Raw genomic sequence first — 57,671 nt, forward strand, 5'->3', positions numbered from 1 at the left:
ACCTTGAGCCGTTCGGCCGCGGCCGCCGCTGTCGGCGGCAGGTCGAGGATCCGGCCGCGGACGCCGGGATGCGCCCGCAGGATCTCGATGAGCAAGGGCCCGTCACCGCCGCCGACGTCGACGATGTCGGGGAAGCGGCTCCAGTCGTACTGCCGGGCGATCAGCGGTGCCTGCTCGCGGAACCGCCAGTTCATCTGGGCGTCGAACGAGGTCCGCAATTTCGGCTCGGCGTCGAGGTCGGCCCAGAAATCGCGCCCGTACCGGTGAGGATAGGCGGGTGCGCCGCTGGTCATCACTTCGAGGAGATCGACGAAGGCGAGTTCGGCGCGGCCCCCGGCGCAGGTGATGTCGAGCAGGGGTTTGATCCCTTCCGGGGCGTCTTCCCGCAGTTGGGCGCCGAGGTCCGTCGGCCGGTAGCGACCGGATTCCGTGTCCAGGTCGAAGACCTCCATCGCGACCAGGTGATCGAGCAGGCGGCTCAGCGCCGGCGCGGAGGTCCCGGTCAGGGACGCGAGCCGCTCCGCCGTCGCTCCGGCGGTCCCCGCGTGCTCTGCCAGGCCGAGCGTCGCGGCCACCCGGACGGCCATCGGGGTGGCCAAATCGGCCAACGGCATGATCGACCGCTTCACGGTGGGTTGGTTCATTCTTCAAGCCTATCCAGTAGTGGTTCAGTGGTATAGACCGGTGGTCTTCGCGATACCAGCTTCCCGCGGGCGAAGGCAAGAGCGGCCTCGGTCCGGGCGGCCCGGGTGGCCCTGCAAGTGCGGAAGTTCCGCACTTGAAAGACTTCTTTACTCGTCGATCGTGATGAGGTTTGCCGGTTCGGATCCGCTGCTCATATGGTGGCCGAGGCAATCCGCCGAAAAGCCGCCGGCCGTCCGTACTCACCGGAAGCGGGCAAAGCAATGAATGGACGTGATTTCCATTTCTCGTCGAAATCTTGAATTGCCGAACTGGCCGCAGTACGACGATTCCGAAAAGGTCGCCCTCCTGCGCGCCCTTGAGCAGAGCGGATGGTGGCGCTTCGGCGGGCAGGAGGTGTCGGAGTTCGAAAAGGAGTTCGCCGAATACCATGGCGCGCGCAACGCGCTGGCGGTGACGAGCGGTACCCACGCGCTCGAACTCGCCCTCCAGGTCATCGGCGTGGGGCCGGGGAGCGAGGTCATCGTCCCGGCGTTCACCTTCATCTCGTCGTCGCAGGCCGTGCAGCGACTGGGTGCGGTGGCCGTGCCGGTCGACGTCGATCCGGACACCTACAACATCGACGTGCGGGCGGCCGAGGCCGCGGTGACCGAGAAGACCCGCGCGATCATGCCCGTCCACATGGCGGGTCTGCTCGCGGACCTCGACGCGCTGGCCAAACTGTCCGCCGACGCCAGTGTGCCTTTGGTGCACGACGCCGCGCACGCCCAGGGCGCCGAGTGGCGGGGCACGCCGCTCGGCGAGCTTTCGACCATCGCCGCCTACAGCTTCCAGAACGGCAAGCTGATGACGGCGGGGGAGGGCGGCGCCGTCACGTTCTCCGATTCGCACGAGTACGAGACCGCCTTCCTGCGGCACAGCTGCGGCCGCCCGCCGACGGACCGCGTCTACCAGCACAAGATGTCCGGCTCCAACTTCCGGATGAACGAGTTCTCGGCGAGCGTCCTGCGGGCCCAGCTCGCCCGGCTCGGCGGTCAGATCGATGTGCGCGAACAGCGGTGGCCGGTGCTTTCCGGGCTGCTCGCGGGAATTCCGGGTGTCCTGCCGCAGGGAACCGATGACCGGTGCACCCGCAATCCGCATTACATGGCGATGTTCCGGGTCCCGGGGATCACCGTGGAGCAGCGACGCCAGGTGGTCGACGAACTCATTTCGCATGGCATTCCGGCGTTCGTGGCATTCCGCGCGATTTACCGGACCGACGCCTTCTGGGAAATGGCCGCTCCCACCACGGACCTCGACACCATCGCCGCCCGGTGTCCCAACGTCGAAGCGATTACCGGTGACTGCATCTGGCTGCACCATCGGACGCTGCTCGGCACCGAAGAACAGATGACCGCCGTCGCGGAAATCGTCGCGGACGTGGTCGCGAAGGTGGTCGTCTCCTGATGTCCGAGGAGCTGATGGCGGGCCCGGCCGTTGACCACCGGGGCCTACCCGCCGGGACCGCCTTGACCGCCGTGGTCTTCGACCTCGACGGCGTTCTCGTGAACTCGTTCGAGGTGATGCGCCTCGCGTTCACACACGCGTTCCGGGAGGTGGTCGGCGACGGCGAACCGCCGTTCGAGGAGTACCTGCGCCACCTCGGCGGATATTTCCCCGAGATCATGCGGAAGATGGGCCTTCCGCTCGACATGGAAGGCCCCTTCGTCCGCGAGAGCTATCGGCTGGCGGACCGGATCGAGCTCTATCCGGGCGTGCGTGAACTGCTCGACGAGCTGCGCGAGCGCGGTATTCCCTGTGCGGTCGCGACCGGCAAGGCGGGGGTGCGCGCCCGATCGCTGCTCGACGGGCTCGGCGTACTGGACCGGTTCGCGCACGTGATCGGCTCGGACGAGGTCGACAGGCCCAAACCCGCTCCTGACATCGTGCTCCGCGCTCTCACGTTGATGGACGTCGGCGCGAGCGAAACGATGATGATCGGCGACGCCGTCTACGACCTGGAGGCCGCGCGAGCCGCCGGTGTCGCCCCGGTCGCGGCCCTGTGGGGGGAGTGCGATCCCGGCGCGCTCCTCGCGGCCGGTCCGGTCGCGAGCCTGGAAAGCCCTGACGAACTCCTCGCCTTCGTGCTCGCGGCGGGGAAGTAGGCCGGGATGACCATCGAGCAGCTCCTCGCCGGAGACGGGCGGGCAAGCCTCGTCGTGGAGGATGTCGAGTGGGCAGGCGAAGACCTCCTGCGTGCGGGCGATCAGCTGGCCGACGAGATCTCCCGGCGGTTCACCGGGGTGCGGATCTTGACGGCCTCCACCGCGAACGCCGCCCTGATCGTCGCCGCGGTGACCGCGGCCGGCCGGTTGCGCGTTCCCGTGCTCCTGCGTGACCCCGGCGCCGCCGGCACCTTCGGGGCCACCGGCCAAGTGCTGATCGGCGACCGGTCGACGGCCGGGCGCCCGGTGACGATCACCGGAAACCTCGAGTGCCACCTGGAGCGTCGTGACGAGGGATCCGGGTCGCCGCTGCCGGAGGAGGTACCGGGTGACTCGATCCTCTTTCAGACCTCGGGTTCGACCGCCGCGCCCAAGGCGGTGGTGAAGCCGGTCGGCGCCGTTCTCCGCGACGGCGTCCGGATCGCGGACGCGCTGCACGGCGACGGCGCCCGGGACGGAATCGTCTGTGCCGCACCGGTCTACCATTCCTACGGATTCACGCACGGGTTGCTCGCTGGACTGCTGGCCGGCGCGAAGACCGTTTATCGCGCGCCTTCGTCGCTGCCTCAGGCGCTCGCGAACGTCGTGGCCCGCACCGGTTCGGGCACGCTCGTCGCGCTGCCCAACCACGTGCACATGATCGCCGCGGCGGCCTCGGCCGACTTCACCGGATTGCGGCAAGTGGTGTCCGCGGGTGCTCCCTTGCGACCGGAAGCGGTGGCCCGGGTTTGCCGCGATCACGGCTTCCGGCTCCTCAACGCCTATGGGGCGTCCGAGGTGGGCACGATGGCGATCACCTCGTTGAAGGAGACGTCGGCGCCGGGCAGCATCGGCGTGCCGCTGGACGGCGTCGAGGTCAGGATCGGGCCGGGGGACGGTGAACTCCTCGTCCGGAACGACTCGTTCGCCGCCGGCTATCTCACCGAAGGGGAGATGCGCCCGCTGCCGACCGACGACGGCTGGTACCGCACCGGCGACCTCGCCGAACAGGACGCGGACGGACTGCGTATCACCGGCAGGCTCGGCGACCTGATCAACATCGCCGGACGGAAGACCCGCCGCTCCCGGCTGGAAGCCGTCCTCTCGGCGCATCCGGACGTGTCCGAGATCCAGGTGCTCGTCGTCGAGGACAAGGTGCGGGGCGAGTTCCCGGTGGCGAGAGCCGTGGTCGCACCGGGGCGCGAGCGCCCGGACCTGCTCCGCTGGAGCCGTGACCGGCTCGACGTTTTCGAGGTGCCGCGGCAGATCGAGTGGGTCGACCGGCTCCCGCGGACCTCGACCGGAAAGTTGATCTATGCGCCTCGCGCCGAAGACGTGGGCCAGTGACGCTGGGAAGGATGAAGCATGTCGAACACCGATGAGGCCGTGACCGACGTCGTCGACCTCTACCGGGCGCGGGAGGAGTTCTACCGCGACCCGCAAGCCGTCATGAAATCCCTGCAGGAAGCCGGACCCGTGCACCAGGTGCGGCTGCCGTTCGATCTGCCTGCCTGGCTGGTCGTGGAGGCGGAAGCGATCCGCGAGCTGCTGTTCGATCAGACGCTGAAGGCAGGACCGCGGTTTCTCGGGGTCGCGCATCCGGACGGGGGTGGCAATTCGACACTGGGGATGCTCACCTGCGACGAGCCGCGCCACGGGCAGTTGCGGCAGATGGTCGCTGGCGCGTTCAAGCCCAGGGTCATCGCGCAGATGGCGCCTCGGCTCGAAGAGATCGCCGACGAATTGCTCGGTCAGCTCCACGAAGGCGACGAGGTCGAAATCATCGACGCGTTCGCGTACCGGTTCGCCCTGGAGATGATCATCGAGATCGTCGGCGTGCCGCTGGTCGATCGCACCCTGTTCCGGCACTGGACCAACGAAACGGTGAGCGACGGCGACGACTCGGACGCCATCAGGGCGGCACGGGAACATCTGGAAGACGTGCTGCGCCGGACCTTGCGCGACGGTGACGGAACCAGCCTCGCCGAGCGGATGGCGAAGGCGGAAGGACCCGACGGCGCCTCCCCGATGACCTTCGACGAGCTGGTCTCGATGGTGTACCTGCTGCTGATCGCGGGTCACGAAAGCTCGACCAACCTGATCGCGAACACGCTGGTGACGGTGCTCGAATCGGAGGAACTGACCGCCGAGGTCCGGTCGGGGAACGTGGACTACGAGACGCTCGTCGAAGAGTCGCTGCGGTTCGACACGCCGCTGATGATCTCGACGAGCCGGATCACCACGTGCCCGGTCTCCGTCGGCGGGAAGACGATCCCCGAGGACGAGATGATCTTCTTCTCGTGGGCCGCCGCCGAACGCGATCCGTCCACAATGGACAAGCCGGACGAGTTCGACCCGCATCGCAAGCGCAGCCGGACGCTGGCTTTCGGCGCCGGTACGCATTACTGCCTCGGTGCGAACCTCGCCCGGCTGGAGGCCGTGGTGGCACTGCGGGAACTCTTCACCAGGTTCCCCGCCATGCGGCTGGCCAAGCCGCCCAAGCGGTGGGCCAGCACGGTGACCCGGGGGATCGAAAGCCTGTTCATCCGCTTGTAGCCGCGAAGGAGTGAAGCTGATGGTGGACACCGGGAAACGGCCGCTCGGCCGGACCGGGCTGACCGTGTCCCCGGTGACGGTGGGCGCGGCGGGCTGGCGACATTGGGCCGACGGTTCCGGACCGACTCGCGCGCGCACCGCGGAGCTGATGCGCCGCCTGGTGAAGGACGGCCGGATCACCGTGGTGGACACCTCGAACAACTATGGCGAAGGAGAGAGCGAGCGGCGGATCGGTGGTGTGCTGGCCGAACTCGGCGGCACACCACCGGGTTTCCTGGTACAGACCAAGGCGGACCGGCATTTCACCGGGGATTTCTCCGGTGCGCGGATGCGTGAGTCGCTTCGCGAAAGCCTGGACCGGCTGGGGCTGGACCGGCTGCCGATGTGCTATCTCCATGACCCCGAACACACGTCGTACGACGGGGTCCTCGGGCGTGGCGGGGCGGTCGAAGCGCTGCTCGAAGCCAGGGACGAAGGTCTCATCGAGCATCTCGGCGTCGCCGGTGGACCGACCCCGCTGCTGTGCGATCTGGTGGCAACCGGTCACTTCGAGGCCCTGATCACCCACAACCGCTGGACGCTGGTGGACCGGTCGGCGGACAAGCTGCTGGACCTGGCCGCCGAACGCGGTCTCGGGGTGTTCAACGCCGCGCCGTACGGAGGCGGGCTGCTGACCGCCTGGCCGCTGGAGCGGACCCACTACGCGTACCGGGAGGCACCGCCCGCCCTCCTCGCGGCGGCGGACGCGATCGGGCGGCTGTGTGCGGAGGCGGGGGTGCCGATCGCGGCGGCTGCGCTGCGGTGGTCACTTCGGGATCCGCGGATCACGTCGACGATCGTCGGCGCGGCGAGCCTGGGCAGCTATGAACGGACGCTGGCGCTGGCCGGCACGGTGATCGAAGACGCGCTGATGACCGAGATCGCCGCGGTTTCACTGGATGAGCGCACCTGGCAGGACAGTCCGGCCGGGTAAGCCGAGGAGGATGGGATGAGCAAGCGACCACGTGCCCGAGTCGCCACCGGACTGGTGGAGGGTGAGGCGGGGGACGGGATCTTCGCGTTCCGGGGTATCCCGTTCGCCGCTCCGCCGGTCGGCGCGAACCGCTTCACCGAGCCCCGGCCGGCGTCGCCGTGGGACGGGGTCCGCGATGTCGCCGGGTTCGGCACCGCGCCGCCCGGCCCGCAGGCACCGACGACCGATGACGAATGGCTGACCCTGGCGGTCTGGACACCGGAACTCGGTGCTGCCGGGTTGCCGGTGATCGTGTGGATCACCGGCGGGGCGTACCTGCAGTGCACCACCGCGAATCCGCATTTCGACGGGGCGAGGCTCGCGGGCGGCGGTGCGGTGGTGGTCAGCGTCAACTACCGCGTCGGGGCCGAAGGGTGGGCCCATGTCGACGGTCACCCGGACAACCGCGGGCTGCTCGACCAGATCGCCGCGCTGCGGTGGGTGAAGGACAACATCGAGGCTTTCGGGGGCGATCCCGGCAACGTCACGGTGTACGGCCAGTCGGCCGGTGCCGGTTCGTGCGCGGCCCTGCTGGTGATGCCGAGGGCGGCCGGGCTGTTCGAGCGCGCCATCCTGCAGAGCCTGCCCGGCACGTACTTCACGCCGGAACTGGCCGCGGACGTGACCAGGCACATCCGCGCCGAGGCCGGGGTCCGGGAGCTCGCCGACGTGGATCCGCCGCGGTTGCTGGCGGCGGTGATGGCGGTGAGCGAGCGGATGGACTCGCGGTGGGGCCCCGTCGCCCACACTCCGACGCCCTTCTCCCCGGTGGTGGACGGCGAGATCCTGCCCGTCGACCCCTGGGAAGGACTCGCTTCGGGGCGAGCGAATCGGGTCCCGATGCTGCTCGGTCACACCCGTGACGACGCCAGGATGCTCGCCGCCCGGCTCGGTCCCGCCGAAGACGCCGCGGTGGAGGAGCTGATCGGCGCCCTCGTGCCGACCGTGGACGCGGACCGCTACCGCGCGGAGTTCCCCGGGCTCGACGCGGCCGGGCTGCGGGAGATCGCCCTGGGGGACTGGCTGCTGCGGATGCCGACGCTGAGGCTGGCCGAAGCCGCGCAAGCGGGTGGGTCGCCGGTCTGGTTTTCCGAGCTGTTCTGGGGCTATGGCCCGGAAGGCGCCTGCCACATGCTGGACGCGTCACTCGTCTTCGGCACCACCGATGTGAACGGCGAGGTCACCGCCGCCGGCCCCGCCGTGGTCGAACAGCATCGCGTGCTTTCGGAACTGATGCGAGCCGAGTACCTCGCGTTCGCCGCGACCGGCGACCCCGGCTGGGCCCGCTTCGAACCGCGTGAGCTTGCCACCCGGATCTACGACGTCGCGCCTTCGGTCCGGCGCTATCCGGAGGAACGGTCCGCCGCGGTCTGGCGTGACCATCGGTTCGGCGTCGTGGACCTGGCCCGGATCGACGCCTGAACCCGGCCTTCGCGCTGGGGCCGGTGGTGTTGTGAAAGCCACGTTCGCAACCGTCAGCGTTGCGAACGTGGCTTTCGCAACGCTGCCTGGCGAGACCGACCTGCCCGGCGGGGAGGCGGCCACCCGAACAGGACAACCTGCCATGACGGAAGGCCCCTTTCTCGCGCCAGGAGCGAGAAAGGGGCCTTCTACGTACCTCGTTCAAGCACCCGGTCCGGGAGCGCCGGCCGATCGGTACAGCCGCTCGATGATGTCGATCGTCCGGGTCACTTCGGCGGTGGCCACGCCCCGCTGTCCCGGATCGGTGAGCAGCGCCGGGAGGTGGTCGAGCTGACGGCGGTACTCCGTCCCGCGGGCCTCTCGCGCGGGCTCGATCACCTCGGCCTGCCCGTCGCGGTGCAGCACCAGGGATCCGTCCACGCCGTTCGGACTCAGGCCGAAGGTGCACGTCAGCTCGGCACGCGCGTCGGCACCTTCGAGCACGATGCGGGTCACGTCGCGCGCGGAGTGCGACGCCCAGGCCGCGCACACGCTGAACAGGGGACCGCCGTCGAGCGCCAGAACGCCGCGAACGGTGTCTTCGACGTCCTTCGGTGCCATCTCGTGTGAAGGGCCGTCGGGCGAGTCCCCCCGCCACGTCGCTTCGGCGCCCGCCTTGGCGAGGAAGTCCGCCGAAACGGCGCCGGTCACCTGCGTCACCCTCGGCCAGGAAAGCATCCGCATGCCGAGGGTGATCAGGTGCCAGCCCAGGTCGACGAGCGCCCCGCCCCCCGCCCGGCGGCGTTCGGTGAACCAGCCGCCGGGCGCGGGAATGCCGCTGGCCCGGATCCACGACAGCTCCACCGAACGCAGCGGACCGAGGTCCGGCAGGAGCCCGCGCAGGGCCATGACGTCCGCGCGGTACCAGGCCGCGGTGCCCGAGAGCATCCGCGCGCCGCCGGTGCGTTCCGCGGCCGCCAGTGCCGCCGCCTCTGCCGGACTCACACAGACCGGCTTCTCGACGAACGTGGGGATTCCCTGCTCCAGCAACGAAACCGCGGTGGAGGCGTGCAGATGGTTGGGGGTCGCGACCACGGCCAGGTCCACATCGCCGCTCCCGAGTTCGCCGGGATCCCGCAGGAGCCGCGCGGCCGGGAACCGGTCGGTGGCCCAGGCGGCCGCGGCCGGGTCCGGATCGTGCACGGCGACGACGGTGAACCCCGGATGCTCCAGGATCCTCGGCGCCCACAGCTCGCGGACGGCCCAGCCGAGGCCGATGAGGGCCAGACGAATCTCCATGGTCGTTCCTTTCCCTCGCGGCCCGGTCAGCGCGGCTTGCCGCCCAGCCGGACGATGCTTTCAGCCAGTGATCCGATCGAGTTCGCGCTTTCGATCGCCTGGTCCTGATCGGCGAGGTCGACGCCGAACTCCTCTTCCGCCTTGGCGAGCAACTGGACGATGGCGATCGAGTCGAATCCGGCGAAGTCCGTGAGCGAGGTGTCCTCTTCGAGCGCGGATTCGTCGCAGCCGGGCACCAGTTCCACCACCCACGCGGTCAGCCGCCGTGCGATCGCGGCGTGCGCGGTGGTTTCCGTTTCGTTGATCATCCGAGGCCTCTCAGTCGGTTCCGGTGACGGGGGAAAGGGCGAGCTTGAACGCTTCGACGGCGGGGAGAGCCCGCCGGGCCGAAAGCTGGTCGAGCGCGAAAGCTTCCATGGCGACGAGGACTTCCCGCGGCTCGGCGGCAGGCAGGGCGCACCGGTCGAGCATCAGCTGGGGAGCGGGCCCGCCCTCGCCGTTGCGGATCTCGACGTGGAACTTGTCGTCGTAGTAATGGAGGACCTGCGGCGGCCCGATGACGGTCTTCGACCGGAGCGCGCGGATCTCGGCATCGGACAGCGGCTCCTGCGGTCTGCTGGTGACCGCGGTGTCGCGGAAGTCGTTGTGCATGGCGTCGAACCGGTCCGGCGGGATGACCTCCGCCAGCTGCTCCATGCGGTACCGGCCCATCGAGTACCCGCGGATGCTCGCGGCCATGGTGCGCCGGACGACCTCGTCGAAAACCGCGTCGCCGACCTCCACGTCGAAGGCGCCCGACTGCGCCATGTTGCCGATGTAGCGTTTCTCGGCCTCGGTGAACCGGTTGGAGATCATGCAGCGGATCGCGCTGGTGGCCCGGCCCGAAAGCAGGGAGACCACGGTCGCCGACATCGCCGCGAAAACGGCGGGGGAGGTGACCTTGTTCCGGTCGGCGATCCGGTCGAACGCGGCGCCGAGCGCGGGCGAGCACATGGCGACGCGCACCCAGCGCGGCTCCCGCTCGGCGGACGGTTCCCGGGGGAAGTTCGTGACGTCGACCCGTTCCCCGAACCGCCGCCACCGCTGGATCGTGCGCTCGTTGCGCAGGACCCCGCTCGGACCGTTCTCCTCCTGTGCCTGCGCCACCGGGGTCAGCAACGGCAGGTCTTCGCCGTAGCGGCCATCACCGGCCAGGCGCGCGGCGAACTCCTCGTGGAGACGGTTGCGTGCCAGGCCGTCGATGGACAGATGCGACACGACGATCAGCAGCCAGGCAGGGCGCTGTCCGAAGTGGACGACGGCGAACCGGGCGGGAAGCCCTCGGTCGACGTCGAACGAGCGGTCGGCGAACCGGACGAGCAGCTCCTCCGGCGAGGAGTCCGGGTCGTGCTCCAGCCGGACGTCGTACTCGCCCGAGGCGAGGACCTCCTGTCTGCCCGACCCGTCGGCCGCGTCGAAGTACCGGGTCCGCAGCGATTCGTGCCGCACGACGACGTCCCGGATGACGGACAGGACGTCGTCGAGGGTGCGGCCTTCGGGTATCTCGACGCGGCAGCTGACGTTCAGATAGGCGTCGTGCGGATGGAACATCTTGACCGCGCCCCAGATCCCGAACTGGGACCAGGTCATCGGCGCGATCGCTCCGGCCAAGCCGGAGAAACGCACCTTCGCCGACGTGATTGCCGAGGTAGTCATGTGCGGGTCGACCTCCTGGAGAACAGTCAGATGGTGGTGAGGACGTCCGTGAACCGTTCGACGAGAGCGCCGGCCTGACCAGGATTGAGCCGGGGGTCGCAGGCCGATCTGTACCGCGCGTGATCCGGTCCGGTCGACAGATCCGCGCTCTCGTCCACGCATTCGCTCACCTCGTCGGGGGTGATCTCGAGGTGCAGCCCGCCCGGATGCCGCCCGTGGCGGTGGAGTACGGCGCAGAACTGCTCGACCTCGTCGGTCAGCCTGCGCAGGACCCTGGTCTTGAGTCCCTGCGCCGAGCGGACCGTGTTGCCGTGCATCGGATCGCTGAGCCAGACCACGTTCGCCGCGTGCTCGCCGAGGGCCCGGACGATCGGCGGCAGCCGCTCGCCGATCCGGTCGGCGCCCATCCGGACGATCAGGCTCACCCGCCCCGGCGGCCGGTTCCAAGCCAGTCGTTCGACCACGGCCAGTATCTCGGCGGGGTCGGCTTCCGGGCCGATCTTCACCCCGACGGGATTGGTGATCCCGTCGGCGAAACCGATATGCGGTCCGCCCGGCGCGCGGGTGCGTTCGCCGATCCAGACCATGTGCGCCGACGACGCGAAGACCTCGTCGCGGACCGGGTCCGTCCGTCTCAGCGCGTGTTCGTACTCCAGCAGCAAGGCCTCGTGGCTGGTGTAGACCGCCGGACCGGCCGCGAGGGTCTGGAGTGCGCGCGCGGCGTGCGCGTAGGCGAGCAGCAACCTGCGCGGGTCCGGTCGCCTGCCCGCCGCCGTCGGCGCCAGATCGTTGACCGCGTCACCGAGGTAGACGGGAACCTCGGCGTCGTCGGCGCCGATCTCCGCCCGGTGTGACCGCGGTTTGGCGTACTGGCCCGCCATCCGCCCGATCAGGATCGGCGCCCGGCCCGTCCGGCTCAGGCTCTCGCCGAGCCCGGCCAGCTGCGCGGTCTTGGCCCGGATCGCCTCCGGCCCCGACTCGCTGAACAACTCGGCGCAGTCACCCGCCTGCAGGACCACACGTTCCCCTCGCGTGACGGCCGCGAGTTCGCCGGCGAGGCGGGCGCACTGCTGCGCCTCCACCAGGGGCGGGAGCCGCCGCAGCAGTTCGATCGTGTCGCGCAGGACTTCCGGTTCCGGCCAGGTGGGCTGGTGCGCCGCGCCGACGAGGTCCGATACCGCGGTCACGATCCGCCTCCGCGAACCTCGTCGGAGAACTTCATGGTGAGCACGCCTTCGATCTCCAGGAGCAGCTCGCTCCGGCAGATGTCCACGTTGAACAGCTCGAGCGGGACCAGCGGCCCGACCTCTTCGCGCAGCCTCCGCCGGACGTGCGGGACATCGCTTTCGTGGCGGACGTAGGCCTTGAGCATGGTGAAGGAATCCATTTCCACCTTGCCGCCGGTCTTCTCCGAAACGCTCGCGAGGAGGAGGCGAATGTTTTCGAGTGTCGTGTCGCATTGTCCGTCGAGATCGCCGACATGTGTCGATCGATGCCCGATGATGCTCGCCGTTCCGGACAGGAAGAGTTTTTCCGACGACGGCAGCAAGGTGGCGCGGGCGAAACTCGGCGAGCGAGGGCCGTATTCACGGGGATAGCGGTGAGCCGGAACCTGCCGCGGATTCTCGAAATGGAGGGGCGCGCCGGAGCGTTCGGCGATGAAGTAGACCACCACCCCGTCGCCGCGTGAGCCGATCCCGGTGGCGGCGGGCAGCCCGGCGGACATGTCCGTGCCCGCCTCTTCGAGCCCTTCGGCCCGTCCCTGGCAGAAGTCCCGGTAGACCTCCAGTCCGCCGGCGTTGGTGTGGTTGATGTCGGCGATGTGGTTCCACATGCGGACGAGATGGGGGTAGCCGAGGTCGTGCAGGAGCGTCATCGTGCGGCGGTAGACGGACCGGGTCGCCTCGCGGTAGGCCTCGGCGCCGGGCAGCCGGAACGTGCCGAAAAGATGCGTGCCGTCATGGCCGTAGACGATCCCGTCGCGAGCGCCCGACGTCACTTCCGACGCGCTCGTCCACACTTCGCGAACCGGTTGTTCCCGCTGCTCGCGCATCGCTATTCCGACCGTCGGGTAACCCGCAGTCAAATCCGGATTCCGGGATTGTCCGCCGAATTCGACGACGCCCAGTATTCCGCCGTAGTCCCGTAGAGGTGTGTCCGTAGAAACGGCAACATCGATCATCGGCGTCACTTTCGTCACAAGCATCTCACAGTGGCTTGTCGGAGTATTGCGAACGATCTGCTCCGCGAGTGCGAAGACCATCTCGCAGAACATTCTTCAGTGCAAATCTCTCTCGTTGTCGAGAAGACGCGGTCGCGCTCAGGGGACCCGGTCCAGAAGAGCTCGCGCGGCGAGACGATAGCCGAGTGCGCCGAGACCGGCGATCACCCCGCTCGCCAGAGGAGCGATCACCGACTCGTGCCGGAACCGCTCGCGCGCCCACACGTTCGACAGATGGACTTCGATCCACGGACGGGGATAGGCGGCGAGCGCGTCCCGCAGGCTCCAGCCGGCGATCATCAGCGCGCCGGGGTTCACGATCGCGCCGACGGTCCCGTGAGCGTCCTGCAAGGACCTCACCAGCGCGCCCTCGCAGTCGTGCTGGACGGAGATCACCTGCCAGCCCCGTTCGGCCACTTCCTTCTCGACGGCGGCCTGGATGTCCGCCAGCGTGTCGGTGCCGTAGATCTCGGGCTCGCGCCGCCCCAGGATGCCCAGGTTCGGGCCGTTGAGCAGAAGCAGCTCTCCCATGGTCACCGCACCTCCCGCGGCTTCTTGCGGAGCCTGCCGATTTCCTCGCCGCCGGCGCGGGTGCCCTGCAGGTGCTCGTTGAACATCGTCCCGTCGTCGCGGGTGGCCGGTGGCCGGGAGTGGTTCAGATGGGCCATGACCTGTTCGCCGCGGCCGGTCCGCCCGTGCGCCGCCGCGAGCTCGTGGAACGCGTTGTCCTCGCCGCCCCAGCCCGTGTAGCGCTCGTCGTGACCACCGATCTCCAGATAGAAATCGCGTCGCACGGCGAAGCAACCGCCGAAGAGGCCGTCGATGCTCAGCCCCCGGGCGGCCGACCCGTCGATGCGGTACGAGCCGCTCGCCTCGGTGACGGCCGCGATGGTGCGCGTCGTCGACACCTCGTCCATCCAGGTGACGCGGCGGTAGGGGACGAACATGTCGGCGTCGTCCAGTCCCCGCAGCATGGCCGCCACCACGTGCCGGTCGACGAGCAGGTCCGCGTCGAGCACGCAGATCCGCTCGTGCGCGGACCGGCGCACCCCCGCGTTGACACTCCACGATTTGTTGTACGGACCGCTGTCCGCCAAGAGGATGTGCGAGTCGTACAGGGTTCGTGGTATGCCGGTCAGCCGGGTGCCGGCGTCCTGCTCGACCAGCGTCACCTCGACGTCGGGCCTTTCCGCGCTCGCGTCCCGCAACGCGCGCAGGGCGATCTCGAGGTTGCGCGTCCGGTCTTCGGTCGAGGCGCGGAACGGCACGATGAAGGTGATGGCACCCCTGCCGGTCACGGACGGGGGAGCGGGGTCGGCGACGAAAGCCCCGGTCGCCGTCCCGTGTCCGGGGGACAGCCTGGTGCGGAAGACCAGCCGGTCGAGTTCGTCGAACGACGTGGTCGGGCCGGGATGTGCGACGCCCGCCAGCAGCATTTCGAGCCGGTCGAGCGCGACGCGGTCTCCCTCCTCCTCGGCGGCCGCCATCGCGGCCGCCTCCACTTCGCTCCGCTCGCCGGGGGAAAGTGAAGCGAGTCCGGCGTCGACGGCGCGTTCGAGGAGCGCGCGCTCGGACGGCCAGGCGTGGTCGTTGAGCCGCTGCCGTGGATAGGCGAGCAGAACGAGGGCTTCGGCGAGGTGGCTTGCCGTGGCGGCCTCCGCCGGTATCGACACGATTCTTTCTGTCATCTGACCCAATCTTCGATTCGAGTTCCGGGCGCGTACTGACACGAGATTCGAATTAGCTTCGCGTTCTGGGAGAAAGTCGATCCGCGGGACGTTTCGCACAATGCCGACGGTCCGCTCCGAAGGTCTTCTTCTACCAGCAGCGCCGTCCCGGCCCAACCGTGGCGCCGCCGGTGGGGCGGTCTGGCCCGGACGGCCCGGGCAACTGCCGCGAGTCCGCAGTTGAAGACCCGGCGGGCCGCCGCCCAGGGTGGTTGACCAGGATTTTCCCGGTAACCCCACCTGGAGGTCCAGACCACGTAGAGGTCCAGACCAGATGTTCGCAACTGCTTGATCACGGAGGACGGCGCACGGTAAGGTGCGAAATGCGACATCAACTGTTCTGACTGGGGGAACACTGAGCGTGCATTCGCATGTAGAAAAATGGGCGCAGTCGTCCGGAATGAAGTCCGCCGAAGACAGACCGGATACCGTACAGGCTGCCGTTGTCGAGGTAAAGTCACTGCTACCCGGGGAATCTCCCCGCCTTTCGGGTGAAAATCTCGAGTACGTCAAAATGCTGGCCGAACTCGACCGTAAGCTGCCGCCGATTCTCGTTCATCGGCAGACCGGGAAAGTCATCGATGGTATGCATCGCCTCCGCGCGGCAGAGCTGCGAGGCGATTCCACCATCGAGGTCACCTTTTACGACGGAGGATTCGAGTCCGCTTTCGTCCACGCTGTCGAAGCGAATACCAAACACGGTCTCCCGCTGACCAAGGCCGACCGTGAATCGGCGGCGGAACGGATAATCAGATTCTACCCGCATTGGTCGGATCGGTCGATTTCGAAGATCGCCGGTTTGTCCGCGAAGAAGATCAGCGCCATCCGGAGCAAGGTGTCACCGGATTCCGGGAACGCGGAGGCGGTGCGGATCGGCAAGGACGGCCGCGCGCGACCGCTCGACAGTTCGGCGGGGCGGCTCCGTGCCGCCGAACTGATCGCCGAGCGTCCGGACGCCTCGCTCAGCGAGGTCGCGAGGTCGTCGGGGATCGCCGTCGGCACCGTTCGTGACGTGCGAGACCGGCTCCGGCGCGGAGAAGATCCGATCCCCAAGGCGTACAACAAGAATCCGGACGCGACAGCCGAGGTGCAGACGGCCGGGGACTGGCGGATCACCGGTGCGGTGACCGCCGCGGCGGAGGCGCAGCAGGCGAAGCTCGTGGCCATCAGCGCGCTGCAGGCGCTGGAGCGAGACCCGTCGCTGCGGCTCAGCATCACCGGCAGGCGGATTCTCCGGCTGATCGGCGCGACGCATTCGCTGTCGGCGCATCTGAACGGCCTGGTCGACTTCCTCCCGGCACACTGCACCACCGCTGTGGCCGATCTCGCCCGGAATTGCGCCGAGACCTGGGAACTGTTCGCCGGCGAGCTGGAAAAGCGCTGCGATCCCCAGATCGAGGCCAACGGATAACCGAACGTCGCTTCGGCGTCGACCGAGTGCGCCGGCCTTTGCCGCCGTACCCGGTCGACGCCGCCTCCCCTCTGTCAACCGCCGTCTGCCACGCGTGAAACCGCGGGGCAGCGGGGTTTCGCATGCGAACTGGAGAACGAAATGAAAGAATCCGGCGGAATCGGACGACGCAGGTTCCTGGCGGGCACGGTCGCCGCGGGTACCGCCGCCACCGTGCTGGGACCCGCCGCCCTCGTACCCGCTCAGGCGGCCCCGGCGACGGCCGCGGGGACGGAGACCGCCGGTTTCGGACCGGTCGCGATCACGCCGGCGGACGGGCGGTACCGCGATCTGGTCCGCGGTCTCAACCCGAGGTACGTCGCCGATCCCGAGGCGATCTACGTCGCGGACTCGACCGCCTCGGTGATCGAGGTCGTGCGCAAGGCGGTCAACGAGGGCAAACGGCTCACCGTCCGGAGCGGCGGCCACTGCGTGGAGGACTTCGTGTTCAACCCGGAGGTCCAGGTGGTGCTGGACCTCTCCGAGATGAACCGGGTCTACTTCGACGCCGAGCGCGGGGCGGTGGCCGTCGAACCGGGCGCCATCCTGATGGACGTGTACGACCGTCTCTACAAGGCCTGGGGCGTCACGATCCCCGCCGGCATCATCTACTCGATCGGCGCGGGTGGGCATTTCGCGGGTGGCGGACACGGGTTCCTGTCCCGGATGCACGGGATGGCGGTCGACCATCTCCACGCGGTCGAGGTGGTCGTGGTGGACGCCAGGGGCGGGGTCCGCAAGGTGGTGGCGACGAGGGAGCACAACGACCCCAACCGCGACCTGTGGTGGGCCCACACCGGCGGTGGTGGCGGGAACTTCGGCGTGGTCACCCGCTATTGGTTCCGTTCGCCGGGCGCGAGGGGGAACGATCCCCGCAGGATCCTTCCCCAGCCGCCCGCCGAGGTGCTTTTCGCCGGACTCGGGTTGCCCTGGGCGGACTTCACCAAGGAGAAGTTCACCAGGCTGCTGAAGAACTACAGCGCCTTCCACGAGAAGCACAAACACCCCGACTCGCCTTACCTGGCGCTGACCGGGGGACTGGGGCTTCCCCTCCGGTCGGCGGGCCCGATCGGCATGGGCACCCAGGTGGACGCGACCCATCCGGACGCCGAGCGGCTGCTCGAGCGCTACCACGCGGAGATCCTCGACGGCGTCGCGCCGAACGCGAAGCCCCACGTGACGCGGATGCCGTGGCTGCGGTCGACCTTGCAGCGCGCGACGACGAACAGCCAGGCCAACGATCCGGCGCTGCGCAGCGATTTCAAGTCGGCCATGATGCGCGGGACCATGCCGGATTCGCAGATCGACGCGCTCTACCGGTATCTCACCCGCACCGACGTCGACAACCCCACGATCTCGGTGTCGTTCCTGTCCTTCGGCGGCCGGATCAACGCGGTGGGCCGGAACGACACCGCCTTCCCGCACCGGGACTGCTCGCTGAATCTGCTGTGGACGGTGATCTGGAACGACCCGGCCGACGACGCCAAGTTCGTCGGCTGGAACCGCGAGTTCTACGGAGCCGTGTACGCGGAGACGGGCGGAGTCCCGGTGCCGAACGGCGTCACCGGCGGCAGCTACGTCAACGACGCCGACACCGACCTCGCGGATCCGCGGTTCAACACCTCCAGCGCCGCCTGGCACGACCTGTACTACCGGGACAACTACTCGCGCCTGCAGCAGGTCAAGGCGAAATGGGATCCCCGGAACTTCTTCCGGCACAAGCTGTCCGTGCGGCTCCCGTGACCGCGGCGAAGGGACCCGCATCCCGGCCCGCTTCGTCCTGGCTGGCGGACTCCGTGCTGTACCACGTCTATCCGCCGTCGTTCGCGGATTCCGACGGCGACGGCATCGGCGATCTCGCCGGGCTCACCGAACGTCTGGACTACCTGCGGTGGCTGGGGGTCGACGCCATCTGGCTGAGCCCCTGCTTCGCCTCGGAGTTCGCCGACGGCGGCTACGACGTGGTGGACTACCTGACCATCGCGCCGCGGTACGGCACCAACGAGGACGCCGTGGCGCTGATCGAGGCGGCCCGCGCTCGCGGCATCCGGGTGCTCTTCGATCTCGTGGCCGGGCACACCTCGCACCGGCATCCGTGGTTCCGGGAGTCGGCCGGAACGCCGGGCGACGACCGGTACATCTGGTCGGACCGGATCGCCTCACCGGTCCGCGAATGGGTGCCGAACCTCGGCGAACGAGGCGGCTTCTACCGGGCCAACTTCTATCCGGCCCAGCCGGCCCTGAACTTCGGTTACGCCAGGCTCGATCCCGCCGAACCCTGGCGGCAGCCCGTGGACGCCCCCGGTCCGCGCGCCAACCGGGCGGCGCTGCGGGAGATCATGAGCCATTGGTTCGACCTGGGGGTGTCGGGCTTCCGCATGGACATGGCCTACTCGCTGGTCAAGGACGACCCCGGGTGGGTCGAGACGGCCAAGCTCTGGGGCGAGCTGCGCGAGTGGATCGATCGTGAGTATCCCCACTGCGCGTTGTTGTCGGAATGGGGTGTGCCGAAAACCGCCGTGCCCGCGGGTTTCCACGCCGACTTCTTCCTGCACTTCGTCGGGCCCGCGGTGCATTCGCTGTGGGACAACGATTCCGGCACCCAGGGCCCGTGGACCGACGGCAGGCCTTGTTACTTCGACGTGGACGGCCGGGGCTCGATGAAGCCGTTCCTGGAGGAATGGCGCGAGGTCGAAGCCGCGACGGCCGGGCGCGGGCTGGCGGCGCTGCCGAGCGCCAACCACGACTTCTCCCGGCTGGTCTGCGGCCCGCGCACCAGGGACATGGTCGCCCCGGCGTTCGCCTTCCAGCTCACCTGGCCGACGCTGCCGGTCATCTACTACGGCGACGAGATCGGGATGCGGTACGTCCCCGGGCTTCCGGACAAGGAAGGCAGCCAGGCGGACATCACGGCCCGCCAGGGATCGCGGACGCCCATGCAGTGGGACGAGGGACCGAACGCCGGCTTCTCCACCGCTGCGACGCCGGATCTCTACCTCCCGGTCGACCCCGCCCCGGACCGTCCCACCGTCGCGGGCGCGCAGGCGGACGAGTCCTCCCTGCTGCACCACGTCCGGCGGCTGGTGGAGCTGCGCAAGCGGACACCCGCGCTCGGCACCACCGCGCCGGTGCGGGTCCTGTTCCAGGACTATCCCTTCGTCTACCTCCGGGGTGACAGCCACTTGGTGGTCGTCAACGGGCGCCGGGAACCGGCCGTCGCACCGCTGGAGCTCGCGGGTGTCCGTCCGCTGGCCGTCCACGGAGTCGAGGTGAGCGACGGGGAAGTGCGGGCGGAGGGCTTTTCCTACGGCGTTTTCGAAGTGCTCTGACCCGCGGCCGCCATCGACAGAAAAGAGAACCGATGAGCGACGACGAAGCGGAGACCATTCCGGTGGGCTCGTCGATCCACGAGGTACGCACCGACACGAAGACCGTCGTCCTCACCTACGACGACGGTCCCGAGCCGGACGGCACCGAGCGCGTGCTCGAGGCGTTGCGCGAACACGGTGTCACCGCGACGTTCTTCGTCCTGATGGGCCGGGTCCGGCGGTTTCCGCGGCTGTTCGCCGAGATGGCCGACGCCGGGCACGAGGTCGGGCTGCACGGCGTCGATCACCAGAGGCTGACGTCGATCGATCCGCGCGAGGTCCACCATCGCACCAGGGACGCGCGCAGCGAGCTGGAAGACCGGCTCGGGAGCGAGATCCGGTGGTTCCGGCCGCCCTACGGCCTGCACTCCCGCGACAGCTGGAACGCCGTGGACGCCGCCGGCCTGACCACGGTGCTCTGGACCGACGCCCTGCGCGACTGGTGGGACAGGCCGACCGAGACGCATCTCGAACCGGTGATCAACGCGGCCCGGCCGGGAACGATCATGCTCGCGCACGACGGTTTCGCGTCGCATCTGGACGGTGTCGACGACGGCCGTCCGCCCACCCTGGATCGTGGCCGCCTGACGGATCTGATGGTCGGCGTCTATCGGGAACAAGGGCTCTCCTGCTGTTCCCTCACCGAAGCACTCGACGTCGGCCGGCCCGTCACAGACGTGCGGCTGACCCCGTGACAACCGGAGGAATCTGATGCACATCCGTCCCTGGGAGACAGCGGACGCGGCCGAGGTCGCCGCGCTGTGTGCCGCCGGACTCCCGCTGGACCCGTACGCCGCGGACTATCCCGGAATGCTGCTGCGACGGCAGGGGATCGGCCTGGTCGCCACCGACGGGGGCATGATCGTGGGCACCGCGCTGGGATCGAACCGAAGCGAGGACGAGGGATCGCTCGACCTCCTTGTCGTCGCGGAGGACTTCCGACGCGAGGGAATCGCCCGGCGGCTGGTGACGACCCTCGAGCACCGTTTGGCGGACCAGGGCGCCACCCGGATCGTGGTCGAGGGCAACGCCCCCTACTACGTCTGGCCCGGCGTCGACCTGCACTACACCTCGGCCATCTGTTTCTTCGAGGACAGCGGGTACGAGCGAGGGCGGTGCGTGGTCAACATGGACGTCGACCTGGACGCGATCTCGCTGGACACCTCGGACGACGAGAAACGCCTGCTGGCCGGGGGGATCGAGATCCGCGAGGCGACCGAGGCCGACCGGGACGCGCTGCACGCCTGGCTGTCCGCCGGCTCCGGATGGCCGCCTGCCGGGTGGCCGCCCGGCTGGGCCGACGAAGCCGTCGCCTCCCTCGGCAGGGAGAAGGCGGGGTGCCATCTCGCGCTGTCCGAGGGGAAACCGGTCGCGTTCTGCGCGTACGGGGTGAATCAGCCGCACATCATCGGCCCGATGGCCACCGATCACGCGGTCCGGAGCCGCGGTATCGGCATGACCCTGATGAAACGGTGCTACGCCGATCAACGTGCTCAGGGCATCGCCGTCGCCGAGATCTCCTGGGTGGGGCCGTTGTCCCTGTTCTCCGACCGGTTGAAAGCCCGTATCCGCCGGTGCTTCTGGCAGTACGGCAAGCCACTGAAAGCCGAGGTTTCCGATGGCGTGGAATGAACCGCGGCCCGCCCTTCCGGCGATCGTCTGCGCGGTGGACGACAATTTCGAGCTGCCGGCGAGAGTCGCCCTGCAGTCGCTCGCCGCCGCGCACGAAGAGTGCCTCGACGACCTCAGGGTCGTGATCCTGTACGACACCTTGAGCAGCGACGCGCAGACGCGCCTCCGGGTGCACGGTGATCGGCTGGGGCTGAAGCTGGAGCTGGTGGAAAGCCCGCCGGTCGATCCGCGCTTCCCCGTGCTGAGGCGGTACACGGCGGCGATCTACCTGCGTCTCAACGTGCATCACGTGCTCGCCGACGAGTCGCGGGTCCTGTACTTGGACTCGGATCTGGTCATCCTGGACGATCTCCGCGAGCTGCTGACGCTGCCCATGGACGGCCACGCCATCGGTGCGGTCCGTGATTCGGCGCGGCCGACGATGAGCCGCGGCGGCGCCCTTCCCTCGTGGGGACAGGGCGAGTTCCCGCCGGAACGCGAATACTTCAACTCGGGGGTGCTCCTGCTCGATCTGGACGAATGCCGGGCCACCGGTGTGCTCGACCGGGCGGGCGACATCCTCCTGCGAGAACCAGAAGTGGCGCGGTTCCCCGATCAGGACGCGCTGAACTGGTCGGCCGCGGACGACTGGCTCCGCCTGGATCGCAAATGGAACACCTTCGCCATGTCGATCATGGCCAGCCGGGACGACTACGTCCATGTGGCGGAGGACCTCGTCAGCCTGGACTCGCTCGTGCGCGCCGAGCGGACGGCGTCGATCCTGCACTTCAGCGGCCGGGACAAACCGTGGCAGGACACCTGCCCGCCGAGCTGGTCCCGCGACCGGTACCGGGAGTTCCTGCGGGCCGTCGAGGGCGCCGTCCGGTGACCGGTGCGTGCTATCTCGGAATGGACATCGGCGGCACCAAGGTCTCCTTCCGCCTGGTACTCGGGGCGGGGGGAGCGGAAGGCGAGGTGCTGTGGAGTTCGCTCGCCCGCTGGCCGGAGTCGTCCGCGGACGTCGCGGACGACCTGACCGTCCTGCGGACGCGGGTGAAGGAACTGCGCGACGCTTCCCAGCACCGGTTCGCCGGTGTGGGGGTCGCCGTCGCGGCCACCGTCGACCCGTCGGGCCGGGTCGTGTCGTGGCCGAACCGGGGCTCGTGGGGCGGGCTGGACCTGCTGGGCGAACTTCGCTCGCTGTTCCCCGAATCGGAGATCGTCTGGGCCGACGACGGCGCGCTCGCCGCCGTCGCGGAGGCCCGCGCGGCGGATGTCCCGTGCCTGGTCTACGCGGGCGTCGGTACCGGCATCGGGGGAGGAGTGGTCGTCGGGGGCCGCCTGTTGTCCGCGCTGTCCCGCGGCGCGTGCGAACTCGGGCACATGATCGTCAACCACGGCGGTTCGCCGTGTACCTGCGGCCGGAGAGGCTGCGTGCAATCGGAGGCTTCGGGACCCGCGACCCTGCGGCGGGCGTCCGCGGCCCGCGGTGTGAACGTGTCTTTCGACCAGCTCCGCGCCGGTTATCTGGGCGGCGAGACGTGGGCGGTCGCCGCGGTGGAGCACAGCTGCATGGCTCTCGCGGCCGCGCTGGCAGGCATAGGTGAACTGGCGGCCCCGGCGGTCCACGTCGTGGGGGGCGGGTTCGCGGCGGGGATCCCCGGGTTCGTGGACGAGGTCGGCAGGCAGGCCGCGGCACTGTCGCGGCCGGGACATCCGGTCGCCCCGGTCGTGCCCGCGCGCTTCGGCGGTGAGTCGTCCTTGCGGGGCGCCGTCAGCGCCGCGATGGGCGCGTTGTCCGAGTAGGTCAAAGAGGGCGGGACAGGTAGACGGCGTCGGCGCCGTAGCCCCGGATCGGCACTTCGGGAAGCGGGCGGAAGTCGTTGGCCGACCAGAAGTCCGCTTGACCGGCGACGGCGATCAACGACATCCGGTCGTGCCGCCTCGACCGGGCCGTGGTGATCAGCCGGTCCAGCAAGACCTTCGCCAGCCCCCGGCCGCGCAGCTCTTCGGCCACCACGAGATCGTGCAGATGCAGGTTGTCCGACGTGAACGAGGGGCCTTCCCGCCGATCGAACTCCGGGTACCGGAACAACGGGTAGGGCAAGGCCAGGACATAGCCCGCGATCCGGTGGCCCGCCTGCAGGACGAAACACGTCGCCGGAGAGGCCCGCATCCGTGACTCGAGCACGATCCGCCGCTCGGACAACCCTTTCTCCGCGTAGGACTCGGCTTCCAAACCGACGATGGCGGGCCAATCGCCGGACGAGATGGCCCTGGTCCGCACGGTGGTCCCTTCGTTCCGGCGACTCACGGTCTCAGCACCGTGATCGGCAAGGGCGCGAATCCGTTGAAGCCCCGCGTCGTGTAGCTCATGGAGTACGCCCCGCACGCGAGGATCCACACCGGATCTCCCGATTCCGCGGCTTGCGGAACCTGCGCGAAGGCGAGTCCGTCGCTGAAGACGTCGTCGCTGTCACAGGTGGGGCCGGCGACGATCGCCGGGATGTGCTCGCCGTCGCGATGACCGGGGAACACCAGCCGGTACCGCAGCATGTCGGTCTCGTAGAGCCCGTTGAACTTCCCGCAGCTGAGATACAGCCACTTTTCGTGGACCCCGGTCAACTGCCGCCGCGAGGACAGGCGGGAGACGTGAGCCCGGATCGCGCCGTGCTCGGCGACGAGGTGACGGCCCGGTTCGACGACGAACGCCAGCTGCCTTCCCGCCAGCCGCCGGAGACGCAGCATGCCTTCCCGGAGCGCGGCGAACATCTCCTCGATCGGGGGAAGCAGGGGATTCCCGGCCTTGTCGAGGTACCCGGCCGCGGGCAGGCCGCCACCCAGGTTGACGTGGTCGATGTGCACTCCCTGAAGGGAAAGCGCGACGAGCACGTCGGCGAGGCGCTCGAAGGCGTCGTGCCAGGCTTCGACCGTCATCTGCTGGGAACCCACGTGGACCGACAGTCCCGCCGGGATCAACCCGTGCCGCCGCGCGGTCAGCATCACCTGGATCGCGTCGGTTCCCGCGCAGCCGTATTTGCGCCCGAGGCCCCACAACGCTCCGGCGCCGGTCGTCGCCAGCCGGCAGAACACCCGGGCGCCGGGTGCGTTGGCGGCGATGGCCAGCACGTCTTCGACGCTGTCCGTGGCGAAGTCGCGCACGCCGAGCCGATACGCCTCGGCGATGTTCTCGTCGGACTTCACCGTGTTGCCATAGTGGATCAGCCCGGGGCGGGTGCCGGTGGCGAGGGCCTGGACGATCTCGTCGGGACTCGCGGCGTCGAAGCCCGCGCCCCGGCTTGCCAGGCAGGTCAGGACTTCGTCCACCGGGCACGCTTTCATCGCGAACCGGACCGCCACGCCGGGGAGTTCACCGGTGAGCGCCTCGTAGGCACGCTCGATTCCCGCGAGATCGAGGACGAGCTGATCGTGCCCGGCGGCCGAAAGGGCTTCCCGGACTCGGCCGTCGAGAAAAGTGCGCTGATCCGTCTCCGTCAACCACATGTCTGATCGAGCCCCAGGGTCGCGCTCGCGTCCATCAGCCGTTCCCACGCGGTGATCAGCAGCGCGAAGTCGGCGATGTCCTGCCGGGCTTCGGCGAGCAGGCTTTCCCGCCGCGGCGCGAGCGACTCGGCGAAATCGGCGTACCGGCCGCCCAGCCCGCGGTAGGTCTTGTCGATTCGGGCCAGCCGCGCCACGTTCGGGCTGTCGGCCAGTCCGGTGCTTTCCGAGGCGAACCCGGCGATCATCCCGGCCCGCACGCGGTGCCGGTGATCGAGCAGCGTCTCACCCGCCTCGGCCATCCGCCGGTAGATGTCGTGGAAATACAGCATGGACAGGAAGAATTTGGTCAGCCTCAGCTGGTAGGCCAGGAACCCGGCGTCGGTCTTCCGTTCGGCGGTATGGAAGTTCACGATGTGGCGGTTGTGCACCACCCCGGGCAACCTGGCGCTGTGCGCGAGGTGGAAGAGGAAGTAGTCGCTGCCGATGGTGTCCGTCGCGGGCGGCAGCGGCACCCGCTCGTGGATCTGCTGGAAGGCGATGTTGCACATGTCGATGCGCATCGGGTCGACGATGCCTGCTTCCGAGCGGTCTTCCGTGAACGGCTCCGTGCCCGCCCCGGTGAAGGAGACCTCGGCCAGCTTCGTCTTCTCGGCGTCCGTCCACCCGTCGGGCGCCCACAGGCCCACGATGTCGTGATACGCGGTCCGGTCTCGCGAACGGAGGTCGCCGATGTCCACCGAGAGTTCGCCGACGAACGAGCCGCCCACCAGTACCACGGGTTTGTGCTCGTGCTCCGGTCCGAGGGTCGTGGCCGTCACGTGCTCCGTCACGTTCGCGGCCCGGCGGCCGATCGACCTGAGTTCGTGGTGTACCGGGAAAACCTTCTGCCCGTTCGAGAGCTGGTAGCCACTGTCGGAATCCCTGCGGTGCACGGAGCGGCACCCGAGCGCGCGGGCGACGAGGAAGGCCCGGTCGGTGCAGGCCCCGTACGAGACGCCTTGCGGGAGCAGGAGACCGAGCATCGATTCGTCGACGTCCGCCGCCTCGATCACCCGGCGAAGAAAAACCCTTTGCGCGGTTTCGTCGAGGTGTAGTACGACGACGTTTTCGACCCGGCGCCTGCCGCCGATGATTCCGGCGTGCTCGCCGAACTCCCGTTCCGGGGACGAGTCCAGTATCAGCGCGAAAACCTCGACGTCGAAATTCCCGGCCGCGAACTCCGCTTCTTCGAGGAAGTCCGACAGCGGGCCGGCACAGGCCCGATTGGTGGGAAGGGCGAGGCAGATCCGGTGCATTCAGTGCTCCGATCGCGTGCTGTCGTGATGGAGTCGGCCGATTCGGTACCCGTTGGGAGGCAGGGCAAAGTCAGCGTACCGGCGGGGTCGATCACGTCAAGATCGACGGCGGCGCACCGTCAACCGAGGAAATTCCGCAGTTGACCGTGGCTTGACGCAAGGCGAAATGTAACTCCGGCCGCCGGGTTCGCGGCGGCGTTCTCGCCGACGCGACAGCGGGGCCGCGAACCCGCAAAGATGACGGTAGCTACGCGAAGTCGCGTCTTTCTTTGCCAAACAGCCGCTGGAAAAAGGAACGGGTAATGACCGATTCGGGGAAGAAGTCGGCCTCTTGGCTTGTTCGCGCCCAGAAGAGCGTCAGCTACGAGGTGCGGTTCTGCGAGGATCTCTTCCGCTCCGACCGCACGGATCTACTGGAAAAGGGGGAGGACCTGGGCAGGCAGCGCCGGTTCGTCGTGATCGACGGCAACGTCGACCGTCTCCACGGAGACCGGATCCGCGCCTATTTCGAGCATCACGGCGTGGAGTACGCGATGATGACGGTGGCCGCCGACGAGACGGTCAAAGATTTCGAGACGACGGCGCGGATCGTCAGGGAACTCGACGGGTTCGGCATCGCCCGCCGCCGCGAACCCATCATCGTCATCGGCGGTGGCGTCCTGACCGACATCGCCGGGCTGGCCGCCAGCCTGTACCGGCGCGGCACCCCGTTCCTCCGGGTGCCGACCACGCTCATCGGTCTCGTCGACGCGGGAGTCGGCGTCAAGACCGGGGTGAACTTCAACGGTCACAAGAACCGCCTGGGAACCTACGCTCCTGCCGAACTGACCTTGCTGGACCGGACCTTTCTGGCCACCCTGGACCGGCGTCAGATCAGCAACGGGCTCGCGGAGATCCTCAAGATCGCGCTGATCAAGGATTTCGCGCTGTTCGAGCTGCTGGAAGAACACGGGGCGTGCTTGCTCGCGGAGAAATTCCAGGGCCACAGCGCGGAAAGCGACCAGGCCGCGGTGGCCGTGCTGCACGCCGCCACCCACGGGATGCTCGAGGAACTGGAACCGAACCTGTGGGAGGCCGAGCTGGAGCGGTGTGTCGATTACGGTCACACCTTCAGCCCCACGATAGAGATGAGGGCCCTGCCCGCGCTCCTGCACGGCGAGGCCGTCTGCGTCGACATGGCGCTCAGCACGATCCTCGCCTTCCGTCGCGGATTGCTCACCGAAGCTCAGCGCGATCGCGTGTTCGCCGTGATGACCCTGCTCGAACTGCCCATTTGGGATGCTCTGCTCGAACCGGGAATACTCGCCCAGGCCTTGCGCGACGCCGTCCGCCACCGTGATGGCCGGCAACGGTTGCCGTTGCCGGTCGGTATCGGAGGCGTCACCTTCGTCAACGACGTCACATCGGAGGAACTGGGCGCGGCCCTGAAGATCCACCGCGAACTCGGGGGTGTCCGGCGGCTACCGGTGGCGTGAACCCTCGCGCACGCCGTCGTGCCCAGGCGAGGTCGGCGGCGAGCCTGCGGGGATCGCCGTCGCGATAGTCGTTCTCCAGTACCAAGGCGCGCACCGGTACCGCATGCTCCCGCAGGGCTTCGAGGGTGTCTTCGAGTCTTCCGGCACCTTCGCCGAGCGCGGGCATGTCCCCGACGTCGGGCGGTCCGTCCTTGAGATGGACCTGGTCGGCCAGCAGATGCCCGGCTTCGGCGACGAGTGCTTCGGGCCGAAGGCCGGCCCGCAGGGGATTGAAGGTGTCCAGCACCAGCCGGAAAACGGGGGAGTCGACCCGTTCGGCGAGCTCGCACGCGAAGTGCGGTGCCAGGACGTTTTCGCTGGCGAGCTGAAGTCCCCGTGCCTCCGCTTCGGCGGCGGCCCAGGCGAGGACCTGAGCCGTGAGAGCGAACGCGGCCGGCCCGTCGATGGCGCTGCGCCGGAAACTGGGCAGGAAGACCAACGGCACTTCCAGCGCGTGCGCCGAGTCGAGCAGACGCTCGATGAACGGCCGCGCCTCCGCGGTGGTCAAGCCGAGGTCGTTGAGATGGTTCCCCGCCACCGCGAACAACCGCACACCGGAGGCGCCGGCGGCCGCGCGCACGGCCTGGACGCGGCCGGGCGCGTCCAGCCATTCGCCGCGTCCGGGGCCGCCGAAGTCGAGCTGCAGCCCGTCGGCGCCGCTTTCCGCGGTCCGCCGGACGGCGTCGGGGCCGGCCTCGGCGAGCCGCCATTCGGTCAGACCGAGCAGGCAGTGACTCACTGTTTCGCTCCCATGTGGACGGACAGCTTGATCAGTCTCCGGCCGTCGATCACCCGGTCGCGCGAGCCGGCCAGTGCGCGCATCACCCGGACCGCGCCCTCGAGATCGGTCTCGTGGGTGATCAGGTCGCGGTATCGCCCGGGTTCGGCGGCGAGTTCGGCCGCGGCGTCGAGCAGGTGCCGGTCGGCCACGCCACGATGCCCGAACAGGTGGACCCGGTTCCCGTCGGCCGAGTCGGTCGTCACGATCCGCGCGGGGTCCGGCAGGCCACCGCAGTTCGCCGCTCTGGCCGCGGTGAGGTCGATGCCGGGGAGCAGCGGTGTCGTGGCGTTCGGGGGCAGCCCGCCGACAAGGTCGACGGCCAGTTCTTCGGCCCCGAGGGCGAGCACCGACTCCAGCGCGAACACCGTCGCGTCGCGTGGGGTGGCGAGCAGCGCTCCGACGACACCCGGTTCGAGGCGCGCCCAGTCCAGCCGGGTGCACAGCACGTCCGCGCGGTACGGGGCCGCTTCGCTGAACGCGCGGCCGGATTCGGTGTGGTGCACCAGGATCACCCGGGTCGCCGAGCCGAGCCAACGGCGGGCCGCGCGGACGGCGAGATGGCCGATGACGCCGTCACCGTAGACGATCAACGTACGCGGCGCGAAAGCGTGAAGCTGCCGCAGCGCGTAGCGGACCACGGCGAGCGGCTCCAGCAACGGCGCGAGTGTCCGGTCCGTGTCCGCGGGCAGGGGGAGCACCATGCCGCCCGTGACGGCCGTGGCGGGCAGCAGGGTGCGCTCCTGCAGCAGGCCGTCGACGTTGTGCCCCAGCAGGAAACCCGGATCCGTCGGATGGGTCGGGTTGACGGCGACGAGCGTGCCGGGGGCGAACTCCGGCCGGACCCCCGGACCCGCGGCCACCACCGTCGCGATCCCCTCGTGACCGATCACCGGCGCCGGATCGTCTCGCAGACCGCGCAGCATCTGGATGTCCGTCCCGCACAACCCCGCGTACTCGGTCGCCACGACCAGTTCTCCGGGGCCGGGTTCGTTCGTCGGCCGCGACACGACGGACAGCGACCCGCCCGCCCGCACGATCGCCCGGTGTGTGCTCCACCGCCGCGCGGCGAGCCCGGCGCCGTGGAGGCCGTTCGCCTCGTCCTCACCGCAGATCAGCAGCCTGCCGAGCACCCAGCCGGGGTCACGTTCGCTGGTCAGGTACAGGCCTTCGCGGGTCAAGTGGCGGGCCAGCGCGTCGCGGTAGTGCTCGCCGAGCCCGGTCGCGACACCGCCGGTGAAGGCCACCAGATCGATTTCCGGATCGAGGCAGAGCGCGGTGCGGACGACGTCGGCCACCGGTTTCACCGCGGTATCGAGCAACTCGACCGCCACCGGGTCCGCCTCGTCGAGCGCCGACGCCAGCTTGGCCTCGAACGGCTCGTCCCCGGCCAGGGGCGAGGCGGCCCACCGCCGAGGTCTCCGCTCCCGGAGCACCTCGCTCAGCCGGCGTATTCCGGTCCCCGACGAGAAAGCCGCGACGTGGCGGGGCTGACCGCAGTCACAGCGGAGGTCGACCGGTTCGCCGTCGATCGTCACCGTCGCGGGCAAATGCCCCATCTCGCCTTGGAGACCCAGTCCGTCGAGCGGGATCTCCCCGGTGCGCAGGTCGATGGTGCGGCAGGCGATACCGGTGCTGATGGTCGCCAGCAGGATCTTGCGGCGGTTCTCCGCGTGCGGTGAAGCGGCGAGATGCAGAAGGGCCGCCGTGACGTCGTTGACCACGTGCCAGCGCACGTCGGGACGCGCCGACCGTAGTGCGCCCAGCAGGTCGAACGGCGCGGCGTGCGCACCCCACAGCGGCGCGGACGCGTACACCACACCCGTCCGGTGATCGAGCGCGGCGCCGAAGGAGACCCCGGCGACCTCACCCGGCGGAACCCGTTCGGCCATCTCCTTCACCAGCGACGCGCGCAGCTCGTCGACTGTCGTTTGTGGACTGTTCGTCCGGCTGGGCGCCGGAACGCGGTGGACTTCGCCAAGTCCCTTTTCGGCCGACCAGCGCGCCCAGCGAAAGTGCGTGCCGCCGACATCGAGAACGGTTATGGACACGGGGAACGCCCCTCCGGTCGGGTCGTGGTCGTGAGCGCCCAAAGAGGACCACTTCACGCCGCCGTTCGTCCACCCCGGCGGTTGCACGGCGGCGGGCACGTGTCACCCGCCCGCGCGCAGAACCTGCGACGCGCGCTCGTCCCGTGGATCATGAAGGTGTTCGCTCCGTCGTTGCGTCGAAAGGGTCCTGATGGCCAAGCCCAATGTCGCCGAGCAGTTCGTCCAGGTCCTGGTGCAGGCCGGGGTGGAACGGATCTACGGCGTGGTCGGTGACAGTCTGAATCCGGTCGTCGACGCGATCCGGCGTACCCCGGGCATCGACTGGGTGCATGTGCGCAACGAGGAGGCGGGCGCGTTCGTGGCGGCCGCCGAGGCCCAGCTCACCGGACGGCTCGCGGTGTGCGCGGGCAGCTGCGGCCCCGGCAACACGCACCTGGTGCAGGGCCTCTATGACGCGCACCGCACGGGTGCCCCGGTACTCGCGCTCGCCTCGCACATCCCGTCCGGGCAGATCGGGACCGGGTTCTTCCAGGAGACCCACCCGGAACGGCTGTTCGTCGACTGCAGCGGGTACTGCGAGCAGATCAGCGGTCCCGACCAGATGCCCAGGGTGCTGCGGATCGCCATGCAACACGCGCTGGCCCGCGGCGAGGTGTCGGTGCTGGTGCTGCCGGGCGACGTCGCGCAGCTGGCGGCCACGTCGCCCACCGGGAGCGGGACGCCGGTCACCGAGCACGGGAAGGTCGTGCCACCCGAGCCGCAGGTGGCGCGGCTCGCCGAGCTGATCAACGAAGCCGAGACCGTCACCCTGTTCGCCGGCGCCGGGGTGCGCGGCGCGCACGCCGAGGTGATGGAACTCGCCGGGGCGGTCCAGGCGCCGGTCGGCCACAGCCTGCGGGGCAAGGAGTGGATCCAGTACGACAATCCCTACGACGTCGGGATGAGCGGCCTGCTCGGCTACGGCGCCTGCTACCAGGCCATGCACGACGCGGACCTGCTCCTCCTGCTGGGCACCGACTTCCCTTACGACTCCTTCCTGCCGCAGGCCCGGACAGTGCAGATCGACCACGACGCGACCCGGCTGGGCAGGCGCACCCCCTTGGAACTCGCCGTGCACGGCGACGTGGGGGAGACCCTGCGAGCCGTGCTGCCGCTCCTGCGGCGCAAGACCGACCGGGCCTTCCTGGACCGCACGCTGCGCGACCACTGCAAATCACTGGAACAGGTCGTCGACGCCTACACCCGGAACGTCGAACGGCACGTGCCCATCCATCCCGAGTTCGCCGCCGACCTTCTCGACGAACTCGCCGCGGACGACGCGATCTTCACCGTGGACACCGGCATGTGCAACGTCTGGGCCGCCCGGTACCTCACGCCCAACGGACGGCGGCGGGTCATCGGCTCGTTCCTGCACGGCACGATGGCCAACGCCCTGCCGCACGCCATCGGCGCGCAGTTCGCCTACCCGGGACGACAGGTCGTGTCGATGTCCGGCGACGGGGGCCTGGGCATGCTGCTCGGCGAACTGCTCACCGTCGCCCTGCACGATCTCCCGGTCAAGATCGTCACGTTCAACAACTCCTCACTGGGCATGGTCAAGCTGGAGATGCTGGTCGACGGCCTGCCCGACTACCAGACCGACCACCGTCAGGTCGACTTCGCCGCCATCGCCCGCGGCGCCGGCCTGCGCTCGGAGCGGGTGACCGATCCGACGCGGCTGCGTGCCGCCCTCAAGGAGGCACTGAGTCACGACGGCCCGGCGCTGGTGGATGTCGTGACGGACCCGAACGCGCTGTCCGTCCCTCCGCACATCACCGCCGGCCAGCTCGGCGGATTCGCGCTGGCCGCGAGCAAGGTCGTCCTCGAGGGCGGCGTCGGCCGGATGATCGACCTGGCCCGGGCAAACCTGCGCAATATCCCCCGGCCATGAAACAGCCGCTTTTCTCAAGCCGGGCTTCGAAAGTCGTAGGCGAAATGCCGTAGCAGCGGCCGAGAATTTGGCCCATCAAATGGTACTTATCGCTCGAAGTATGATGCGCGAGAGTGAAAATTCTCGACAGTGGACGAGTCATGGCGGACACTCGGACCCGCGCAGCACCCCGCGGGCAAATCCTTGTTGCGCTCAGTTCCCAGCTCCCATCATTTGGCGAAAAGGAACCCTATGCATGACGATGATGAGCCGGTAGGCCGAATCCTCGGCAGGCGGCAGGCGTTGATTCTGCTCGGCGCCGCCGGCGTGACACTCGGTGTCGCCGGATCCGCCACCGCGAGTGCCAGCACCTCCACCTCGGGAACACCCGAAGTCTGCGCACTGGATTGTGTGGTCAAGCCAGAGCAGATGGAGGGTCCGTATTTCGTGGACGAGCGACTCAATCGCTCCGATATCCGCACTGAACCGGCCACCGGAAGACCGGTTGCCGGTACCGCGCTGGCAATCAATTTCACCATTCAGCAAATCCGGCAACAGCAGTGCACGCCACTGCCGGGGGCGATGGTCGACCTCTGGCAGTGCGACGCGGTGGGGCTGTACTCCGACATTCCTTCTCAGGGAAGCTCCGGCCGCCGATTCCTGCGCGGTTACCAGAACACCGACCAATCGGGGGTGGCCCGGTTCACCACCATTCTGCCGGGTTGGTACACGGGGCGTACGCTGCATATCCACATCAAAATACGCACCGTCGGGACTAACGGCAGGCCGTACGAGTTCACCTCGCAGCTTTACTTCACGCCCGAGTTCGGCGCGGCCTATCTGCGGACCGAACCGTACCGGCGGAAAGGCCCGGCCGACACGACCAACAACCGGGACTCGATCTACCGCAGCGGCGGTGCGCAAATGCTGCTGCGTCCGCAGCAGGCCGGAAGCGGCTACACAGCGGACTTCGCGATCGGTCTCGACCTGTCGAACACCCAGGTCGGCCGTCCTGACTAGTTCATCCGATTGAGAGGTTGTAGCAGCCGTCCGCCGCGTCAGCCTCGTGGCTGCGCGGCGGACGAGTCTCAGCCGACGGGAGCAGTCGCTGACCTCGAAGTTCACGGCGCCGCGCCGGGTCGGCCATTCGGCCGATGTGCACCCGGCCGATGAGCCGATCCAGCTGTGATCATCACCCCATAGCGTGACGGCTGTCAGCAATTCGTCGTCTACGGGGAGATCACGATAATGCTTCGCAAAACAGGCGTACTGGCGGTCGGACTGGCCGCCGCGGGAGCGGTGCTGGTACCGGGGGTCGCTGCCGCGGCCGACGGGCCCACGCCCTACGTCATCGGAGGGCACGACGCCACCGAGGACTACTCGTTCATGGTGTCGTTGCAGCAGGACGGGCGGCACTTCTGCGGTGGCTCGCTGATCAGCGAGGACTGGGTGGTGACCGCGGCGCACTGCGTGCAGGGAGCGCGGCCGGACCAGGTCAGGACCCGGATCGGGGCGCGGCAGCACAACAGCGGGGGCACCGAGACCGGCGTCAGCCGGATCATCGTGCATCCGGACTTCGGTGGGCAGAAGCCGCAGGGCGGGGACATCGCACTGGTGCGGTTGGACAAACCGGTGACCGAGCAGCCGATCAAGATCGCCGATGCCCTGGGCGACGCGGGGACGGCGACCCGGATCCTCGGCTGGGGTGAGCACTGCGCCGAGCAGAACTGCGGCGCGCCGGAGATCCTCCAGGAGCTGGACACCAAGGTCAGGCCGGCGGCGGATTGCCACAATCTGGCCACGGGCAAGGAGATCTGCACCGGTTCCGACACGCCGGACGCGATGGGCTGCTACGGCGACTCGGGCGGGCCGCAGATCAAGGGCAGGCCGGGTGAGTGGGAACTGGTCGGTGCCACCAGCCGCGATGGTGACGAGGACCCGAAGTGCGCCAGCGGTCTGGGCATCTGGACCGACGTGACGGTGTACCGGGACTGGATCGCCGAGCAGCAGGCGAGCTAGCGAACCGAAGGCCGGACGTCCGGCCTCGTCCTGCGGCATGATCTGTGAAACGCCGGACGAAGGGCGGTCATGGGGCAGGGGAAGACAACGGCTCGCGGTTTGCGGATCAGGGTGCTGGGGCCGTTCGAGGTCGAGACGGCCGCGGGGCCGGTGGACGTGGGTGGGCGGCAGCGGGCGTTGCTGGCGTCACTGGCGTTCTCGGCGAACCAGGTGGTCCCGCTGTGGAAGCTGATCGGTCACGTCTGGGACGAGGAGTCCCCGCTGGACGTGCGCAATGGCCTGCAGACGCTGGTGAGCAGGCTGCGGCGCAGCCTCGGCGCCGACGTCATCGAGACGACCGAGGGCGGGTACCTGCTGCGTGCCGCCGCCACCGAACTCGACCTGCTCGCGCTGCGCGAGCAGGTCGAGTCGGCCGCCGTCGCGGCACGGGAAGGGGATGCCGGCCGGGAGTACGCGTCGCTGGCGTCGGCGGTCCGGCTGTGGCGTGGAGATCCGCTGGAGGACGTCGCGTCGCCGGGGCTGCGTGCGGAGGTGGGACCGCAGGTCGCCGAGCTGTTGTTCACCGCCCGCGAGCGGATGCTGGACGTCGACCTGGAGCGAGGTCACGGGCAGGAGGTGATCGCCGAGCTGCGGGACCTCACCGCGCGGTACCCGCTGCGCGAGTCGCTGTGGGCGAGGTTGATGCTGGCCCTGCACCGTGCGGGGCGGCGGGCCGAGGCGCTGGACGCCTATCGCCAGGTCACCGATCTGGTGCGGGAGCGACTCGGCCTCGACGTGGGGCGCGCCGTCGCCGATCTGCATCAGGCGATCCTGCTCGACGACGAAGCTCTCGCCGGCGGGCGGCCTGCCCCGGAGCGGGTGCCTCGCCAGTTGCCGGGGGACGTCCGCGGGTTCGTGGGGCGTGGTGACGAGATGGCGGGTTTGGACCGGTTGGTGAGCGGGGCCGACGGTCAGCCGGTCGTGATCTCCGCCGTCGACGGTGCCGCCGGCATCGGGAAGACGAGTCTGGCCGTGCACTGGGCACATCAGGTCGTGCCGCGATTCCCGGACGGGCAGCTGTATCTGAACCTGCGTGGTTACGGTCCCAGCGTGCCGGTCGATCCGGCGGACGCCCTGGACGTCCTGTTGCGTTCGCTCGGGGTGCCGCCGGAGCGTGTCCCGGCCGATGTCGAGGAGCGGGCGGCGCTCTGGCGCACCGAGTCCGCCGCGCGCGGGATGCTCGTCGTACTGGACAACGCCCGCGACAGCGCCCAAGTACGGCCGTTGCTCCCGGGCGGGGGTTCGGTCGTGGTGACCAGCCGCCGCAAGCTCCGCGGCCTGTCCGCCAGGGAGGGAGCGCGCCACCTCACCCTGGGCCTGCTTTCACCGGCCGAGGGGCTGGAGTTGTTCACCGATCAGGTCGGCCGGGACCGGGTGGCGGCCGAGCCGGACGCGGCGGCGGCGATCGTGGAGTTGTGCGCGCGACTGCCGCTGGCGTTGCGGCTGGCCGCGGACCACGCGGCCCGGCATCCGGAGTGGCCGCTGTCTTCGTTGCGGGACGAGTTGGCCGAGCAGCGTGGGCTCGAGGTGCTGTCGGTCGACGACGACCGCGACAGCGACCTGCGTTCGCTGTTCGACTGGTCCTACGACGCGCTCGACGTGCAGGCGGCGGCGGTGTTCGATGCGCTCGGCCTGTTTCCCGGCGACACCATCGGGAGGCACGCGGTCGCCGCGCTGGCCGCGATCCCGCCGTCGGTGGCCGGTGCCGCGCTCGCGCGGCTGGCGGAGGTCAGCATGCTCCAGCAGCGGCTGCCCGACCGGTTCGAACTGCACGATCTGCTTCGGCAGTACGCGCGCGACAAGGTGGCGGCTCTGCCCGGTGCGCCGGCGGCTGTCGAGAGGCTGGCGGCGCACTATGTGCACACCGCGGAACGGGCACGCGATCACCTCACCGGCATTCCGCACCGGATGCCGATCGCCGTGGCCGGGCCCGACGTCCCGGTTGTCGATTTCACCGACCACCACTCCGCGGTCGCCTGGTTCGACCGGGAGATCGACACGATCGCCAAGCTGGTCGTCGGCGCCGACGAGCACGGCCTGCACGCCCAAGCCGCGGTGCTGTTCCAGCTGTCCTGGCACTACCTCTACCTGCGCGGACACTGGCAACGGATAGTCGACATGGGGGAGGCCGCCCTCCGCGGAGCGACCGCCGCGGGCGATCGATTCCTGCTGGCCAAGTGCTTCAACGGGGCGAGCGCGGGCTACGGCCGAGCCGCCGACCGCGACAAGCAGATCACCTACTGCCGCGCGGCGCTGGAGATCTTCCGTGAACTGGGCGACCTCGCCGAACAGGGCACGGCGCTGCTCAACCTGGGGTCGGCCCTCAACTGGCTGCGCCGGTTCGCCGAGGCCGTCGAGCCGCTGCGCGAAGCCGTCCGGTTGTACGAGTCGGTCGGTGACGACCTGCCCGCCGCCATGGCGCTCAACAACCTCGCGGACACGTTCGTCGGACTCGGCCGTTACGAAGAGGCGAGTGGACCCGCCCGACGAGCCCTCGACACGTTCCGGAAAGGAGAGGAGCCCACGCGGATCGTCGCCGGTCTGGAAACCATCGCCGCCGTGCAGGCGGGGGCGGGCGATCACCGCACCGCCGCCGCGACGTACCGGGAGGCCGTCGACCTCGTCGAGGAGATCCACGTGACCAGGTCGGCAGTGCCGCTACGAGTCGGCTTGGGACACGCGCTGCTCGCGCTCGGCGACGTCGATCAAGCGCGCAGAGTATGGCGGGAGGCCTACGACCGGTGCCTTCTCGACGGCGATCAAACCGTCGCCGACGAGATCCGGGAACTGCTTTCCGCACACGCCCGGCCCACGACGGGGTAGCCGAGTCCGGACGACACCGCCGTGCAAGCGTGACGACAGCGGCCATCGCGTTTCTCGCCCTATGGTCTCGTTCGAGCGACGCTTCCCGCCACCCCGCCGGCGGGAAGCACACGGTCGCGCTTCCGTCTCTCCCGGACTGGGGAGGGCGAGAGTGGCGAAGAACGATCGTGGCGTTCATGGCGACCGCGGTGGCGTCGAGGGTCCTGAAGGGGGTGACGTCACCGCGGTCCGACGCTGACTCCGGCTCCGGCTCCGGCTCCGGCTCCGGCCCGGCGTCGGCCGGTGCCGCGCGGGTCTTGCGTCCTCGGGGCGGCGGAGTCCCGGAAGCGTTGCGAAAGCCACTTTCGCAACCTTCAACGTTGCGAAAGTGGCTTTCGCGACACCTGATGCCGGATCGGCGAGAACTACTGCCCGTCGGAACGGGCGGCTGTCACGGGATTCCCGACACAGCGGCACAGTACGGCTTCGTCGAGGTCGGACTGGAGATCATCTACGAGATCCCGGCGGTGCGCGCCGGGCGTATCGCGGCTCCGGCGACGGGGCGAGTCCCAGATTTGGCGCCGGCAAAGGAAAACGGGACCCTCAGGGTTCACCTGGCCGACCCGTCGTGGCTATGATGACAACGATTGTCGTTATCAGCCTGGGAGGATTCCGTGCCGGTCACCGCCTCACTCGCCCCTACGCGCTCCATATTGCGGGACGGCGGGTTCGTCCGGCTGTGGACCGGCACCACCGCGTCCGGGCTCGCGACCTGGGCGTTGCCGTTCGTGCTCGGGCTCGCCGTGCTGCACGGCGACCTCGGCCCGGTCGGGCTCGGGGTGGTGCTGGCCACGCGCACGGTCGGGTTCATCGCCGCCGTCCCCATCGCCGGTGTGCTGGCCGATCGGCATTCGCGGCGCGGGGTGGTGCTGTGGTCCGGTCTGCTGGCGACCGCCGCCATGCCGGTGATCGCCTTCGGGCTCGGCCGGTCGGTGGTGATGATGGCGATCGCGGCCGCGGTGGCCGGAGCCGGCCAGGGCGCGTGCCGGCCGGCGTTCCAGGCGCTGACCGCCGAGGTGGTGGAAGAAGGTCAACGCCAGCAGGCCAACGCGGCGACGTCGCTCTCGGTCCGGGTGACCACGCTGGTGGCGCCCGGGTTGACCACGCTGCTCGGCGCGTTCATGTCGGTGCACGTCCTGCTGTTCGGCGTGGCCGCGCTGTGGCTGGTCGCCGCGGTGGTTCCGCCACGAGGGAAAGCGTCCGGTCCGGCACCGGAAACCGCCCGTGCCGGGTTTCTCGCCGAGTTCATGGAGGGGGTGCGAGAGGCACGACGGCACCCATGGTTCATCGCCGGTCTGATCGCGCTCACCTCGATGCTGGCGTTCGGATATTCCGCGAGCATGGTCGTCCTGCCGATGGTGAGCCGTGACCGGTACGGCACCGAGGTGGTGCTCGCCGCGGCCACGACCGGGTACGCGGTCGGCGCGCTGATCGGCGCGGTGCTGATCGCGCGCTGGCGGCCGCGCGCTCAGGGATGGGCCGCGCTCGTGAGCCTTGCCTGCTACGGGTTCGCGCCGCTGTGCCTGCTGTTTCCGCTGCACCCCGCGATGGTCGTGGCGGCGTACGTGATCGCCGGGCTCGGCGTCGAGTTGTTCAATGTGCCGTGGTTCACCGCGACACAGCGCGAGGTGGCGCCGGACAAGCTGGCCCGGGTGTCCTCATTGGACTTCCTGCTGTCCTACGGTCTGGCGCCGGCCGGTCTCGCCCTGATCGCCCCCGCGATCGAGAGTTTCGGTGCCACCCCGGTGCTCGCCGTGTGCGCGGTGAGCTGCTTCGTGGTGCCGGTGCTCGCCTGTCTGGTGCCGACCTCCCGCGGATTCACCAAGAAGCCTTCGGCGGCCGATTAGCGCGACGTGCCGGAACCGTGAAAATTTCATCGTCGCGAAGCCTTGGGGGAAATGATGAATGATTCATTCGTCACTGACCGTGTGCGCCGGGAAAACCGTCGATTTCGGTGAACGCGCTGAGGATGGAGCGCTTTCAAGATTTTGGAGACTCGTCGGCTCGTCGGCTCTGGCGCGCTTCAGGTTGCGGTCAGTATCGAGGTATGGCGGGGCGGCAATATATGAATATGACAAATAGTTGACAAGTGCTAAAGGAACTCATAACTTTCGTGATAGACGAATCGCTTCTTAAGGGGGAATGTCGACCGGTCGCCCGTGTTTGATTCCTTGTGGAAATCATCAACGCCGATTGTGTCAGTCAACTGGGGAGCTCCTCTCGGCCGGACGGCGATGCCGTTCGGGAGATGGTGCCGGTGGAACTCGAGACGAGAGACGTCCTTGCCGGCTTGCGACGACGAACCCGGCCTCGCTGTGCCGGGTGCCGCGTGCGCCTGGGTGATCTGGGCGACTCGCCGCCCAGTGTTTGCAAATGATTATCGTTATCATGTATAAGGATGGGGTGCTCATGCCGCGACAAGGACAAGGGACTCTCCTGGCGGGAGTCCGGCCCTTCCCGCTCACCGCTCTGCGACATCCCGCTGTCACCACGCTCCTGAACGAACACCGGGGCCTGCTGGCCGACCTTCTGAACGGCCTGGGGTCGCCGCTGCATGTCGTGCTGCCGGAGGTCTTCGAGGAGAACATCACCGGCTTGCGGCAGGCTTTCGCCGAGACGGGTGCCGACGTCGACATCTTGTTCGCCAAGAAGGCGAACAAGGCCGACTGCTTCGTCAGGTCGGCCGCCGCCCTCGGGGTCGGAGTCGACGCCGCCAGCAGCGCCGAACTGGTGAAAGCCCTGGGCGGCGGGGTGCCCGGACACCGGATCGGTATCTCCGGCCCGGAGAAGGACGACTCACTGCACGCTCTCGCTGTCCAGCACGACTGTCTGGTCGCCGTCGACTCGATCAGTGAACTCCGCAGGCTGGCCGCGACCGCGCGGCTCGCGCACCGGCAGGTCAGGGTGGTGTTGCGATCCCGGACGAACAGCCAGCCGGGAAGCCGCTTCGGCATGGCCAAAGCCGAACGCGACGCGGCCGTCGGTCTGTGTGTGGAACTCGAGGACCACGTGAGTTTCCTGGGGTTCTCGTTTCACCTCGGCGGTTACTCGCCCGAGGAACGCGCGATCGCGGCGAACGAGATGATCGAGCACTGCCTCGACGCCAGGCGACGTGGTGCGGTGTCCGCCGAACTGGTCGACCTCGGCGGCGGATTACCGATGCGCTATGTCGATCCGCGACTGTGGGACGAATTCCTCCAGCAGAACGAGCCCGCTCAATATCACGGAACCAAGGCCGCCAAGGGTTTCTCGTTCTATCCGTACGGGGGGCATCCCACCGCCCAGGCGGCGCGCATGATCATGAGCCACCCGGTGGACGGCGACGAGAGCCTGTCGGCGAAGGCGGCCCGCCACGGCATCCGTTTCCTCGTCGAGCCCGGCCGGTCGCTGCTGGACCAGGCCGGATTCACCGTGTACCGCGTGCAGCAGGTCGAGGACCGGCGAGACACCGACGGGTACGCGATCGTCACCGTCGCGGGCAACAGCCTCAGTCTCAGCGAACCGTGGTTCAACACCGACTATCTCCCGGATCCCGTGCTGATCTCCGGCGAGCCCGCCGCCGACGAATTGTTCCCGGCCTGCGTCGGGGGCGCGACCTGCTTGGAAAACGACATGGTGACCTGGCGGAAGATCGGGTTCCCCCGGCCCGTGCGGCCAGGTGACCACCTGGTTTACCTCAACACCGCCGGCTACCACATGGACTTCATCGAATCCCGGTTCCACGACACCGCACTGCCGTCGAAAGCGGTTCTCCGGCTCGGCGACGACGGGGCAGCACCGCAGTGGCGACTGGACGGAATCTGACTCCGCCTCGAACAAAGGAGAAGTCTCGAATGGCACAGAGCTACGCCGCGCCTGGGCAGCTGTGGTTGCTGCCGCAGTCGCAACAAGAGGGGCTGAACTTCGACTACCGGCAGGTACTCGAAGTCGTGGAGGGGGCTTACCGCGCGGTGCGCGAGAACGGGTCGGACAGCCCGGTGAAGACGATCATCGAGGATCCGGACGATCACTCGCTGAGCTATTCGATGGTGGCGAGGGACGCCAGCAGCGACACCGTGTGTTTCAAGGCGGTCTACGAGTTCGATCCGAGCCGCCGCCGGGACGAATACCGGTTCCACTCCTTCATCTTCATCGCCGACGACGCCACCGGGGCACCGATCGCGCTGATGGACGTGGTGAAGCTCGGGCCGTTGCGGTCATCGGCCACGAGCGCCTTGTTCGCCCGCGCGGCCTGCCCCGACGCCCGTAACGCCCTGGTCGTCGGCACCGGCGTCCAAGGACAGATCGCCCTGCCGATGCTGCTCGCGGCGCTGCCGGAGCTCGAACGCCTGCAGGTGTTCGGCACCTATCCCGAGGGCTTGCGCGCCGTTCAGGACAGTGTCGAGGGCCGCGAGGTCGAGATCGTGGAAGACCTGGAGAAGGCCGCGAGCGAAGCCGACATCCTGATCGGCACGTCCGGCTTGTCCGTGACGCAGACGGTCCAGCGCGACTGGGTGAAACCGGGATCGATCTCCGTGTTGCTCGGATACGGCGTGCACGACGTGTTCCACGGCGCGGACTACCGGATCGCCACCAACACCACCCAAATGCATGTCACCTGCGGAAAACTGCGTGCCCCGGACGGCAGCCTGCCCAAGGTGGACGCCGAACTGCCGGACATCCTGCTCGGCCGGGCGCAGGCCCGGCGCGATCCCGACGACGTGGTTTTCGCCTACAACAGCGGGATGGCGGTCACCGACGCCGCGCTGGGCCGTTACATCGCCGATCTCGCGCTGGCGGACGGGCGCGGGGAAAGGGTCGGCTTCTGGTGAGCCAGGTCCTCGAACCGGCGACCTCGGCGTCCTTGGTCCGCCGGGAGGTGGCGGACCTGCCCGCCTACGATCCGGGCGCCGACCCGGACGAGGTCGCCGCCCTCAGCGGCGCCCGCGTGATCAAACTGTCCAACAACGAGAACCCGTTCGGTGCCTCTCCCGCGGTCGCCGAAGCCATGCGCCTGCGGCTGACCGACGGCGTCTCGCGCTATCCCGACCCCACCGGCAAGCGGCTGGCCGAGGCCATCGGAAAGAGCCTGGACGTGTCTGCCGAGCGCGTGGTGCTCGGCAACGGTTCGGAGAACATCCTGGAGTTGTTGTGCCAGGCCGTACTCGACCCGGGTGACCTGGTGACCACTCAGGCGCCGGGGTTCAGCCTGCACGAGATCTTCCCGCGCATGGTGGGCGCGCGGGTCGAAAAGGTCCCGGTCACCGCGGAGTTCGGATTCGACGCGGCCGCCTGGTGCACCGCGCTGGCGGCGGGCCCGAAACTCGTTTTCCTCGCCAACCCGTGCAACCCCACCGGCGCGATGCTCAGTGCCGGTGAACTGGAGCGCATCGTGGCCGATACCCCGGAGTCGGCCTTGCTGGTGCTCGACGAGGCGTACTGCGAGTTCGCCCGCCCCGTCCCGGAATACCCGGACGGGCTGGCGGTCCTGCGCGGGCTGGACCGGCCGTGGATCGTGTTGCGCACCTTTTCCAAGGCTTACGGCCTGGCTGGCATCCGGGTGGGGTTCGGCGTCGCCTCCGACGCCGCCCTCATCCAGGCGCTCGACCGGGTTCGCACTCCCTACAACGTCAATCAACTGGCGCAGGACGCCGCCATCGCCGCGCTGGGGGACCAGGCGCATCTGGCGGAAACGGTGCGCCGGACCGGACTGGAGCTCGCCAGGGTCGCGAACCGGTTGCGGGACAAGGGACTGCGCGTGGCGCCGTCCTCGGCCAACTTTCTGTTCATCGACACGGGCCACAGCTCCGACTGGGTGGCCCAGGAGTTGCACCGCACCGGGATCGTCGTCAAGGCGTGGCGGGAGCCCGGGTACGAGAACTTCATCCGAGCCTCACTGTCGACCCCCGAAGACAACGACGTCTTCGTGCAGCGTCTGACGGAGATCTGTGCGAAGGGACCACGATGATCAAGGACAGAGTGTCGGACCTGATCGGCCGGACACCGTTGCTCAGGCTGGCGGTGGCGGACGGGGCGGGAACCGTGCTGCTGAAGATGGAGCAGTTCAACCCCACCGGCACCGCGAAGATCCGGATGGCCAGGAACATGGTGGACGAGGCTGAGGAGCAGGGACTGCTCGCCCCCGGTGGGCAGCTGGTCGAGGCCACCTCCGGCAACACCGGGCTCGGCTTGGCGCTCATCGCCGCCGAACGCGGATACAAGTTCACCGCCGTGGTGGACAACCACTCCAGCATCGACAAGTTACGCGGAATGCTCGCCTACGGCGCCGAGTTGCTCAACATCGCCGGAGACGAGGAAGGGCTGGCCACCGCCGAACGCTACGCCGGGGCTCGTCGCTTCGCGGCCGAGCAGGGCGCGTTCCTCACCGCGCAGGACAGCAATCAGGGGAATCCCAACGGTTATCGGCCACTCGCCCTCGAGCTGTACGACGACTTGGGCGAGGACATCGACTACTTGTACGGGGCCGTCGGCACCGGTGGTTCGCTCAGCGGCGCCGGCGGTCTCCTGCGGGAACTCGTCCCGGACCTGAAGATCATCGGAGTCGAGCCGGTGGGCTCCGTCAACTTCGGCGGGGAACAGGCGCCTTACCACCAGACCGGCACCGGGACGCCGGAAATCTCGGAAATCTGCGACGTTCTCGACTACGACGTGATCGACGAGGGGATCAAGGTCAGCGACTCGGAGGCCTTCGAGACCTGTCGCTATCTGGCGAGGAACTTCGGCATCCTGATCGGCGGCTCGGCGGGCGGCGTGGTCTACAAGGCCTTGGAGCGGGCGCGGAGCGTGGGTCCCGAGACCACCATCGTCGTGCTGGTGTGCGACGGCGGTGAGCGGTACCTGGACACCGTGTTCAACGACGAGTGGATGGCGGACAACGGTCTGTTCGACGCACAGGTCGTCGACAGGCTCGCCTCGATGCTGCGGCACCGCACGGCGGGCGGAAGCAGGAAGTCACCCGACGAGTCCCGGTTGGTCGCCTCGCTCCCCGCCCACCGGCAAAGGGAAAGGACCGAACCTATGCGTCACAGGTAAGCGTCTCCACGCCGGATCGCCGCGCTCACCGAGATGAAGGGCGATCTCTGCCCGGCCAGCGGATTCTTTTTGTAAGCCATACTTTGTGGAGGTACGGCCATATGTGGTCGACGATCAGGTTGTTCGTGAGCTTGCGTCCGCGGGCCTGGGCGGGGATAGCCGGTCTTGTGCTGTTGACGTTGCTGGTGACGGCGACGTACGTCGGTCAGGGTTTGCTGATCGCGAATTTGTTGTTCCGGGTCTTTTCGTCGGTCGACGCCGGTGGCCTGGTGACGTCGTTGGTCGTGATCGGCGCGTTGCAGCTGGCTCGCGTCCTGCTGGTCGTGCTGCGGGACTGGTGGGCGCCGCGGGTGTCGGCGCGGGTGAAGGAGGCGGTGCGTGAAGGGCTGACGCTGAAACTGATGGAGATCGGGCCCGGCCAGGCGCAGCGGATGCGGACCGGTGATCTGCAGTCGACGCTGGTGGATTCGGTCGAACTGCTCGACCCGCTGCTGGGGCGGTTCGTCCCCACCGCGGCGGCGTCCGTGCTGGGGTCCTGTCTCGCTTCGGTGTACGTGATCGCGGTCGACCCGGTGGTGGGCCTCGTCGTGCTCGTGTGCGCGCTGCTGGCGCCGCTGTCGAAGTTGTTCGGGGAAAGGGCGATCAGGGAACGCGGTGGCCGCTGGATGGTGTCCTACCGGGGCATGTACTCCGAGAGCCTGGACGCCGTGCAGGGAATGGGGACGCTCAAGGCGTTCAACGCCAGTGGCAGGCGCGGCCGGGAGCTGGTCGCGCGTGGCGAGGCGTTCTGCCGCGACTCCATCCGTCTGATGGTGGTGTGGTGCGGTACTTCGAGCGTCGCGGCCTTGATGGTGCCGATCGGCACGACGGCCGCGGTGGCCCTGGGCGCCTGGCACGCGGCCACCGGCGTGGTGAGCGTCGCGGGACTGTTCACGATTCTGATGCTGACCCGCGAGACCTTCCGGCCCATGCAGGACTTGGAGGGGGCCTACCACTCGGCGTACTACGCCATCCCGGCCGGCCAGGCGATCGCCGAGGTACTGCGCCTGGAGCCGCACGTGCGGGACTCCGCGAGTACGGCTTCGGTGTTGCGGCAGGACCCGCCCGGCCTGGAGTTCCGCGATCTCCGGTTCTGCTACCCGACCCGGAGCGCGCCGGCACTGGACGGGTTCGACCTGGTGGTCGCGCCGGGCGAGCGGGTGGCCATCGTGGGCCGTTCCGGGGCGGGAAAGAGCACCGTGCTCGGGCTGTTGATGCGGTACTTCGACCCCGACGCGGGCTCCATCCACGTCGACGGCCGTGACATCCGCGAGTTCCCGCTGGCCGGCCTGCGATCACTGGTCGGCGTCGTGGCACAGGACACGTATCTCTTCCACGGCACGGTCCGGGAGAACCTGCTGCTCGCGAACCCCGAAGCCACCGATGAGGAGATCGACCGCGCGGTGACCGCCGCGCAGGCGGGGGACTTCATCGCCCGCCTGCCGAAGGGTTTCGAGACGATCGTCGGCGAACGCGGCCTCAAACTGTCCGGTGGCGAACGTCAGCGCATCGCGATCGCGCGTGCCCTGCTCAAGGACGCTCCCGTGCTCGTCCTCGACGAGCCGACGTCGAGCATCGACGCCGCCAACGAAGCGGAGATCACCCAGGCGCTCGGCGACCTGACCCGCGGCCGGACGACGGTCATCATCGCGCACCGGCTGTCCACGGTGCGCGACGCCGACCGGATCGTGGTGATGGACTCCGGCCGGGTCGTCGAGTCCGGCAGCCACCCGGATCTCGTGGCACGCAAGGGGCTTTACGCCGAACTCGTCGCGACCCAGACTGGAGTGCCGGCATGAGCACGCACACGCACACCCATTTGCACGGACACGGCCACGGACACGAACACGGACACGGACACGGACAGGGCGACGCGGCGGAGTCCGGCCGGTCGCTGGTCACCAGGCTGAGGAGCCTGATGCCGTTGCTCGGCGAGCACCGGCGGCTCATCACGGTGGCCTACCTGGCCGGTGTGCTGCATCAACTGCTCCTGCTCGGCTCGTCCGGTATCGGTGCGTACGTGGTGGCGCGGGCGGCCGTGGGTGCCTCGCTGGACCAGCTCGGCGGCTGGCTGATCACGCTCGGCTGCCTGATCGTGCCGCTGGTCTTCATGAGCATCGCCGACAGCACCTACGCCCACGTCGCCGCTTTCCGCGCGCTGGCCGACACCCGGGCCAAGGTGTACGCCGCCTTCGAACGACTCTCGCCCGGCTACATGCTCGAACGTCGTTCCGGCGACCTCGGTTCGGCCGCCGTCTCCGACGTGGAGCAGATCGAGCTGTTCTTCGCGCACACCCTCAGCCCGCTGGCCGTCGCGTCGACCGTTCCGGTGGCCACCACCGTCGCGCTGGGCTGGTTCCACTGGTCACTGGCCTGCGTTCTGGTCCCGGTCCTGTTGTTGCTCGCCTCGGTCCCGGCGTGGTTGCGGCGTCAGGCCGAACTGCACGGGAACGAGCTGCGCGACTCGCTCAGCCGGATGAGCGCCGACAGCACCGACACCTTCCAGGGTCTGCGCGAGCTGGTGAACTTCGGCGCACACGCCCAGCGGCTCGGGCTGCTGCGTAAACAGGGCGTCCGGCTGGCCAAGGCGAAGTCCGCGCACGGACGCCGCAGTGGCATCGAGTACGCCGCCACGGACACCATCGCCCTCGTGGGCATGCTCGCGGTGCTCGTCCTGGGCGCACGGCTCGTCGTCGCGGGCGAGCTCGATCGTGCCCTCTTCCCGGTGGCCGTCGTGCTCGCCGCGATGGCGATGCTGCCGGTGCTGAAGGTGACCGAAGTCGCACGCGAGCTGGCCACTGTCGCCTCCTCGGCCGACCGCATCAACACGCTGCTCGACGCGCCGGCCCCGGTCTCGGATCTGGTCAGCCAGGCGCCGGCGGGCCCGATCGTGCCGCATGTCCGCTTCGACGCCGTCACCTTCGCCTACCGCAGTGACCTCCGGCCCGCCGTGCGCGAGGCCACCTTCGAGATCCGTCCCGGCGAAACCGTCGCGCTGGTGGGCCATTCCGGTGCGGGCAAGTCGACCTGTGCCAACCTGCTGCTGCGCTTCTGGGACGTCACCGCGGGATCGGTCTCGGTGGGCGGACACGACGTTCGCGACTTCCCGCAGGAAGACCTTCGCCGCCTCATGACACTGGTGCCACAGGACACCTTCCTGTTCAACACCAGCCTGCGCGACAACATCCGGCTCGGCCGTGCCGACGCCTCCGACGAGGAGGTCGAGGCGGCCGCGCGGGCCGCCCAGGCCCATGAGTTCATCACGACGCTGCCGGACGGATACGACACCGTCGCGGGCGAACTCGGCGCGCTCATGTCCGGCGGGCAGCGGCAACGGATCGCGATCGCGCGGGCCCTGCTGAAGGACGCTCCGATCCTCGTCATGGACGAGGCGGTGTCGAATCTCGACGCCGCCAGCGAGCAGGCCGTCACCCAGGCGATGGACGAAGCCCGGCACGGCCGCACCACCCTGGTCATCGCCCACCGGCTCTCCACCATCCGGACCGCCGACCGGATCGTCGTCGTCTCCGGTGGACGTGTCGCCGAAACCGGAACCCACGAAGAACTCGTCGCCCTCAACGGTGCCTACGTCGAACTGCTCGCATCGCAACTCGAAGGATTCGTCGAGCAGGGTTCCGGCAGTATCCGAACCCCATGAAGGAGAGGACTTTGGATTCGGTAACCGCGAACACTTCCGGCTTTCTCTACCGTAGCCCGGAACTGTACGACTCGATCTATCGGTTCGACGACACCGGCATCCGTCTCACGAAGATGTGTCACGAGTTGCTGCTCCGGAACGGGAAAACGCCGCCGGGGCCGGTGCTCGATCTCGGCTGTGGCACCGCCTACAAACTCGCTTACCTGAACGAAGCCGGTTATGACTGCACCGGCGTCGACTACCTGGAAGCGATGGTCTCCTACGCTCGCGACGAATACCCGGACATGCGATTCGAAGTGGGCGACGTCCGCGACGTCCGGATCGGCCGGAAGTTCGACGTGATCACCTGCCTGGGGTGGGTGATCGAGAACGTCCACTCGTGCGAGGACATCGCGAGAGTGATGGAGACGTTCGCAGTCCATGCGAATCCCGGCGCGCTGCTCGTGCTCGGTACGCACAATCCCATCGGGGACCTGTCCGCGCTGGGGGCGAAGAGCAGTTTTTCCATCGAGCGCGAGGATTTCAAGGCGACGGGCGAGGCTTCGTTCACCGTGGATCGACGTCGTCAAGTCCTCACCCGGCTGCTGAACTGGTCGTTACCGGGAGGCGGCACGGAGGAAGAAGTGACGCGCTATCGCCTCTTTTTCCCGATGGAGCTGGAGTACTACCTGAGGTCGCATGGATTCGGAGACGTCGAGATGTACGACAACATCGAATTGGCGCCGTCGGAGCTGGAGGGCTCCATGCTGTACGTGACCGCTACCTATCAGGGGTGAATGGTCGGGAAACGCACCGATTTCCTTCGGTGTCGGCCGCAAGTCTTCTCTCCCCGCATGACGACTGCTAAGGTCTTGTTAGTGAAAACGAAAACTATTATCACCGCGCTGGCCTCCGTGACCCTGCTCGCGCTCGCGGGGTGCGCCGGGGCCTCCGACGCCGGCGGGCGGGAAAAAGCGGCGGGCTCGGGTACCACGGCGTACCCGTTCGCTCTCAAGAATTGCGGCGCCGACGTGACCTACGACGCCGCACCGCGGCGAGTGGTCACCTTGAACCAGACCGCCGCCGAGATCCTCATCCACTTGGGCGTGGACGACCGGATCGTCGGATCGGGCTACGAGATCTACGACCCCCCGGCCGAGATCGCCGAGCGGTACAAGAAGATCCCGATCCTGTCCGCGCATGGGCAGGACATCAAACACGAGAAGCTGCTGGAAGCCCAGCCGGACTTCGTCTACAGCTCGTTCGGGAGCTTTCTCACCGCGGCGCACTCCGGGGATCGTCAGGAATTGCACAAGCTGGGCGTGCCGACCTACGTGACCGAGTTCGACTGCACCGAGCACGTCAGCGTGCCGGGTGCGAGTTTCCCGATGCTGTACGAGGAGTACCGCCGGCTGGCCAGGATCCTCGACGTGCCCGCCGCGGGGGAGAAGCTGGTGAAGGAGCAAGAGGCCGTGGTCGGCAAGGCGCTCGCCTCCGTCAAGAAGCGGGACAGGCCCTTGAAAGTGATGTGGTTCTACTCCATGTACGGGGGAACTCCGTGGGCGGCGGGTCCCGGCGGTCTGCCGCAGCACGTCTCGGATCTGGTCGGAGTCGAGAACATCTTCGCCGACGTGTCGACGAAGATGGCCGAGGTGAGCTGGGACACGGTCGCCGCCCGGAATCCCGACGTCATCATCCTGGGCGACCTGACCAGGGGCGAACCCAACGACACCGCGCGGGAGAAGCTCGACCTGCTCAAGAAGGACCCGCTGACCAGCAAACTCGGCGCGGTGGTCGCCGACCGGTTCATCACTATCCCCGGCGCCCAAATGGATCCCGGCTACGGCAGCGCGTACATGGTTCCCGCGCTCGTCGAAGGCCTGAACAAGCTCCGATGAACGGTCGGCTCTCATGACGACGAGCTCGAAGAGAATCGTCGAGCACACCAGGAATCCGGTCACCGGTGGCCAGACAGCGCCGGTGCGCCCGCGGCGCGCCTCGACCGTGGCGCTCTTCGTGGTGGCCACGGCCGGGCTGCTCGTGTCGATCGTCGCGGCCTCCCTGCTCGGAAGCGCGAACGTGGGTCTTCTGGACGTCGTCTCCACGATCATGAGGCATGTCGGCCTGGGCGGGATCGCTCCCACGCCGCCACTGCCGAAGCTGCTGGACGCCCTGATCTGGGAGTCGCGCTTTCCGAGGGTGTTGCTGGCCGCCGCCGTCGGCACGGCACTCGCGGTCTGCGGCGCGGTGCTGCAAGCGGTCACCAGGAACTCGCTGGCCGACCCTTACCTCCTGGGGGTGTCCTCCGGTGCCTCGACCGGCGCGGTGGCCGTCCTCCTGCTGGGGATCGGCGGAAGCATCTCCCTTTCGACAGGTGCTTTCGTCGGCGGCCTGGTCTCCTTCGCCGCGCTGCTGATCCTGCTCGGCGGGGGCCGCGTCGCCAGCCCCGCCCGCGTGGTGCTCACCGGCGTGCTCGTGTCCCAGTTCTTCGCCGCGGTCACCTCGGTCATCCTCATGGTCAGCGGGGACGCGAACTCCACTCGCGGCTTCACCTACTGGCTCCTCGGCACCCTCGCGGGCGCCCGGTGGGAGGGGGTGACCGTCACCGTGGTGATCATCGTGATCGGGGTGGTCGCCGTCCAGTTCTTCGCGCCTGCCCTCGACGCCTTCACCTTCGGCTGGGATTCCGCCGCCGCCTTGGGAATCAACGTCACCGCGGCTCGCATCTGGCTGATGGTGCTGACCTCGGTCGTCACGGCGGCCGCCGTGGCGGCATCGGGCGCGATCGGTTTCATCGGGCTGCTCGTCCCGCACGTCGTCCGCATCCTGGCCGGCCCGATGCATCGCACCCTGTTGCCCCTGACCGCGTTCGCGGGCGCCATTTTCCTTGTCTGGGTGGACACGTTCGCGCGCACCGCGTTCTCGCCGCACGAGTTGCCCGCGGGTGTCATCACCGCGCTTCTGGGCGCGCCCGCGTTCGCGCTGGTCCTGAAGCGTCTGGGGGCCTGATGGGTCGCATCACCGCCACCGAGCTGTCCTGGTCCGTCAAAGGCCACCGGCTGCTGGACAACATCGAGATGGTGGCCGACGAGGGGAAGATCGTCGGTCTTCTCGGCCCCAACGGCTCGGGGAAGTCCACGCTGCTGCGCCTGCTCGCCGGATTGCGCGGCCCCGAGACCGGGACCGTCCACTACGACGACATCAGCCTGCGCGACCTCGGCCGCCGCGCGCTCGCCCGGCGGCTCGCCGTCGTCGAACAGGACGTGACCGCGCACAACCGCGTCAGCGTCCGCCAGGTCGTGGAGCTGGGTCGCACGCCTTTCCGGGGTCGCTTCGACCCGTTGACCGACCGCGATCGGCAGATCGTCGACTCGGTACTCGAACGGGTCGACGTCGCCGACAAACAGCACCAGAGCTGGCACACCCTCTCCGGGGGTGAGAAACAGCGCACCCAGCTCGCCCGCGCCCTCGCCCAGGAGCCTCGCGAGATCCTGCTCGACGAACCCACGAACCACCTCGACATCCGTCACCAGCTCGAACTCCTCGACCTGTTGCGAACACTGGACGTCACCTGTGTCGTCGCGCTGCACGACCTCAACCTCGCCGCCCGCTACTGCGACCACATCGTCGTCCTCGATCACGGACAGGTGGTGGACGCGGGCACCCCCGAGACCGTGCTGACCTCCGAGCTGATCGAGTCCGTCTACGGCGTCGAGGTGCTCATCGACCGTGAACCCACCACAGGCATGCTTCGGGTCACCTACCTGACCGCCACGGCCGGGCAAACGACCGCCGGGAAAGTCGTCGAGCCGTGGTGATGTCCTGAGAGCGCAGTGAAGCACGCGGGCCGGTTGACCGGGGTGAGTTCAGTCCTCAGTGGAGGGTCGTGCCTCGACGAGGTGGTAGTTCGACGCCGTGACCGCGTAGGTTCCGGTGAGGGTGAATCCGGCTTCCGCCAGGAGGTCCGCGAATTCGGTTTCGGTGCGTTCCCGCCCGCCGGTGCTGACCAGCATCGTGAGGTCGGCCATGATCGTGGCCCGCGTACGGAAGCCGGCCCGCTCGTCGATCACCGCGGGAAGCATTTGCTCCAGCAGCAGAAGACGGCCGTGCGCGGGCAATGCCTCACGACAGCAGGAGAGGATCCGCCGGACACGGTCCTCGTCCCAGTCATGGACGATGTCCTTGAGCAGGTACAGGTCACCGCCGCGGGGAACGGCTTCGAAGAAGTCGCCCGCGACGACGGCACAGCGGTCGGCGACGCCCGCGAAATCCAGAACGGATCCTGCCTTCCTGATGCCATGCTCGGTGTCGAAGAGCACCCCTTTCGTGTCCGGCAGCGCCTTCAGGATCTCGCTGAGCAGTGTCCCGCTTCCGCCACCGACGTCCACGATGGTCGAATACCCGTCGAACGGGTACGCCGCCAGGACACCCGGCACGATGGCGCGGGTGTTCTCGGCCATCGTCTGGTGGAATTCGGCGGCGACCTCCGGCCGTGTGGCGTAGTACTCGAAGGAGTTCATCCCGAAGGCATGGTCGAAACCGGTTTCACCCGTCATCACCGTGTGCAGAAGGTTTCCCCACGACTGCCACTGGGAGTCGTCACAGGACATCATCACCAGCGACCGGGTCTGATCGGCGCTGTCCGAACGCAACATCGTGCCCAGCGAGGTCAGCTCGTACCGCTCGGGCCCGGCCTCCCGAAGCAACCCGTAGCACGCCATCCCGCGCAGCACACGCCGGAGCGAAGGCTCGTGTGCCGACGTGGCGCCGGCGACCTCCGCCACTGTCTTCGGCCCGTCCTTGAGCAGGTCCGCGATGCCGAGGCGGGCCGCGACATTGGCGAGCTGAGCCGCGATCATCGCCCCGGACATCTCCACGACGGGATTGACCAGGTAGCCGTTCTTCGGCCTTTCCGACTCGCCGGCCGCGTCCGGCGCCGATGTGGTGCGTGCGTGCATAAGGCTCCTACCTTCCGATCTTCACCAGGGAATCGGCGTCCTGGCTGACGGTTTCCGTCCCCGCTGTGGAGCGGTGCACCAGTTCTCCGGACTTCCAGACGTGCGTGAGGTGCTGCCGCGGGTCAGAGCCTGATCGAGAGCTCGATCTCCTCGCCGAGGATCGGAAGGCACACCGACAGGTAGCCGTTGGTCCGGTCGCGGAGATATTCGTAGAGGTCGTCCATAGTGGACGGATCGACGACGCAGTGCTCCGGGTCCGGTAGCCCGTCGGTGATGACGACCGAGCCCGTGCGCAGCTTCGGTTCCAGCAGGCGCAGCAACGGGAGGCTCTGCGACGGCCAGCCATCGAGCAGCAGGAGGTCGACGGTGCCGGGAAGCTCACGCAGCGTTTCCAGCGCGTCTCCCGCCCGGATGTCGACGAGGTCGGACAGCCCGGCTTCGTCGACATTCGCGCGCGCGTCGGCGACCTTGTCCGCGCTCAGCTCGGTGCCGACGACCCAGCCGCCGCCGTTGTCCCGCACCGCGGCCGCGAGATAGACCGTCGACATGCCGAACGAAGTGCCGAACTCGACGATCCCGTTGGCCTGGTTCAGCCGAGCCAGCAGGTAGAGCAGTTCCCCGGTCTCCTTCGGCACGGCCATGGAGATGTCCTTGGCCAGGTCGGCGAAGGTCGCGGGGGAGGTGTTCCGGAACCGGTTCTCGTACTCCGGACCCGCTGCGGAGATCAGCTTGCGGACACCCTCCGCGTCGTTCTCGTCCTCACGCTTGCGCAGACGGGCGAGCACTGCTTCCACCTGCGGCCGGTGCACGGTCGAGATCATGAAGCCTCCAGATTCCTCAACGCCGCGGCGTTGTCCAGTGCCAGCAAGGTGTTCATCACGTCGTGGAGCACGGCCTCGGGATGGTCCGTGGCGCCCGAGGCGCGCCAGCCGACGACACCGTCGGGGCGCACCAGGAGCGCGCCGCCCTCGGACGCGCCGGACGCGGAAAGCCAGCGATCTTCCAGATCGTGCAGATCGTGCCCCAGCAGGTACGTCCGGATCGGAAGGCCGAGGGCGGTGGAAACCTGTGTCGCCGCGACGGTCCATGCAGCGCCCTGGGACCCGGCGAGCAGGACGAAGTGACGTCCGAACAGGTCGACGGTGGACATCTCCACCGGGCCGTTCGCGGGGCGCACGAGAAGGTGCGGTGCCCGGGTGCCGGGCAGGCCGCCCGTGTTCCGCGGGTCCAGAAGTTCCGGTACGCCGGGCTCTTCCGGATGCACGGCCGCCGACCGGTAGTGGTGGCCGTACACGACGGCGAGGTTTCCGGCCACGCCGGGGTCGGCGCCGCCGGCGGAGGTTCGCTTGTCCATCCGGTCGACGGCGGCCTCGGCGGTGAGCCGCGCGACCGGACGCCGCTCTCGCTCGTAGCTGTCCAGCAGCCGGTCGTGCGCCGCGCCGCCGACCACGAGCCCGAGTTTCCACGCGAGATTGTGCGCGTCGGCGATCCCGACGTTCGCGCCGAACCCACCCGAGGGCGGGATGAGATGCGCGGCGTCCCCCAGCAGGAACACCCGGCCGGAGCGGAAGGAATCCGCCACCGAAACCCCGAAATCCCAGTCGACGACGAACCGGTCCCCGCCCGGGAGCAAGGAAACGAGGGAGACGGGCAGATCGCCGGCCCCGACTGCTGAGCGCACCAGTTCGACGCAGGTCGCTTCGTCGAAGTCGTCGATGCCGGTGATCCCGGGGAAGTTCTGTCGTTCGCCGTCGTAGTACGGCACCATCAGGACCCAGCGCCCCGGCCGGTCGTGGGGGAGCAACACGGTTCCCTGCGCCGGGTTGGCCAGGAACCAGGCCCCGATCGCGCGGTCACCGATGAGGTCGTCGATCGCGATGTCCGCGGAGATGGTCGCGTAGCGCTTCAACGTTCCCGGCCCACTGCTGGCGATTCCGAGCAGGTCCCGCACCGTGCTCCGATGGCCGTCGCAGGCGAGCAGATATTTCGCGCGCAATCGGGAGACGTGGCCGTCCTGATCGCTCACCGTCGCTTCGACGCCGTCGCCGTGCCGGCCGAGCGAGACGAGCCTGGTCCCGAACCGGAGGTCCGCGCCCGCTTTCTTCGCGCTCTCATAGAGGATCGGTTCGAGCCGGTGCTGGTCGATGGGGGCGTGGGACGTCGGACTGAACCGCGAGGATTCTTCGAGCCCTTCGAGATCGGTCCGCACGATCTCTTGGCCTGCCACGCTTTCCGCCCTGGCCATCTGGTTGAACCGCGCCAGCTTCGACAGGTTCTCCCGGATCAGGGGTTCGAGGCCGAGGGAACGGTAGATCTCCATCGAACGGCCGTTGACCAGCCGCAGGCGCGGGATCTTGGACATCCCGGTGTGGCTTTCGACGAGGATCGTCGACACCCCGTGGTGCCGGAGCATGGCCGCGCTCGACAGGCCGACCAGGCTACCGCCGACGATGAGCACATCGGAGTCGTAGGTGTCCATTCCTGCCTAACCCGCCAGCGCCCTGCGGAGGACGTCCTCGAGGCGTCGCTTGTCGTATGTCTGGTAGTGGGCGGCGGCGAGGCGAACCGGATCACCGCCGTAGTAGCGTTCGTAGAGCAACTGCCGTTGGCCGAAGGCGTCGCCGCTGAGTTCCCACGCCAGCTTCAGCAGACCGATCCGGTCCGGCCCGGTCATGTCGCCGGTGGCGAAGTACCTGCCGACGTCGTGCGGCAGCCCGGGAGCGAGATCCGCCGCCGTGGGTGCCGCGATGATGGCGCCGCTGCCGAGGATCCGGATCACCTCGGCCATCCGATCGCAAGCGGCTGGAAACTGGTACCGAGAGGTGTAGACCGCGCTGGCGGCAGGGACGAACGTACCCCAGCGGGACCGTGTAGCGTCCACTTCGGACAGCAGTAGGCAGGCACGGGCAGAGTCGAGCAACCCGAGCACCTCGCCCAGCATTTCCTTGACGTGCAGATGAGCGGTCGACCGGGTGGACTCGGCGAGCCGGACGGCGACGGCGACCATGAGCTCCGCCTTCGCCAGCCCCCGGATCATGCCGTGGTGGCCCTGGTGCTGGAACCCGGTGGTGGCCCAGATCAGCGAGTTCGCCGCGTCCGGGTCGCCGTGGAAGAAGACCCGGTCCCATGGCACCAGGACGTCGTCGAACACGCAGGTCGCGTCGATCTCGTCGAAGCGGCTCAGCGGGTGGTCGAACCGGTTGCGGCCGCTCATGGCGTACGGCTCGCGGCAGACGATCCGGAGGCCCGGGGTGTTCACCGGGATGGCGAATCCGGCGGTGTAGGCGTGTTCGTCCTTCCGGTACCCAGGGATCGGGAAGACCAGCAGTTCATCCGTGACCGGGGCGAGGGTGCTGGTCATCTTCGCGCCTTTGACGACCAGGCCGTCCGAGGTCTCGCGGACGATCTTGAGCGGGACGAGCGGGTCGTCGAGGTCGTCGAGCCCGCGGGAACGGTCGACCTGCGGGTTGGCGCTGGCGATCGCGATGAACGGATCGTTCTCGCGACACCACTGGTAGTAGGCCCGGATGTTGTCGCCGAACCGCGGCGAATGCCCGCTGAAGAATTCCGCCGCCGAGGCGAAGGCCATCACCAGGGTGGCGACGTTGTCGGGAGTCCGTCCCATCAGCCCGAAGCACGCTTCCGCGAAGCAAGTGATGCCCGTCCGCCGGGTCACGAGATCCTCGCGGTCGCGGGGGATCAGGTAGCCGATCGGGTACCGCGGTCCGCCAGGCGCCTCCTGGTAGCTGACTTCGGCTTGGACGGCGGGATCGTGCTGGAGGTCATACAACCCCGCGACACTGTCGATCACCGGGCGGAGCGCCGGATGCTCGGCCACCGCGACCTGTTCGCCCGCCAGCCAGATCTCACGTCCGTCCGACAGGCCTGAGACGTACTCCTTGCCTGTTCTCAATGCCATTTCACACGACCTTTCAAGCCGTTTCGGAACGGACGGCGGACGAGTTCGCCGACCAATTCCTGGCGCCTCAGTCCCTTCTCGCGGTACCGGGCGGGCTCGATCCGGGGCACGCCCGGATCGAGTTGGGCGTCCGGCCTGTGGGAAAGCGGTTCGTCCCCTGTTGTGTACCTCGCCGGCTGTGCGATGGTGTAGTCCGTGCCTGCCGGCAGTTGCCGCACAGCGTCGATCGCCACGCCCGCCCCAATCCCCAGTAGGCCCGATGCGCACCGACACATGCGTGTGTGTTGATGAAAAATGAAAAGGTGCCATCCGGCGATTCGGTTTCCCCAGGTGAATCGGTTTCCGTAAAGCCCACGTTAACCACGGCCATGATCCGGCGGCAACCGGTCTAGATCCATCGTTCTAGTGCTTATGGCCGCATTAAGGCATTATCGATGAGTTGTTCATGGCGCGGTCCGGTTCACGACCTTCGTCGGCGGCGATTCGAGTGAGGCTCATCGCGGTTCCGGGGTGCTTAGGTGATCGACCGTTCTAGATCGAGTTTGGGGTAATCGGGTGTAGACCGATGGGGCGGGCGACTTGTAAGGTTTTCCGGAGGGGATTAATGAGGTATTCCAGCGAGTACTTTCGGAATACTCGTCTTCTGTGAATGAATCAACAATGTCGCTCGAAGCTCTCTTGGGGGGATCGATGCGTGACATGTCTTATCAAGTTCCTTGCCCGCCGTTGGGGTCGGTGATCGGCGCGGACGAGTTGGCGGCGGTCGCCCGGCTGGGCACGATGAAGCAACGGAAATCCGCTCCCGGCTTCCCGCTGGCCTGGTCGACGGCGACGAACTCGACGACTTCCTGAGCGAGCCGGCATGACCCGGCTGACGGCAGAAGGGACCGCCATGGAGCGCAAACTCCCGGCGAAGGGAATCTCCGACATCTACGCGCTTTCCCCGA

Annotated in this window: 49 protein-coding genes (2 of these 49 only partly in view); 31 read left to right on the top strand and 18 right to left on the bottom strand. The window is 68.5% G+C overall.

All coding sequences use genetic code 11. The features are described 5' to 3' along the window. A protein-coding gene (locus B0293_RS03935; protein WP_039916142.1) for a methyltransferase crosses the window boundary here: on the bottom strand, positions 1–644 show its 5' portion. The gene continues 361 nt to the left of window position 1, outside the view; the window shows 644 of its 1,005 coding nt (coding positions 1–644); the start codon lies at positions 642–644; its stop codon lies off the left edge, out of view. Between the two features lie 265 nt (positions 645–909). Between B0293_RS03935 and B0293_RS03940 the strand changes: the two genes are divergently transcribed. Genes B0293_RS03940 through B0293_RS03965 form a run of 6 tightly spaced genes read left to right on the top strand, consistent with a single transcriptional unit; the run spans position 910 to position 7,818 of the window. Further along, positions 910–2,091, top strand: a complete 1,182-nt coding sequence (locus tag B0293_RS03940) for a DegT/DnrJ/EryC1/StrS family aminotransferase (RefSeq protein ID WP_039916144.1) — start codon at positions 910–912, stop codon at positions 2,089–2,091. Continuing rightward, complete coding sequence (locus B0293_RS03945) at positions 2,091–2,789, top strand: HAD-IA family hydrolase (protein ID WP_005152920.1); 699 nt, start codon at positions 2,091–2,093, stop codon at positions 2,787–2,789. Before B0293_RS03940 ends, B0293_RS03945 begins: the two co-directional genes overlap by 1 nt. Before the next feature lie 6 nt (positions 2,790–2,795). After that, a complete protein-coding gene (locus tag B0293_RS03950) occupies positions 2,796–4,175 on the top strand; it encodes a class I adenylate-forming enzyme family protein (RefSeq protein WP_005152922.1) in 1,380 nt (459 codons plus the stop codon). Positions 4,176–4,193: 18 nt separating this feature from the next. Beyond that, positions 4,194–5,384 carry a cytochrome P450 gene (locus B0293_RS03955; protein ID WP_005152926.1) on the top strand — a complete coding sequence of 397 codons (1,191 nt, stop codon included), beginning with the start codon at positions 4,194–4,196 and terminating at the stop codon, positions 5,382–5,384. A gap of 19 nt (positions 5,385–5,403) precedes the next feature. After that, entirely contained in the window at positions 5,404–6,357 is a 954-nt protein-coding gene (locus tag B0293_RS03960) for an aldo/keto reductase (protein WP_005152929.1), read from the top strand. A gap of 15 nt (positions 6,358–6,372) precedes the next feature. Next, entirely contained in the window at positions 6,373–7,818 is a 1,446-nt protein-coding gene (locus B0293_RS03965) for a carboxylesterase/lipase family protein (RefSeq protein ID WP_005152933.1), read from the top strand. 201 nt (positions 7,819–8,019) lie between these two features. On the opposite strand, the gene B0293_RS03970 is transcribed toward B0293_RS03965, so the two are convergent. From B0293_RS03970 to B0293_RS44130, 8 genes are all read right to left on the bottom strand, one after another. Continuing rightward, the gene (locus B0293_RS03970; protein ID WP_005152940.1) at positions 8,020–9,096 is read right to left on the bottom strand and encodes a Gfo/Idh/MocA family protein; all 1,077 of its coding nucleotides are present in this window, start codon (positions 9,094–9,096) and stop codon (positions 8,020–8,022) included. 26 nt (positions 9,097–9,122) lie between these two features. After that, entirely contained in the window at positions 9,123–9,404 is a 282-nt protein-coding gene (locus B0293_RS03975; protein WP_005152942.1) for an acyl carrier protein, read from the bottom strand. A 10-nt stretch (positions 9,405–9,414) separates the two neighbouring features. Continuing rightward, positions 9,415–10,791, bottom strand: coding sequence for a condensation domain-containing protein (locus tag B0293_RS03980; RefSeq protein ID WP_005152944.1), 1,377 nt, complete (start codon positions 10,789–10,791; stop codon positions 9,415–9,417). A gap of 26 nt (positions 10,792–10,817) precedes the next feature. After that, positions 10,818–11,978, bottom strand: coding sequence for a 3-deoxy-7-phosphoheptulonate synthase (locus B0293_RS03985; protein WP_005152946.1), 1,161 nt, complete (start codon positions 11,976–11,978; stop codon positions 10,818–10,820). Next, positions 11,975–13,066: an FkbO/Hyg5 family chorismatase gene (locus tag B0293_RS03990; RefSeq protein ID WP_077241218.1), complete on the bottom strand. Its 1,092-nt coding sequence runs from the start codon at positions 13,064–13,066 to the stop codon at positions 11,975–11,977. The genes B0293_RS03985 and B0293_RS03990 overlap by 4 nt, the downstream gene beginning before the upstream one ends. Positions 13,067–13,111: 45 nt before the next feature. After that, entirely contained in the window at positions 13,112–13,543 is a 432-nt protein-coding gene (locus B0293_RS03995; RefSeq protein ID WP_005152950.1) for a type II 3-dehydroquinate dehydratase, read from the bottom strand. Positions 13,544–13,545: 2 nt separating this feature from the next. After that, positions 13,546–14,700, bottom strand: coding sequence for a glycosyltransferase family 2 protein (locus tag B0293_RS04000; RefSeq protein WP_039916148.1), 1,155 nt, complete (start codon positions 14,698–14,700; stop codon positions 13,546–13,548). A 502-nt stretch (positions 14,701–15,202) separates the two neighbouring features. After that, complete coding sequence (locus B0293_RS44130) at positions 15,203–15,505, bottom strand: hypothetical protein (protein WP_245191865.1); 303 nt, start codon at positions 15,503–15,505, stop codon at positions 15,203–15,205. 33 nt (positions 15,506–15,538) lie between these two features. On the opposite strand from B0293_RS44130, the gene B0293_RS04005 reads away from it, so the two are divergent. The 7 genes from B0293_RS04005 (at position 15,539) to B0293_RS04035 (ending at position 22,974) form a co-directional block, all read left to right on the top strand. Continuing rightward, entirely contained in the window at positions 15,539–16,150 is a 612-nt protein-coding gene (locus tag B0293_RS04005) for a streptomycin biosynthesis regulator (protein ID WP_245191866.1), read from the top strand. Between the two features lie 141 nt (positions 16,151–16,291). Then, positions 16,292–17,932: an FAD-binding oxidoreductase gene (locus B0293_RS04010; RefSeq protein ID WP_005152957.1), complete on the top strand. Its 1,641-nt coding sequence runs from the start codon at positions 16,292–16,294 to the stop codon at positions 17,930–17,932. Then, positions 17,929–19,518, top strand: coding sequence for an alpha-amylase family glycosyl hydrolase (locus tag B0293_RS04015; RefSeq protein WP_039916152.1), 1,590 nt, complete (start codon positions 17,929–17,931; stop codon positions 19,516–19,518). The genes B0293_RS04010 and B0293_RS04015 overlap by 4 nt, the downstream gene beginning before the upstream one ends. A gap of 32 nt (positions 19,519–19,550) precedes the next feature. After that, positions 19,551–20,252 (top strand): polysaccharide deacetylase family protein, encoded by a 702-nt coding sequence (locus B0293_RS04020; RefSeq protein ID WP_005152959.1) that lies wholly within the window; start codon positions 19,551–19,553, stop codon positions 20,250–20,252. Positions 20,253–20,268: 16 nt separating this feature from the next. Beyond that, positions 20,269–21,189 carry a GNAT family N-acetyltransferase gene (locus tag B0293_RS04025; protein WP_005152961.1) on the top strand — a complete coding sequence of 307 codons (921 nt, stop codon included), beginning with the start codon at positions 20,269–20,271 and terminating at the stop codon, positions 21,187–21,189. Beyond that, positions 21,176–22,057, top strand: a complete 882-nt coding sequence (locus B0293_RS04030; protein ID WP_005152963.1) for a glycosyltransferase family 8 protein — start codon at positions 21,176–21,178, stop codon at positions 22,055–22,057. Before B0293_RS04025 ends, B0293_RS04030 begins: the two co-directional genes overlap by 14 nt. Further along, positions 22,054–22,974 carry an ROK family protein gene (locus B0293_RS04035; protein WP_005152965.1) on the top strand — a complete coding sequence of 307 codons (921 nt, stop codon included), beginning with the start codon at positions 22,054–22,056 and terminating at the stop codon, positions 22,972–22,974. Before B0293_RS04030 ends, B0293_RS04035 begins: the two co-directional genes overlap by 4 nt. Before the next feature lies 1 nt (position 22,975). On the opposite strand, the gene B0293_RS44135 is transcribed toward B0293_RS04035, so the two are convergent. Genes B0293_RS44135 through B0293_RS04050 form a run of 3 tightly spaced genes read right to left on the bottom strand, consistent with a single transcriptional unit; the run spans position 22,976 to position 25,967 of the window. Further along, positions 22,976–23,455: a GNAT family N-acetyltransferase gene (locus B0293_RS44135; protein WP_005152968.1), complete on the bottom strand. Its 480-nt coding sequence runs from the start codon at positions 23,453–23,455 to the stop codon at positions 22,976–22,978. 23 nt (positions 23,456–23,478) lie between these two features. Then, the gene (locus B0293_RS04045) at positions 23,479–24,672 is read right to left on the bottom strand and encodes a type III PLP-dependent enzyme (protein WP_005152970.1); all 1,194 of its coding nucleotides are present in this window, start codon (positions 24,670–24,672) and stop codon (positions 23,479–23,481) included. Then, positions 24,663–25,967 carry a DUF6271 family protein gene (locus B0293_RS04050; protein WP_005152972.1) on the bottom strand — a complete coding sequence of 435 codons (1,305 nt, stop codon included), beginning with the start codon at positions 25,965–25,967 and terminating at the stop codon, positions 24,663–24,665. Before B0293_RS04050 ends, B0293_RS04045 begins: the two co-directional genes overlap by 10 nt. Before the next feature lie 302 nt (positions 25,968–26,269). On the opposite strand from B0293_RS04050, the gene B0293_RS04055 reads away from it, so the two are divergent. Further along, a complete protein-coding gene (locus B0293_RS04055) occupies positions 26,270–27,442 on the top strand; it encodes a sedoheptulose 7-phosphate cyclase (RefSeq protein WP_005152974.1) in 1,173 nt (390 codons plus the stop codon). Here the strand turns inward: B0293_RS04055 and B0293_RS43480 are convergent. Together B0293_RS43480 and B0293_RS04065 are read right to left on the bottom strand one after the other, a co-directional pair. Further along, positions 27,366–28,220: a sugar phosphate isomerase/epimerase family protein gene (locus B0293_RS43480; protein WP_052014322.1), complete on the bottom strand. Its 855-nt coding sequence runs from the start codon at positions 28,218–28,220 to the stop codon at positions 27,366–27,368. The genes B0293_RS04055 and B0293_RS43480 overlap by 77 nt on opposite strands. Continuing rightward, on the bottom strand, positions 28,217–30,310 hold the full coding sequence (locus tag B0293_RS04065; protein WP_158081879.1) for an ROK family protein: 2,094 nt from the start codon (positions 30,308–30,310) through the stop codon (positions 28,217–28,219). Before B0293_RS04065 ends, B0293_RS43480 begins: the two co-directional genes overlap by 4 nt. Positions 30,311–30,500: 190 nt before the next feature. Between B0293_RS04065 and B0293_RS04070 the strand changes: the two genes are divergently transcribed. The 15 genes from B0293_RS04070 to B0293_RS04140 all read left to right on the top strand — a co-directional run bounded on the left by B0293_RS04070 (position 30,501) and on the right by B0293_RS04140 (position 51,665). Continuing rightward, positions 30,501–32,240, top strand: a complete 1,740-nt coding sequence (locus B0293_RS04070) for a pyruvate dehydrogenase (RefSeq protein ID WP_005152979.1) — start codon at positions 30,501–30,503, stop codon at positions 32,238–32,240. A 231-nt stretch (positions 32,241–32,471) separates the two neighbouring features. Then, positions 32,472–33,239, top strand: coding sequence for a dioxygenase family protein (locus B0293_RS04075; RefSeq protein WP_005152982.1), 768 nt, complete (start codon positions 32,472–32,474; stop codon positions 33,237–33,239). Between the two features lie 228 nt (positions 33,240–33,467). Further along, the gene (locus B0293_RS04080) at positions 33,468–34,238 is read left to right on the top strand and encodes a S1 family peptidase (protein ID WP_005152992.1); all 771 of its coding nucleotides are present in this window, start codon (positions 33,468–33,470) and stop codon (positions 34,236–34,238) included. A gap of 69 nt (positions 34,239–34,307) precedes the next feature. Beyond that, entirely contained in the window at positions 34,308–37,100 is a 2,793-nt protein-coding gene (locus tag B0293_RS44630; RefSeq protein ID WP_005152996.1) for an AfsR/SARP family transcriptional regulator, read from the top strand. 653 nt (positions 37,101–37,753) lie between these two features. Beyond that, positions 37,754–38,986 carry an MFS transporter gene (locus tag B0293_RS04090; protein ID WP_245191868.1) on the top strand — a complete coding sequence of 411 codons (1,233 nt, stop codon included), beginning with the start codon at positions 37,754–37,756 and terminating at the stop codon, positions 38,984–38,986. A 562-nt stretch (positions 38,987–39,548) separates the two neighbouring features. Then, a complete protein-coding gene (locus B0293_RS04095; RefSeq protein WP_005153000.1) occupies positions 39,549–40,943 on the top strand; it encodes an alanine racemase in 1,395 nt (464 codons plus the stop codon). A 29-nt stretch (positions 40,944–40,972) separates the two neighbouring features. Then, positions 40,973–41,950 (top strand): ornithine cyclodeaminase, encoded by a 978-nt coding sequence (locus tag B0293_RS04100; protein WP_005153002.1) that lies wholly within the window; start codon positions 40,973–40,975, stop codon positions 41,948–41,950. Then, complete coding sequence (gene hisC, locus B0293_RS04105) at positions 41,947–43,086, top strand: histidinol-phosphate transaminase (RefSeq protein ID WP_005153004.1); 1,140 nt, start codon at positions 41,947–41,949, stop codon at positions 43,084–43,086. The genes B0293_RS04100 and hisC overlap by 4 nt, the downstream gene beginning before the upstream one ends. Next, positions 43,083–44,171 carry a PLP-dependent cysteine synthase family protein gene (locus tag B0293_RS04110; RefSeq protein ID WP_005153008.1) on the top strand — a complete coding sequence of 363 codons (1,089 nt, stop codon included), beginning with the start codon at positions 43,083–43,085 and terminating at the stop codon, positions 44,169–44,171. Before hisC ends, B0293_RS04110 begins: the two co-directional genes overlap by 4 nt. 125 nt (positions 44,172–44,296) lie before the next feature. After that, positions 44,297–46,009, top strand: coding sequence for an ABC transporter ATP-binding protein (locus B0293_RS04115; RefSeq protein ID WP_158081880.1), 1,713 nt, complete (start codon positions 44,297–44,299; stop codon positions 46,007–46,009). Next, positions 46,006–47,868: an ABC transporter ATP-binding protein gene (locus B0293_RS04120; RefSeq protein ID WP_005153012.1), complete on the top strand. Its 1,863-nt coding sequence runs from the start codon at positions 46,006–46,008 to the stop codon at positions 47,866–47,868. The genes B0293_RS04115 and B0293_RS04120 overlap by 4 nt, the downstream gene beginning before the upstream one ends. Before the next feature lie 11 nt (positions 47,869–47,879). Continuing rightward, positions 47,880–48,644: a class I SAM-dependent methyltransferase gene (locus B0293_RS04125; protein ID WP_005153014.1), complete on the top strand. Its 765-nt coding sequence runs from the start codon at positions 47,880–47,882 to the stop codon at positions 48,642–48,644. 81 nt (positions 48,645–48,725) lie between these two features. After that, a complete protein-coding gene (locus tag B0293_RS04130; protein ID WP_209437253.1) occupies positions 48,726–49,745 on the top strand; it encodes an ABC transporter substrate-binding protein in 1,020 nt (339 codons plus the stop codon). A 13-nt stretch (positions 49,746–49,758) separates the two neighbouring features. Continuing rightward, positions 49,759–50,856, top strand: coding sequence for a FecCD family ABC transporter permease (locus tag B0293_RS04135; RefSeq protein WP_005153018.1), 1,098 nt, complete (start codon positions 49,759–49,761; stop codon positions 50,854–50,856). After that, positions 50,856–51,665 carry an ABC transporter ATP-binding protein gene (locus B0293_RS04140; RefSeq protein WP_005153021.1) on the top strand — a complete coding sequence of 270 codons (810 nt, stop codon included), beginning with the start codon at positions 50,856–50,858 and terminating at the stop codon, positions 51,663–51,665. Before B0293_RS04135 ends, B0293_RS04140 begins: the two co-directional genes overlap by 1 nt. Positions 51,666–51,713: 48 nt before the next feature. On the opposite strand, the gene B0293_RS04145 is transcribed toward B0293_RS04140, so the two are convergent. The 4 genes from B0293_RS04145 to B0293_RS04160 all read right to left on the bottom strand — a co-directional run bounded on the left by B0293_RS04145 (position 51,714) and on the right by B0293_RS04160 (position 56,724). Next, positions 51,714–52,805 carry a methyltransferase gene (locus tag B0293_RS04145; protein WP_005153030.1) on the bottom strand — a complete coding sequence of 364 codons (1,092 nt, stop codon included), beginning with the start codon at positions 52,803–52,805 and terminating at the stop codon, positions 51,714–51,716. 122 nt (positions 52,806–52,927) lie between these two features. Continuing rightward, a complete protein-coding gene (locus tag B0293_RS04150; protein WP_005153037.1) occupies positions 52,928–53,626 on the bottom strand; it encodes an O-methyltransferase in 699 nt (232 codons plus the stop codon). Then, positions 53,623–55,284 (bottom strand): FAD-dependent monooxygenase, encoded by a 1,662-nt coding sequence (locus B0293_RS04155; protein WP_039916161.1) that lies wholly within the window; start codon positions 55,282–55,284, stop codon positions 53,623–53,625. The genes B0293_RS04150 and B0293_RS04155 overlap by 4 nt, the downstream gene beginning before the upstream one ends. 6 nt (positions 55,285–55,290) lie before the next feature. Further along, the gene (locus tag B0293_RS04160) at positions 55,291–56,724 is read right to left on the bottom strand and encodes a 4-hydroxyphenylacetate 3-hydroxylase family protein (RefSeq protein ID WP_005153042.1); all 1,434 of its coding nucleotides are present in this window, start codon (positions 56,722–56,724) and stop codon (positions 55,291–55,293) included. A gap of 699 nt (positions 56,725–57,423) precedes the next feature. Here B0293_RS04160 and B0293_RS43485 point away from each other — a divergent pair. Both B0293_RS43485 and B0293_RS04165 read left to right on the top strand, forming a co-directional pair. After that, a complete protein-coding gene (locus B0293_RS43485) occupies positions 57,424–57,576 on the top strand; it encodes a hypothetical protein (RefSeq protein ID WP_157376417.1) in 153 nt (50 codons plus the stop codon). Between the two features lie 10 nt (positions 57,577–57,586). After that, positions 57,587–57,671 carry the beginning of a non-ribosomal peptide synthetase gene (locus B0293_RS04165; protein WP_143254476.1) on the top strand. It continues 3,083 nt past the right edge of the window, so the window shows 85 of its 3,168 coding nt (coding positions 1–85); it begins with the start codon at positions 57,587–57,589; its stop codon lies off the right edge, out of view.

Origin of the sequence: Amycolatopsis azurea DSM 43854 (assembly GCF_001995215.1) — a bacterium.
GTDB lineage: Bacteria > Actinomycetota > Actinomycetes > Mycobacteriales > Pseudonocardiaceae > Amycolatopsis > Amycolatopsis azurea.

Coding starts and splice junctions, on each gene's coding strand:
- B0293_RS04075 (WP_005152982.1), top strand. CDS start 32,472: ATGCATGACGATGATGAGCCGGTAGGCCGAATCCTCGGCAGGCGGCAG.
- B0293_RS03980 (WP_005152944.1), bottom strand. CDS start 10,791: ATGACTACCTCGGCAATCACGTCGGCGAAGGTGCGTTTCTCCGGCTTG.
- B0293_RS03995 (WP_005152950.1), bottom strand. CDS start 13,543: ATGGGAGAGCTGCTTCTGCTCAACGGCCCGAACCTGGGCATCCTGGGG.
- B0293_RS04120 (WP_005153012.1), top strand. CDS start 46,006: ATGAGCACGCACACGCACACCCATTTGCACGGACACGGCCACGGACAC.
- B0293_RS03970 (WP_005152940.1), bottom strand. CDS start 9,096: ATGGAGATTCGTCTGGCCCTCATCGGCCTCGGCTGGGCCGTCCGCGAG.
- B0293_RS04025 (WP_005152961.1), top strand. CDS start 20,269: ATGCACATCCGTCCCTGGGAGACAGCGGACGCGGCCGAGGTCGCCGCG.
- B0293_RS04140 (WP_005153021.1), top strand. CDS start 50,856: ATGGGTCGCATCACCGCCACCGAGCTGTCCTGGTCCGTCAAAGGCCAC.
- B0293_RS04135 (WP_005153018.1), top strand. CDS start 49,759: ATGACGACGAGCTCGAAGAGAATCGTCGAGCACACCAGGAATCCGGTC.
- B0293_RS04160 (WP_005153042.1), bottom strand. CDS start 56,724: ATGGCATTGAGAACAGGCAAGGAGTACGTCTCAGGCCTGTCGGACGGA.
- B0293_RS04000 (WP_039916148.1), bottom strand. CDS start 14,700: ATGACAGAAAGAATCGTGTCGATACCGGCGGAGGCCGCCACGGCAAGC.
- B0293_RS03990 (WP_077241218.1), bottom strand. CDS start 13,066: ATGTTCTGCGAGATGGTCTTCGCACTCGCGGAGCAGATCGTTCGCAAT.
- B0293_RS04080 (WP_005152992.1), top strand. CDS start 33,468: ATGCTTCGCAAAACAGGCGTACTGGCGGTCGGACTGGCCGCCGCGGGA.
- B0293_RS04155 (WP_039916161.1), bottom strand. CDS start 55,284: ATGGACACCTACGACTCCGATGTGCTCATCGTCGGCGGTAGCCTGGTC.
- B0293_RS04100 (WP_005153002.1), top strand. CDS start 40,973: ATGGCACAGAGCTACGCCGCGCCTGGGCAGCTGTGGTTGCTGCCGCAG.
- B0293_RS04150 (WP_005153037.1), bottom strand. CDS start 53,626: ATGATCTCGACCGTGCACCGGCCGCAGGTGGAAGCAGTGCTCGCCCGT.
- B0293_RS03975 (WP_005152942.1), bottom strand. CDS start 9,404: ATGATCAACGAAACGGAAACCACCGCGCACGCCGCGATCGCACGGCGG.
- B0293_RS04110 (WP_005153008.1), top strand. CDS start 43,083: ATGATCAAGGACAGAGTGTCGGACCTGATCGGCCGGACACCGTTGCTC.
- B0293_RS04070 (WP_005152979.1), top strand. CDS start 30,501: ATGGCCAAGCCCAATGTCGCCGAGCAGTTCGTCCAGGTCCTGGTGCAG.
- B0293_RS04030 (WP_005152963.1), top strand. CDS start 21,176: ATGGCGTGGAATGAACCGCGGCCCGCCCTTCCGGCGATCGTCTGCGCG.
- B0293_RS03940 (WP_039916144.1), top strand. CDS start 910: ATGGACGTGATTTCCATTTCTCGTCGAAATCTTGAATTGCCGAACTGG.
- B0293_RS04055 (WP_005152974.1), top strand. CDS start 26,270: ATGACCGATTCGGGGAAGAAGTCGGCCTCTTGGCTTGTTCGCGCCCAG.
- B0293_RS03950 (WP_005152922.1), top strand. CDS start 2,796: ATGACCATCGAGCAGCTCCTCGCCGGAGACGGGCGGGCAAGCCTCGTC.
- B0293_RS03945 (WP_005152920.1), top strand. CDS start 2,091: ATGTCCGAGGAGCTGATGGCGGGCCCGGCCGTTGACCACCGGGGCCTA.
- B0293_RS04145 (WP_005153030.1), bottom strand. CDS start 52,805: ATGCACGCACGCACCACATCGGCGCCGGACGCGGCCGGCGAGTCGGAA.
- B0293_RS03955 (WP_005152926.1), top strand. CDS start 4,194: ATGTCGAACACCGATGAGGCCGTGACCGACGTCGTCGACCTCTACCGG.
- B0293_RS43485 (WP_157376417.1), top strand. CDS start 57,424: ATGTCTTATCAAGTTCCTTGCCCGCCGTTGGGGTCGGTGATCGGCGCG.
- B0293_RS04020 (WP_005152959.1), top strand. CDS start 19,551: ATGAGCGACGACGAAGCGGAGACCATTCCGGTGGGCTCGTCGATCCAC.
- B0293_RS44130 (WP_245191865.1), bottom strand. CDS start 15,505: ATGCGGGTAGAATCTGATTATCCGTTCCGCCGCCGATTCACGGTCGGC.
- B0293_RS04050 (WP_005152972.1), bottom strand. CDS start 25,967: ATGCACCGGATCTGCCTCGCCCTTCCCACCAATCGGGCCTGTGCCGGC.
- B0293_RS04045 (WP_005152970.1), bottom strand. CDS start 24,672: ATGTGGTTGACGGAGACGGATCAGCGCACTTTTCTCGACGGCCGAGTC.
- B0293_RS44630 (WP_005152996.1), top strand. CDS start 34,308: ATGGGGCAGGGGAAGACAACGGCTCGCGGTTTGCGGATCAGGGTGCTG.
- B0293_RS03965 (WP_005152933.1), top strand. CDS start 6,373: ATGAGCAAGCGACCACGTGCCCGAGTCGCCACCGGACTGGTGGAGGGT.
- B0293_RS04095 (WP_005153000.1), top strand. CDS start 39,549: ATGCCGCGACAAGGACAAGGGACTCTCCTGGCGGGAGTCCGGCCCTTC.
- B0293_RS03960 (WP_005152929.1), top strand. CDS start 5,404: ATGGTGGACACCGGGAAACGGCCGCTCGGCCGGACCGGGCTGACCGTG.
- B0293_RS04010 (WP_005152957.1), top strand. CDS start 16,292: ATGAAAGAATCCGGCGGAATCGGACGACGCAGGTTCCTGGCGGGCACG.